This is a genomic window from Corallincola spongiicola, from assembly GCF_004284785.1.
Lineage (GTDB): Bacteria > Pseudomonadota > Gammaproteobacteria > Enterobacterales > Neiellaceae > Corallincola > Corallincola holothuriorum.
Map to the genome: position 1 here is coordinate 57,672 of NZ_SHLY01000009.1, position 57,671 is coordinate 115,342.

The following is a 57,671-nucleotide window of genomic DNA, read 5'->3' on the forward strand; positions in this document are numbered from 1 at the left end:
CCCGGCACCCAGCGAAGCGTTCTGCAGAATGGTAGTAGACAAAGCACTTGCGCCCGCTTGAGTATTCGCTTGAACATTGAAGTCACCATTCGCAGTCAGGCGAATTGTACCAACAAAGTCTGCAGCACTGTCACCTACGGCCGCTGCGTCAGCGATGGTAGAGCCTGTAGTGGCAACCAAGTTAGCATAAGAAGCAATATTAGCAGTGTCATCTGTATCACCAGAGAACTCATACGTTGCCGCATCAATACCAACAGTACTACCCACGCCTGTGAGCTGAAGGTTGTCTATCTGAATGGTATCACCGCCTTCACTAGTCAGTACCAGACGACCGTCATCACCTACATTGGCACCAACACCGGTTTCATCAGCAACAGCGTTAATCGCATTCGCCAAAGATGAAAGATCTTCTGTGTTGGTAATGTCAACTTTGATGGTTGGCGCCGTTGCCAGATCATCATTTGCTCCACGCAGCGAGAAGGTCAGCGTTGCAGTCCCAGTCAACGCGCCACCAAAGGTATTGATAGTGCCTGATGAGTTCGCAGCGAAAGAACCGCCTGCGCTATAGAAGTCCAATGCAACAACAGTACGGGCATCAGCATTCACACCTGTTGCCTGGCTTTGGTCATTGATCGACTTAGCGATATCGCCAGCAGATGCGGAACCGTCGACGTTGATGGTAGCAGAACCCAGCTCACCAGAAACATTAAGTGTATTCGCACTGTTAGTCAGTGCCGTACCACCGAATGTCGCATCAGCAGTCGCTGCCGTGCTTACACCGATACCACCTAAACCAATCGCCGAAGCAGAACCGGTAACAACTGACGCCGTACCTTCTGAAACAGCTACGCCAGTGAAGCTGCCACCGACTTCGGTTTTCAGCAACTCATAGGTTTGCGCACCCATTGACTCTGTCTGGAAAGAGTTAATTGATACAGCTACTGTTTCAAATGCTTGCGCACCGACCTGGAAGCTTTCTGTACCGAAACTGCCATCAAGCAACTTACGGTCACCAAAGGTAGTCGTATCGGCGATACGATCCAGTTCGTCTTGCAGCTGGTTCACTTCCTCTTGAAGTGCACCACGGTCTGAATCGGAGAAAGTACCGTTAGCAGACTGGATTGACAGATCACGCATACGCTGCAGAATGTTAGTACTTTCTTGCAGTGCACCTTCCGCAGTTTGCGAGAGTGAGTTTGCATCGTTTGCGTTACGTGTTGCGATGTTCAAACCATTAATCTGAGAGGTCAGACGGTTTGAAATCTGTAAGCCCGCTGCATCATCAGCCGCACTGTTAATGCGCAAGCCAGATGAGAGGCGTTCGAAGTTTGTACCCAACGCACTGTTGGATTGATTCAAATTACGCTGCGCATTTAGCGATGATACGTTTGTTTGAATTGTAAGTGCCATGTCAAATTCTCCACATACTCTAGCTTGACGCTAAGTAACACTATGTTGTTTGTTCACACTTAGTAACGGCACCGCTAAAAGAAGCTTTAGTTTTTTTTAAAGAAAAAATCACAACAACTGCTCAATCAACCACCAAAACAAAATAAACCGCTTATTTTTCAAAATATTAACAATGTTAAAAAAACTGACAAAAAAGGCGCCATCAGGCGCCTTTTGACAATCTAACTAAGATATTGATCACACTGTCGTATCAATTAACTGACCTAAAGGATTGACTGAAGGGTTACCCAACTCACCATTTTGTGCCCTATCAAGTACTTCAATTGTCGCCCTGCGTTCAGTTGCCGCTTGCTGTGCATCACGCACATCTGCCGCCGTAACCGATGAGCCACCATCATCACTGCTACTTGTTGAGGCATTGACATAAGTATCTATGGTTTGCTGCTGCGTATTAACTTCGGCCACACCAACCGCAACTTGCCTTGCAGTATCCCTACTCTCTTGCACGTTTTCAGCCACTCCAGGCTCTTGGCTTGCTATCTGTTGGCGATCAGGAACAGAAGGTTGTTGCACCCGGTTAGGCTCAAAGCTGGAAAATGACGCCACGGCGCCTGAATCGATTTGCATAGAGAGATCTCCGTCACATTTATGACTGGAGTATAGACGCTTTCGCGCTGTTTATAAATTGACCACGCACAAAAAAAGGGACGGCATGCCGTCCCTTTTTAACCTCAGTAAGGTCGCGAATTAACCACCCAAGAGCGATAGCGCCGCCTGTGGCACCTGGTTAGCCTGAGCCAATACTGACGTACCGGCCTGCTGAAGCACCTGGTTCTTAGACAATTCTGATGTCTCTAATGCAAAGTCGGTATCGCGAATACCTGATCGCGATGCCGAAGCATTTTCAGAAATGTTGGTTAGGTTAGAGATGGTGCTTGATAAACGGTTTTGTACCGCACCCAAACTCGCACGCTGACTATCTATGTAAGCAAGTGCGCCATCAATCACATCAATAGCAACCTGTGCACCAATGGCAGTGGAAACATTGATCGTGTCAACGCCTTCTAACGCACTTAGCTCATCCGCCCCACCTAATGCTCCGTCCTGTAAAATACCCGACGTAAGGCTACTTGCGCCAACTTCAGTATTTGCAGCAATGGCGTAGTCGCCATTAGAAGTCAGGCGCACCGTACCAACGAAGTCAACAGCACTGTCAGTTGCAGTCGTAGCACCACCAATCGTCGTATCCGTTCTTGCCACAATCTCACCGTACGAGAGGATATTACTATTGTCAGTTAGATCCCCTTCATACTCATAAGTTGCCGCATTGATACCGACAGTGGATCCAGCTCCGGAAAGTTGAAGATCGTCAATTTGAACGGTATCACCTCGTTCAGATACCAATAACAGACGACCATCAGGGGCTACAGACGCACCAATACCAGTTTCATTGGCTACCGCATTAATAGCATTGGCCAGTGAAGACAGATCTTCTGTATTTTCTAAGTCCACTTTAATCGTAGGTGGTTGAGCTGTCGGATCATCATTCATACCACGCAGACTAAATGTCACCGTAGTCGTAGCAGACAGCGCTCCACCGACGGTATCAATCGTACCGCTTGAGTTTGTCAACGTCGCTGATGATGCGGTAAACAGATCCAACGCTACGACCGTTCTAGCATCTGCATCTACACCTGTTTTAGAGGTATTTTGCTGAATGCTGCGTTGCAGATCATAAGCACTGTCATTTTTATTAACATTAATAACACCATCACCTAACGGACCAGCGATGCTCAACGTGTTATTACTGTTAGTTAAACCGGTATCCCCAAGGGAATGGTTCAGCGTCGCCGCAGTATTAATACCAATACCACCCAAGCCGATGGTTGTTCCTGAGCCACTAACAATACTCGCTGTGCCGACTGAAGCCCCTATCGAGGTAAAGGACCCACCAACTTCTGCCTTTTGCAGCGCATAGTTTTGAGTCCCCATATCATCAGTAAAGAACGAGTTAATCGAAACACTTACGGTCTCAAATGCTTGCGCACCCACCTGGAAGCTTTCTGTACCAAAGCTGCCATCAAGCAAGGGGCGGTCGCCGAAGGTCGTCGTTTCCGCGATACGATCTAATTCAGCCTGTAATTGAGACACCTCATCTTGCAGTGCTGCCCGATCAGAATCGGAAAAAGTACCGTTCGCTGATTGAATTGCCAAGTCACGCATACGTTGCAAGATATTTGTACTTTCCTGCAATGCGCCCTCAGCGGTTTGTGACATGGATATGCCATCGTTTGCATTACGAACCGCTACATTCAATCCGCTGATCTGTGAGGTCAACCGGTTTGAAATCTGTAAGCCTGCCGCATCATCCTTCGCACTGTTGATTCTCAAACCAGAGGAGAGCCGCTGGAAGTTAGTCCCCAGTGCGTCGGAAGACTTGGATAAGTTACGCTGCGCGTTCAGTGATGAAACATTTGTTTGTACTGAAAGTGCCATCTTTAGCCTCCAACTAGTTCAAGCATCCGGTGCAATTAAAGTAATCCGTCTGCCTGTCAAAAATTTGCCTATTTTTCAGTCAAGGTTATTAAAGCATTTAGTGTGCCAAGTTTAATAAGCCTTAAAAATCATAATGTTAGGCATGTTTTATTAGATTAAATTAAACAGTGACAAATTCTGCACCTGGGTAAAGGCGGTTTGTGCCGCCTGCAGGGCAACTTTTTGCCGCTCAAATTCAGTGATTGCCGTGGTGTAGTCCAGATCCTCCAGAGGCGACTTTGCCGTCTCCAAGGTCAAGATGTATTCCGCATTCACGTTCTCTTGGGTTGTGACCGTATTTAAGCGCGCACCGATGGTGCCGCGACGGCTAGAGACATGGATTGCGATACTATCGATGTCGTCGATCAAGTGACCAATATCAATCTGGCGCTGCTGTTTACTGATGTCATCAGGGTTAATACCGTCTTCATTCGGTACCTTAAGCCACTCAATAACATCTCTGAGCGTTTCAAACATGCCGACCTCTTCATCGGCGTTCAGCGTCAGCGAGTCACCCACATTGGGTTCGCCATCGATCTGCATTTCAACACCGTTAAAGGTATATTTTTCTCCGGGCACAAATGCGGGGGCAGGAGCTGGTGCCGGTGGTGGCGGATAAACCTGCGTCCCCGTTGAATCAAACACAGGTACAGGATTAGGCACCGGTAGTGTGGAATCCAATACTTCGATTTCTGGCTCACCATCACCATCTGAGTCAACAAAATTCACTGTATAGGGTGGCGGAAATGCCGTTGTGTCATACACCCCACGATCAACAACCGACGCATTTTTGACTGTCACGCCACCGGTGTTGGTGACCAAGCCTGTCGCATCACGATACTCAGGGCGGAAATCGCCGGTACTGTTAGGTGCCTGTTGGAAAATCTGCTGACCGGAATCACTGGTCGCCACCTTTACCCCATCACCGACACTGGTGAGTCGCTGACCATCATCACCCTGATAGATCACGGTGCCGTCAGGTTGCTTATTAAACGGTTGATTCTCTGTTTGGTAGCCGGCAAAAACGTAATTACCGCCCTCATCTCTGGTATTAGCCAAAGCCAGTAGTTCGTCGAATCGCGCTTCAAGTTCTTCAGCAATCGCTATGCGGTTTTCCTGGGTATATGCACCGTTGTTACCCTGCAGCGTCAAATCTTTGATCCGCAGTAAGATATCTTCTGTCGCTTTAAGCGAAGTCTCTTCCGCACTGATCCGGTTATTGGCAAAATCCACATTCCGCTGATACTGCTCGGTCGTGGTAATTGACTGCTTAAAATTCAAAATAGAGTTTGCTGCCACCGCATCATCAGAGGCGTTAATCACCCGCTTGCCCGAAGAGAGGTGCAGGATAGATTCGTTTACATCCCACTGCTTAGTGGTGATGTTAACGGTATTGGTCTGGTAAAAGAGAAACGTTGAGACACGCATGATTAGCTCCTTAACGCGCCGAGGCTAACAGGGTGTCAAACAACTCACCTGCCACCGTAATGATCCGGGCTGCTGCGTTATAGCTCTGTTGAAATCGCAGTAGGTTTGACGCTTCTTCATCGAGATTCACGCCAGAGATAGACTGCATTCGCTCTTCTGCCTGGGTATATAAGGCAAGCGATGTGTTGTAGTTAATCTCTGCGGTTTGCGTGGCAGCGCCCACTTCGGTCACTAAACTCTGGAAGTTATCGAACATGGTCGAACGACCATTTTTCGCCACTTTTGCTGTTTGCAGATCAGCCATCGCCAAAGCGTTTTTGTTGTTACCTGAGCCAAAGACATACTCAACAGCGAAGGTATCGGGCGCGTTAGGTGGCTGGCCAACCGGATCACCTTCAATTTCGATATCGAAGCTTTGACCCGGCGCGAGGGGAACATTAATCGTTGTCGGCTGCGCCGTCGTATCATAAGCACCAGGCAATGCGCTAAACAATGCACCCGAGTTATCATAAATCTCGACGTCGTACTGCGTACCACCAGGGACGGGCACTGCGTTTACAAAACGCACCTCATAAGGAAATGCTAACCCGCCAACGTTAAAATTATCGATCCCCGTGGTATTGGTGATACTGACAGAGCCAGTACCGACATTTTTCTCATTTGCCGTGACTTCAGCTATAGAGGAGGCTGCAATCCGTTCTGGTTGATCAATCTCCAGCCGGATATCCGCAGCGCCGCTGGCGGTAGGCTGCAGAAGAAAGGTGTCGCCGTCAGCTGGCGCACCAGATTCTTCATTAAAATCGATGCCTTCAAAACTAAAGGAAAACGGTGCAGCTCCTCTAACCACTGTTTGGTTACTGCCCGTATTGGTATTGGTGATGGTGTAACTATTGGTGCCAAGATCATATGCCACCTCATAGTCATCACCTGTCACCATATTCATATCATTGATGGTGACGTTACCGACCATGTTACCCGCGTTGCTGCTGTCGTACTTCATGCGCAAACGCGCCACTTCAATATCGTTAATATCGCGGTAAAGGTCGTTACCTATATTGCCATCCAGATCCAAACCTTGTGCCTGCTGCTGGTTAAAGCTGTCAGCAACCGCCATGGCGGTCAGACCCAATTCGTTAATCGCGTTACGCAGATCGTTATCGCGGTAAGTGAACATAGCGCCGATCTGTCCGCCCATACGTGCGCCGTCTAATGGAACCGTTCCGCTACCATTGTTCGTCAGCACCAACTCGGTCTGTTGTGGATCAGGATTACCCGTTCTGACACTGATTTCAAACGAGTTAACCTGAGTCACCAATGTCTGGCCATTGCCGATAAAAACGGTGATTGAGCCATCACCATTGTCGACCGTTGAGGTTGTCGTGTATTCCGCCAGCTCTTTGACCAGGCCATCACGCTTGTCGAGCAGATCATTGGGAGAGTTGTTAATACCGTTAGCTTCAGCAGAAATAATGTCTTGGTTAAGTACAGCGATCTGGGCGCCAATTTCGCTGATACGATCTGCAACCACTTCAATGTCTTCGTTTATCCCCTGCAACTGGTTTTCCAGCGTGGCGCGAATGGAGTTGAAGTTAAAGGCCACGGTATCGGCATTGGAGAGCATCACATTACGTACCCCGATGTCGTTCGGGGTATCAACCACACTGTTCACCGCAGAGAAAAGCTCATTTAAGGAAGTACCGACACCAGCACCGACCCGAGAGAGCAACTCATCCAACTCGCTCATCTTTTGACCACGGGTTTCATCGCCAGAAAGGCGTGCCTGGTTAAATACCAACTCTTGATAAGCAAACTTGTTAAACGAGCGCTGCACATCAATAACCTGAGTACCGGTACCGAAATAGCTGCCCCCCTCCCACAACGCAGGAGCCGCATCCTGGATAACACGCTGGCGCGAGTACCCTTCCGTATTGACGTTGGCAATGTTGTGACCGGTTGTCGACAGTTGCTTCTGTGACGAAAGCAAACCGCTGACGCCCAACTGATAGAGATCGACAGCCATAATGGCGCTCCTTCAAAAAACCGTTTGGTTAAAGCAGAGAATTAACTTGCTTTAGTACGTTCAGGACCTTATCCGCATAACGGGGATCCGTCGCATATCCAGCTTGTTGAAGATTATGCAAGAAGTTTGCCGAATCTTTCGCTTCAGCAATAGCAGGTTGATAACGCGAGGATTTTTTAAGGAAATCAACAAAATCATTGAAACTTTCAGCAACAGAGTCATAGGCACGAAAGGCCGCGCGACGTTGTACTGGCAGATCTTGTTCATATTCAAGGGTATTAACGCTGACACTATCTCCTTGCCAACGCTGATCGGCCTTAATATTGAATAGATTATTACTGCTACTACCGTCACCACGGCGGATAGCCTTTTGCCCCCAGCCTGTCTCCAGTGCCGCTTGCGCGATTAACACGGCAGGTGATGTACCCAACGCATCCGCCGCTTTTTTGGCGTATGGCATCACTGAATCAACAAAAGCTTGCGGCGACGAAAAGTCGACACTTTGTAAAAAGCCTTTGGGATCAGCCACATCACTTGAATTGTCGAGAGCATTTGGATCTGATTTGTCACTCTGGGCTATTGGCTCAGCCCCAGTAATAGCCACCGAACTGGCTGCCAGTTTTGCCTTAATTGCATCTAGCGGGTTATGTTGACTAGCCGCTTGCTGTTCCACCATCAATTTCTGATGTGTATCGGAACGTAAATAGGGTGCCAGCGGCAAACTATTGCCGGAGGCCACGCCAGACTGACTCTCTGTAATTGGATCCAGACTTGGAGATACAGCTTGTGTTTGGGGAAACAGCTGATCGCTGCCGTCGGTTCGCAACGTTGATGCCGGGCGCACGGTATCGCCGTCGGGTCGTAACTGTTGAACCATCAATTCGGCCAAACCGAAGCTGCCGCTCTGTGTCAGATCCTGGGCCATCTGTTGATCGCCCATCTGTTCATAAAATTTGGTGTAATTACTACTAAATGGGCTGTCTAGCTCAAACGCTTCGGTCGCCTGACGCATCCCCTTAATAAGCATCTGTACGAACATGCCTTCAAATTGCTTTGCCACTTCATGCAGTGCTTCCTCTTCATTCTGCTGAGCACTTTGACGCAGCCTATCAAGACCTTGGATGTCATGAACCTGGCGGCTTTGGGCAAATCTGTCGGCATCGATCATCTCAGCACCTTTAGATAATGATCAACTGGCCACGAAGCGCACCCGCTTGCTTCAGCGCTTCTAAGATCGCCATGACGTCGGCAGGAGCAGCACCGACCGCGTTAATAGCCCGCACTAAATCGTCAAGGGTCGTACCAGGATTGAACACAAACATACGCGCATCATCGATAGCCACATCAATTAAGCTTTCCTGCGTTACCACGGTATCACCGCCCGAAAAGGCGCCCGGTTGGCTGACATCTTGCCCTTCAGCGATAGTAACGGTCATGCCGCCGTGAGTAATTGCCGCAGGCAGTAAGCGCACATCCTTGCCAATAACAATAGTGCCGGTACGGGAGTTGACGATCACTTTGGCAGACTCATCGGCAGGCTCGAAATCAAGGTTTTCCAGCGTTGCCAAGTACGCGACACGCTGAGAAACATCCCGTGGCGCGGTAACCCGTACACTGGTTGCATCGATAGCGCGCGCCGTATCAGGGCCAACTAAATCATTGATCACATCAGACAAGCGCTTGGCTGTAGAGAAGTCGGGATTGTTCAAATTAAATGTTAGGTAATCGCCCTGACTAAACATACTGGGAACTTCACGCTCGACAATCGCTCCGTTGGCGATGCGTCCGACGGTCGGTGTATTACTGATTACTTTTGAGCCATCCTCACCGGAAAAGCCAAAACCACCGACCACGAGGTTGCCTTGGGCAACAGCATAAATTTTACCATCAACCCCTTTTAGGAAAGTTTGTAGCAAGGTGCCACCACGGAGGCTTTCAGCACTACCGATTGAACTCACTGTAATATCAATGGTTTGCCCCGGCTTGGTAAAAGCAGGAAGGTCTGCATGGATAGCGACAGCGGCGACATTTTTAATCTTTGGCCGCGTGCCGGGAGGCAGGTTAATGCCAAAATTGGATAACAAAGTCGAAAAGCTTTGTTCAGTGTATCGCGCTTGTTCGCCGGTGCCTGTCAAGCCAACCACTAGGCCGTAACCAACCAGTTGGTTGTTCCTAACACCTTGGATCGTCGTGACATCTTTAATCCGTTCGGCGCTCGTCACACCACAAACAAGAAATGAAACAGTCAATAAAATCAGTCGCGTCCACATAACTATTACCTGCTGCCTTAGAAAGGCCAAATTGGACTATTGAAGAAGCCAGTCAACCAACCAGGAGTTTGCGTGTCATGGGTAGAGCCGGTACCGCTGTATTGAATGCGTGCATTAGCCACACGGGTAGAGTCAACGTTATTATCGCCGGTCACGTCTTCAGGTCGGATAATCCCGGTTAAACGGATATATTCATCACCTTGGTTAATGGTGATCCATTTTTCACCACGTACCACCAGATGGCCGTTAGACAGCACTTGTACAACACTGACCGAAATAGCACCAAACAGTGAGTTGTTTTGGCGAACCTTTGACTCCCCTTCAAACTCGTTATCACCTTCAATGCTGGCATTAAGCTCGTTTCCATTGATGGTGAACGGGCTTCCCATCAATACCGGCGTCTGCAAGCCCACCGACGAGGACTTATCCAACTCGTTCTTGGCACCTTTATTCGCCGTGGTGTTCTCAACTAAATTCACCGTGATCACATCGCCAACACGGCGTGCCTTAATATCGGAATAAAGGTTCTGTGCCGTCACATCCTGAAACATTGACCCGGTGAGCACCATGTTGCCCTCTTCCGGCATCTCGGGGATCAGCGGCGCGTAATAGGGGTCATCAGGTTGCACCTGATATACGCTGGAACAAGCAGACAGTAACAGCGCCGATAATGGAATTAGTTTTTTCATCGCTCTACACCAGGTTACTAAAGTTGTTGATTGATGTATGACATCATCTGATCAACGGCCGAGATCACTTTTGCATTCATCTCGTAGACCCGCTGACTTTCGATCAAATTAACTAGCTCTTCGGTGACATTCACGTTGGAAGTTTCCAGTACCCCTTGGCGAATAGAACCTAGGCCATCCAAGCTCGGTGTGCCTTCGGTGGCTGCGCCACTGGAGCCGGTTTCCAAATAGAGATTTTCACCGATAGGCTCTAAGCCACTGGGGTTGACAAAATCAACGATGGTAACGTTGCCTACGACGACGTTATCGGTGTTGCCGGGTTGTCTGACAGACACTTCACCATCAACAGAAACCGTCATCGACTGCGCATCGGGTGGCAGGTTGATTGCTGGTTGTAGCTCGTAACCTGCGCCGTTAGTCACCATCTGCCCATCTTCGTTGAGGGTAAACTGACCATTACGGGTATAAGCAATATTGCCGTCAGGCAATAGGATCTGAAAGAAGCCTCGCCCTTGAATCGTCCAGTCCATCGAATTATCAGTGCTGAGCAAGTTACCTTGCGTAAAGGTCTTTTGTGTCGCCGTCACTTTGGCGCCGGCACCTAGCATCAGGCCGGTAGGCAACTCTGTATTCGCGGATGACAACCCACCCGGTTGATTAATCGTCTGGTACAAGAGATCTTCGAACACGGCGCGACTCTTCTTGAACCCCACCGTACTGGCGTTTGCCAGGTTGTTCGATATCACTGAAATATCGGTCTGCTGGGCATCAAGACCGGTTTTACTGATCCAAAGTGCTGGATTCATGATGCTAACTCCTTACTGTTCAGTGATTAGCCGAGGCGCAACAGTTGATCAGAAGATTTATCGATATCTTCCGCTGTCCGCATCATTTTGATTTGCATTTCGAACTGACGCTGCAAGCTAAGCATGCTGGTCATTTCACTTACTGCGCTCACATTACTGCCTTCTAATACGCCACTCATCAATGTGATGTCAGCATTGGCCGGCGCTAATGTATCGCCAAGCGCAGCAGCATCCCCTTTCAGACGAAAGAGGCCATCAAGCCCTTTGTCCAAGGCCTGCTTATCAGGCTGAACTAACTTAATGCGCCCGACCGCAGCAACCGCAGTAGGCGGCGCACCAGTGGGTAATACAGAAATAGTACCGTCACCACCGATCTCTATTTTGGCGTACGGCTGAGGCACCACTATCGGTGCGCCATCATCCCCTAGGATCGCCCTGCCAGAACCGTTGGTTAACAACCCCTCCGGCGAAACAACAAGATCGCCAGCACGGGTATAGGCTTCTTGACCCTGACCATCAGCCACGGCTAACCAGCCGTCACCTTTTACCGCCACATCTAAAGAACGGCCAGTGGTCACCAAAGCACCGCCACGCAAACTTGACGCAGGATTTTCCGTCATCGCAAACACACGCGTAGGTAAACCTTCACCAAACGCCTGCATGGCACGGGACTGTTCTAGGTCGGCCTTAAAACCTGTGGTATTTGCATTCGCCAAATTGTTGGCATGCACGCCAATACTGTGAAAGTTCTGCTTGGCGCCACTCATAGCCAGATACATAAAACGATCCATGGGGACCTCGGTGTCAAAAAAACATGTCTAACAACGATATTGCAATGACTATGCCAAATAGGTAACCAACTGATAACAAAAGGGAGGGGATGAAAAAGTGGCAAAAAAATGCCGCCTCGGAGCGGGCGGCATTGACGAACTATCGTTGCGTTATCGGATCTGCAGGATAGTCTGGGTGATCGTGTTGTTCACTTCCAGAGAACGAGAGTTAGCCTGGAAGTTACGTTGACCTGTGATCAGATCAACAAGCTCAGTGGTCAGGTTTACATTTGATTGTTCCAATGTACCCGACAGTATTCGCCCGTATGACCCCTGATCGGCTTCACCAGCAATCGGATCACCAGACGATTGATTAGCCGTCCACGCCGTGTTTCCGACAGGTGCCAAACCTTGTTCATTCGCCACTTTCACCAACGCCACTTTACCTAATGGCTGTGTTGTACCGTTACTGTAAGTAGCGTTGACTAACCCGCTGCTACCAATATCAACAGAGGTCAAACGCCCCACGGTCACGCCGTCTTGCGCCAGTTGTTGAACTTCGAAAGCGGAAGCAAACTGAGTCGGGTTGTTGAAATTGAAGGTAACCGTCTGGTTCACATCGGCACCGCCCATATCCAAGCCCGCACCACCCGGAGGAGCAACCCCCAAGGGTTCAGTAACCACAGGGTTACCACCATTAACCGAAGCCACGGTGCCATCGGCATTAAAGTTCATATACATACCGGTTTGACCATTCGCACCGGTAGGCTGAGTTTGCGGCGGTGGCGGTGCAACAATATCGACAGGCTGCGAGCCGTTGGGATCTGTCATCGTAGTAAACATCGCCCACTGATTCGCTACGTTAGTATCCTTTACGTAATAGGTAGTTGCTACGTAGCTCTGCCCAAGGGAATCGTAGATAGTCAGTGATGTGGCAGCGTTATATGTGGTGTTGTCCGTCGGGTCAAAGTTTGCCGGATCTAAAGCCGTTTCACCCGCGGGCAAGTTCAAGCCAATATCGACATTAGCTGTTGGTTGCGGCTGCCCTGCTGAGGATGGGATCTGCAGCGGAATAGTCGAAGCTAACGCCACCGAAGAAACGGTACCGTCCGGGTTTACCGGAAACACGCGTAAAAATTGCCCTGCAGAGTTAACCATAAAGCTATTCTCATCCAGCTTAAATGCGCCAGCACGAGTCAAGTTAACGTCAAGATCTTCCGCGTTGGCTGAGGTAGCAAAGAAACCACTGCCATCGATCGCCAAATCCAGGGAGTTGTTCGAGAACAGGAATGAACCCTGGCTAAACTGCTGCGCCACATCTGCAGTAGTGACACCCTGGCCAACCGTTGTTTTCGAGTTACTAAACACACTAGAACTATAAACGTCGGCGAATTCAGCTCGCGACTCTTTAAAGCCGAAGGTGTTTACGTTTGAGATATTGTTGGCGGTAACATCAATATCTTTCTGAGCGGCGTTAATCCCACTCAACGCAATATTAAAAGACATAACTTCATACTCCCATTTATCTGGTGTTCGCTTGGCCTGTTTTAGCCTTTAGCAACTTCAAGAACGTCACTTAAGCGGAATCCACCCTGTATACCTTGCAGATTTAATGCCACACCGTTGGCGCCACTAATACTGACGCTATCAACCTTGGCGTAAGTAGAGATTGGCAGTTCGACGCTGCTATCTCCCTGAAGAGCGTATGCCTTCACTACATAATTACCCTGCGGCAACTGATTGCCGCTTGCATCTGTACCGTCCCATTCAAAGCGGGCATTTCCAGCCTCCTTTGCCCCCATCGTAATGGAATGCACCACCTGCCCTGTGGTGTCTTCGATGCGAACGGTGACGTTATTTGTTGGCGCAGATAAACTCACGACACCATCAATGCCTGTGGTATCCGTCTTATGGCTATAGCCTGTCGGTACCAATACCTTTTGGCCCACCAAAGATGAAGCTTGTAGTGCTTGGCTCGAACTCATAATGGAGTTCAAACCTGTCATCTGTTCATTTAGTTGACCGATGCCTTCCGCCGTTGTAAACGAGCTCATCTGCGCCACCATCTCAGCGTTCTCAACCGGTTTAAACGGATCTTGATACGCCAGCTGCTGAGTCAAAAGCTGAAAGAAATCTTCCTGCGACAACATGGTGTCTTTCGGTTGATCACTGATTTCCGTTTGCGGCTCTTGCCAACTCAACTGATCGATATAATTGCTGCTTCCGCTTATCTCACTCACAATTAGCTCTCCTTACCCGACTTACTTGCCGAGCTGAAGCGTACGATTAAGCATCTGCTTTGCCGCATCAGCGATCTGAACATTGGTTTGATAACTTCGAGAAGCCGACATCATGTCCGCCATCTCTTCAACGGTATTAACGTTAGGCTTAAAGATATACCCCTGTTCATCCGCCATCGGGTGCTCAGGATCATATTGTCGAATCAGTGGCTTATCACTTTCGACGATCCCTTTCACCTCAACCGGAACAGCACTCTGGTCGCGCATGGCGCTGTCAAACTGCGCTGCAAATACCGGATGTCGCGCACGGTAAGTGGTATCAATACTGCTCGACACACTGTCAGCGTTAGCGAGGTTACTCGCGGTGGTGTTCAGACGGATAGACTGAGCACTCATTCCTGAACCTGCGACATCTAGAACGTTAAACAGACTCATGCCTATTCTCCTTTAATTGCTGAAGTAAGACCGCGGAACTTACTGCCTAAGAAGGTCAGCGAGGCTTGATGCTCCAAGGCATTTTGCAGGTAGTTATTCCGCTCTACCTGCATATCAACCGTATTTCCGTCGCCCGTATCAGGTTGATTGGGCACGCGATACTTAAGCTCGCCGGTCGGCGGCAAATTGACATTAAAATGCCGCTCATTAGTACTTGCCATGGCAAAGCCCTGCCGCGTCTGCGCATTAGCTAATGCCTGCTTAAAATCGATATCCTGCGCTTTGTATTGAGGGGTATCAGCATTGGCGATATTACTAGCCAAGACTTCAGCCCGCTGGGTACGGATACCGACAGTGTGCTGATGAATTCCCAATGCGCGATCAAAACTAATAGCCATAACGATTCCTCCACTGAAATTGTAAAAGCAATAGTCATGCCAAAGAATTTTTGGCGCTTACACGAAAGGCAAAAGAAGCAATACAAATAGGACAGACAAAAAATGCGCCAACCATGGCGCATTTTTAAGATAAGCAGATTGAGGGAGTAACCAGGCTACTTCTTCACTTTATACACGATCCCCGGATTACAACGGATCATCTCAAAATCATCACTGAGCCCAGTGATCGACTCTGACGCGCCAAGAAACAGGTGTCCTCCCGGGTTCAATGCGCCAGCAAACTGCTTCAATATCTTAGATTTCACTTCAGGAGAGAAGTAAATCAGTACGTTACGACAAAAAATCAGATCAAAACGCCCTAACAAGGCGTAACTATCCAATAAATTACAGTGACGGAAACTGACCAAGCCTCGCACTTTCGCATTCAAGCGCATTTTGTCGCCTGATGCTTCAAAGAACATACGCTTTCTTTCTGGAGACAAACCGCGAGCCAACGCCAAAGAGTCATATTCGGCGAGCTTACACTGCTCCAACATGCTATTGGATATGTCTGTCCCAAGTATCTTTCCACCACCCGGTAATGCCCCCGGCTTATTTTGCTGGTATTCCAACAAACTCATAGCAATAGAGTATGGCTCCTGACCCGAAGAACTTGCCGCCGACCAAATTTTGACGGGGCCACGATGACGAGCATATTCAGGCAGAATACGATTCTTCAACAGTTCAAAAGGATAGGTATCTCTAAACCACAAGGTTTCGTTGGTTGTCATCGCGTCAATCACTGATGCGCGCAGCTCTCGCTCTCTAGGCTGCATCGAGCGACGGATCAACTCAGACATCGATGCCAAACCGAACTTATTCATCAAAGGTGACAAGCGGCTTTTTACCAAATACTGCTTGTTTTCGCCCAGTACGATACCGCACTGTTGCTCTAAAAAGTTCCGAAATTCATTATATTCGGATTCAGCTATTGTTTTATGTGGCACGTCTACACCGTCTACTCGAAAGCTATCATGATTATTTATTACTCTTCTCTATCGCTTGAGTAACCGCACCAGCCAGTTCATCCGGATTGAACTTTGGAATAAAGTCATCTGCACCGACCTTCTTCACCATGGCTTCATTAAATACCCCACTCAAAGAGGTATGAAGGATGACATATAACCCCTGCAACTTGGGATTATTTCTAATTTCAGCGGTTAAGGTATACCCATCCATTTCGGGCATCTCAACATCTGAAATCAACAAAGCATATTTTTCTCTAATATCGTCAACGGATTCAGCCTCTTCTTTCAAAAGATCTAAGGCTTCTTTGCCGTCTTTTACCAGCTTGGTGGTCAACCCCAACGAGCTGAGGGCTCTATTGATCTGATTTCTCGCAACACTGGAGTCATCAGCAATCAAAACGGCACGGCCAGCAATTGTATCGGCTAACGTGCGATCAATCAGATCACCGCTAACCTCGGTATCTGTCGGCGCTATTTCATCGAGAATTTTCTCAACGTCAAGTATCTCAACCAGTTCGTTCTCTATTTCCGTCACAGCTGTGAGATAACTATAACGTCCGGCCCCTTTCGGCGGAGGTAAGATCGCTTCCCAGTTGATATTGACGATCCGTTCTACTGACTCGACCAAGAAGCCCTGAATCGAGCGATTATACTCAGCAATGATAATAAAGCACTTCGACAGATCCTGAATTGGGCGTCCGCCAATCGCTTGGCCTAAATCGATCACGGAGATGGTTTTACCGCGAATGTGAGCAAGGCCTCGAACAAAGGGGTGTAAACGGGGAATGCTAGTCAATGGCGGGCACTGCAGCACCTCCTTGACCTTGAACACATTAATGCCAAAACGCTGACGCCCTGTCAGTTTAAAAAGCAGCAATTCCAGCCTGTTTTGGCCAACCAACTGAGTCCTCTGATTGACCGTGTCTAGAATACCCGCCATAGCTTACTCCATCATTTAAAGGCACGCTTATTGCAGCGCTCCTTTTATAAATTTGCGTGACTGATGTTTGACGGACGGAACGCCTTCATTCATCTGACACAATACATAGCATAGTAAACCTATGAACAGATTAACTAAAACTCTAATATTTTTTATTGTCACAAGTTCACAGTTTGTGCATGCCAATGAACAATGGGAGTCTCACCAGCGACTACAAAACTTAGCTGAAACCTTTATTGCAGCTCAGTTTCCCGACGACAACATCAAGCGGGATATCACCGCGAATAAAATAGATGCACGCTCACGATACACACTATGCGATTCAGATATCGAAGCGGCGATCCCCGGAAAACAGCGCCTCAGTCGGAATGTCACCGTACAATTGCATTGCAAAGGCTCATCTCCCTGGCGGCTCTATCTGCCAGTAAAAATTAAAGAGATGCGCCAAGTCGTCGTCGCCAAAATAGGCCTAGCGAAAGGCACAGTGCTTAATCGGCAGCATTTGAAAATAGTTTATCAAGAAAACATGTTAACGAGAGGCAGCGTCGTTTCTGAGATGGAATCTGTGATCGGTGCCAAGCTTAAACGTCAGGTACGTGTCAACTCTCCCATCTTGGAGCAACAGCTCTGTGTTGTATGCAAAGGAGAAACAGTTACAATCGTGGTGAAGTCCGATGTTTTTCATATTCGAGCTGACGGTATAGCGTTAAGCGATGCCAGTCTCGGCGAACGAGTGAGAATTAAAAACAGTCGGTCAGGAAACACCCTTGAGGCACAGGTGTCTGCAGTCGGAGTAGTGACTGTCGCTATCTAACAAAAAAATACCAAATTAGTATTAAAGTTTGTCAGGTGGTTGCCGATAAAGGGATAGCGAGATTTTATCCCACGAGGAAGCACAAATGGCGGTTGATCTGAATAAGATTGTGCCTGGGAGACCACAGGATGTGGTGGCCAATAAGCAAGCGAGACAGCAAAACGTCCAGCAGCAGGCCACAACACAGGCAAAAGCACCTGAACAAAGTGCCAAACAGGCACAGGATTCGGTTTCAATAACACCGCAGGCGCAGCAACTGGCGCAAACGCAAAAGGCGATGGCTAAAGCACCTTCTGTTAGTCAGGAGAAAGTCGCGGAACTGCGTAAGGCGATCAGTGAGGGGAACTACAAAGTAGATCCTGACAAGCTGGCGAAAGCGATGACAAAACTGGAGTCTGAGCTGTTTGGTATAAATTAGATACCAATCAGGAGTAAAGCGCTTGGAAAACCAGGACCCTATCAAACAACTGCTGGATCATCAGGTTCAGCAGCTTGAGGCGTTGCAACGGCTGCTAAAAGAGGAGCTTGAGGCTCTAAAGCACCGCGATATAGAGAAAATCAACGACATCTCGCAACAGAAAACCCATCACTTGACCGCATTGCAACAAGCCGATGCGCAACTAGCCCCTTTACTCGCCAGCAAAGAGAACGCCAACCACAATGAGGCTCGGCAACAGATCGAACTGATGTTAGAAACCTGCAAGCAACTCAATGAGATTAACGGTCAAGCGTTAAAAATGAGTATGGCAGGATTAGCGCGATTACAGAGCATGCTGGCAGGTGTTAGAAATGAAAAAGCAGGGGTAACCTACGACCAAACAGGTCAGGCAAAATCCGGTGGCAAACTGGGGCATGGCTTTAAAGTTTAACTTTATCGCCCTGCCGCCTGGCAAGATTATTTAGTCGAATGACTGTCCGTTAGCTGCATCCAGCCGTGTTGTCGGTATTCAACTCGCTGTTCAACACGCCAAAATGCGTAACCCACTGGCGCCACTAACAACCAACTTAATGCTGAATCGCGGGTCGCGGCAAGTACCACACCACTAATACACACAATTAAAAAGGGTAACGCCTCATAGAGCCAAAACGGTCGGATCCGATCATGGACTCTGCGTTGATTCTTGCCATTATCTTTCCGCCGATAATTAGACCGCAAGATCCAAATATCAGCACCACCAAGAAATAACAAAATGGCAAACACTTGCCCCCAACCAAGCTCAAAACTGGCGATACCGATAAACCCAGCTGACAAATAAAGATAGGGAAGTAATTCATATACAGGGCGCTTCATCATTGCTGTCATCCTCGCGACGATGAAACTGGATAGCGTTACAGCAGCCTGCCAGTTCAGTTAACAGTTATCTAAAGGTTAGTGCAGGATTTTTGAAGCGGGTAATTTTTCATACCCGCTCAAGAAAAAATAAACTTGATACGATTTCACGGATAAGGCTAATAGTACTGAACGTCGTGAATTCGACGGGGCGGATTAAGTGATTGATAGACACGCTGTACATCAGCCATGTCCAATTCCAGCTCCGTAGCATAGAGATCGCCTAATGGGTACGTTCTGATAACCCTAGCTCCGCGCACAACACCACTAACAGCTACTTGCAGGCGATCTTCCGACAGCTCACTGCCTCCCATGCTGCTGCCAGCAGTCACTTGTTGGCCATAAATCTGTTCAGCAAGTTCACGGTAAGCATCCAATTTAGACGCCCTTATCGCTTGCAACATTCGTGTATTTTCATCCAAGCCAGGCTGCGAGCTGATCGGGGCATAGCCAACGGCATGCAAAACTGGATAGTGATCTGGGGGCACAGATTCCCACTCCACATGCTTGTCAAACATCTGACTGCAGCCAGAAAGCACCAAGGACAAAAACAACATCACTGATATCTGAATATTCATCATAACTGCCTCTGTCATCACCCTTGTTTCATCAATTGCACACCGTCTCGCATACTACTCGGCGCGATCTCGGCGAGCAGCTCATTGGGGATAAATCCCTGAGCAGACCCGACCACAATTTTGCTGGCAATATCCACCAGTCGCACATTGACCTGCACCCCCTTAGACATCGGCTGCAGCGTTCCGCTAAGCACTTGCACTATGGGCAGGTCACCTTTTAATTGGTTGAAGTTACGACTAAAAACAAAATCTCCTGTCGACGTCACCTGGATGTCATTTCGCAGCTTAAAGTCGACGACTTTACAGCCCTGCTGTTGCATTTGAGTAATAAAACTTTCCGCTAATGCTGTGCCCAACGGAGAGCTGACATTTAACGTTTCAATATCGACAAAAGAAGCGACAGCCATCATTTTGAAGCAACGTTGCGACATCGTGCCAACAAGCTCTTCAGCCATCGCCTCAACATGACTACTGATCATGGCTGAACGACTTTTGCTTGCCCAAGCCTCATCAGACAGCGCATGGGTCGCCACCGGCTCAATTGGCATCCGAGGCTCCTCAGCAGACATTTGTGGTGTCTCCGTCGCGCATGCAGAGAGCATAGCGACGAGAAGCGGTAGATAACCATAGGATGCAAAACGCATACTGACCTCTTATAAAATGCGATTACCCTTAGTATCGGCAACCTAACTAAAGGCTTGAGTGTCTGGTCGAGCTAGCTCTAGCCTGTCTCCACTAGCCACCTTTACGAATAATCATTCCTGATTGCGGTTCACGAGCAACGTAGCCTCCCGCGGCAGGCATACCTGCTTGCTCCACAAACAGTGACAGCGGCAAAAATGTCGCCGCAGTTGCCACTATTGCCCGTGACTCAACGCCGACGATCCTTGCTGTGACCTGCATACCATTGCTACCGCGCACTAAAGTGCCAGTCAAAATATATTCAATAGGATGGCGATGCTGTAACCGCAGGTAATCTCGACTTAATGTGAAATCCCCTTGGGGTGTCACATCAATGTCTCCAGTAAACTTGAAGTCGATTAAGGTCCAACCCATTTGCTGCAGTTCAACCATCACCAATTCAGATATCTGATTGCCATATATATCTGTACTTTCCAGCGTACCGATATCGACAAAACTGGTCACAGCAATCGGGGTCTTTGCTGACACATAACGGCTTGAACCAATCAGCTGCAGCGCCATCTGTTTCACATGCGTAGCAAGGTCTGCGGTCTGTATCGGTGGGGCTGACTCAGGAATATAAACAGCCTCCTCTTCGCTGGTCGAGCACGCGGCCAATCCCAGGCTTATGGCCATCACCAAGAGGATGCTTTGGAAAATTCTTAAAAGGCCCATCGGCTTCTCTACCCCACGTCAAAGGATTGTTCTCACCTAAAACAAAGCAAATGCTGTGCCATAGGCTCATAAATTTAGTCCCGCACGACTAACTGGCCTAATTTTTGCGAGCACCTTACACCATTAAAAGATAGTCATTGATTTGACACCGCGTTAGTCACTAACGCCTGCCGCCTCAACAGACTGGAGCAAATGATGAGAAACAAACTGCTAGCCTGCCTCCTGTTGCTTTTTAGCGCCCCGAGCCTAGGGATTTGGTATGAAGCAGAAGGCCGCGCAGCTATCTATTCAGGCGATGTCGCCAGTGCCAGAGAGCGAGCAACACAGCAAGCGATCCAAAATGCACTAGTTCTTGCCGGAGGAACGGTCACAAGCCTGCAAGAAGTTGCCGCCGGCAAAATCGTTAACGACCAATTTGAGATCCGCACCGCCGGAACCGTGCGAGATGTGCGCGTGCTTTCGGAGCGTCGTAGCGGAGACACGCTGTTTATTACGATCCATGCTGATCTCTTTCCACAGCAGTTACAATGCCAGAACGGCAGATCAAGAAAGTCACTGCTGTTGACACGATTTAAGGTCAACGATCGGATCAATGCGCGCACTGGCAACATTGACGAGATCGGTTTGCATACCAGCCAATGGCTGTACGACCATCTTAGAGCGGAGAGTCTGCACAGTTATCCAAAGCGCTGGTTAAATGAAATATCAACCTTTAACCCTTCCCTTTACAACAACCGCAGCGTGGTTTCACCACTCCTACCGCTGGTCGTGACCGAGAAAACCAATACCCAGTTAGTACTGTTTGCAGAGATCAGAGATCTCTCCTTCAATGGTGACCTGCCGGTTCGCAAATGGCAGCAGTGGCTCTACTCACCGCCAGAGCGGAATTTCGAACTGATGGTTTATCTTATCGATGGTATCAGTGGCGAACTGACGCTGGAGAGAAGTTATCGCAGTAAAGCCCCGTGGGAGTTTAAAGCAGAAGAAGCGGTGGCTTTAGGCTCTCGCCAGTTTTGGGAATCAGCCTATGGTAATGCCGTCTCCGATGTCATGTCGCAGCTACTCACAGATATAGATACGACACTAAGCTGCACTCCGGGACGCGGCCGCATCACCCATGTAAGGAACGACGCAGTTGAAGTCGATATCGGAGTCAGCAATGGCATCCGTGTTGGTGACCGACTAACCCTGCTGCACCGTGCTGCTCATGATGGGCAAGACAACCAACAACACGTACGACTCCTGCCCACTACCGTCCAGTTACGGATCACTGAATCCTATCAAAACCGCGCCGTTGCCCGAGTGACCGATCCGGCACTACTAAGCGGCGTTCAGATCCATGATCTGGTCGAACTTACCGGTACGCTTTAATTTCAGCGTTAGACCAGTATAATGCTGACCGCCGACCTCGTCGGCGGTAAAAATATTCGCTCCCGTGGCACAGCTGGATAGCGCGGCCCCCTCCTAAGGGGCAGGTCACAGGTTCGAATCCTGTCGGGAGCGCCATTTTTACCGAGTCTATTTGCAATATCCCCCATCATCAGGGCAAAGTTATCTCCTCTACCACCCGACTATGGACTTCAATATGCGTGCACTCTATGCCACGGCTTTAGCATTATTCATCTTTCTGCCCTGCTCTGTCATGGCCGCTATTTCCCCCGCACTTTTTGAAGTCAGTAAACAAGGGCATACCAGCTATTTCTTTGGTTCTGTGCATATGGGCGAAGCCCGCTACTACCCACTTCCTAGCGCCATTGAGCAACGCTTCAAGCAGAGCCAAAGGCTGGTGATGGAAATCGACATGGCCGATGAATCCGCCATCCAAATGGAAATGATGCAACTCATGATGCAGCACGGGATGTACCTCGATGGCAGCGATCTAAAAACCCACATCCCCTCATCGCTATACCGGCAAACGATGAAAACGGCCGAGCGCTTGGGCGTGCCTGCCAACAGCATTCAGCAGTTACGTCCATGGGCCGTCGCTCTGCTCATTGGCCAACACTATTATTTAACCATGGGTTTAGATCCAAATTGGGGAGTCGACCAGTACTTTAGTCAACAGGCAATAAAAACCGGTAAAGCCATTTATGGCTTAGAAACCCTTGCCGAACAGATTAATGCGATGTTGGCAGCTGACGGCGAAGGCAGCAGTATGTTGCAGCAAGTACTGGACGAAGCAGACAGCAGCAGTGACTACACCCAACGCATGATGACCGCTTGGGAAAAAGGTAACAGCAGTGAACTTAGCGCCATATTTAGTGAAGAACTAGACGACACACAGGCGGATAAACTGTTTGTTGAACATCTGCTATTAAAACGGAATCAAAATTGGCTGCAACAACTGAAGCCAATGATGAAGAAAGAAACGCTATTCGTGGTCGTCGGTGCTGCGCATTTAGTTGGTCCGGAGAATATTTTGGACAGCTTTCGCCAAGCTGGTTACCAAGTAAAAGCTGTCAGCTATTAAGCCACAATGGCAAGCAAGCGCTGGTAACAGTGGCAATGAGTTAGAGGTGCGCCAATGAGCGATGATGAGTATCTACTATTTGATGCCGAGATGGCGGACGTTAAAAAATTGGCCGGAACAGAAACGGTTGCCCATCACTCAAAACGTGCAGGATTAGACCAAGAGAAACAGGCCAAACGGGAAGCCGCACAGGCCAACCTATCTCAGCCAGATGATCCGCTATCAACAGAGATCCGCGATTTGATCGGGCCTGACGATGAACTGAGTTTTGTGCGCCCAGGTGTACAACATGGTGTTTTTAAAAAGCTACGCCAAGGACGGTATCAGATCGAAGCAAGACTGGACCTGCACCAACACTCCGTCGAGCAAGCGCGACTAGCGGTCAAAGGGTTTCTTGATGACTGCCGCCGAATGGAGGTGCGAAGCGCCATCATAGTCCATGGTATTGGTCGTCACTCCAAGCCCCCCGCCTTGCTTAAAAGTGCCGTTAATCAATGGCTGCAAGCATTAGCTGAAGTACAAGCATTTCACACCTGCCAACGCCACCACGGCGGACTCGGCGCCGTCTACGTGATGCTAAAAAAGGGAGCGACAAAAAAGCTTGAGACCAAAGAACGCATTCAACATCGCCGCGGATAGCCCGCGGCTAAATTCAACCTCTGTGACGGTTTAGTTGGCTAAAAACAAAGGGAGCCGTTAACCACTGTGGACTATCGTCCTCAGGCAACTCTTCCCATTCGGTTTGCTGGTTAAAGCAGTGAAAGCCACGGCGTTCATAATTGGCAAGGGCATACTTATGATCCTCACTGCAGGTATGAACCCAAACACGTTCTGGCGCTAACGACCAGGCACTCTGTATCGCCTCAACAAGCAGACGACTACCCAACCCCTTGCCGTAAAACGTGGGCAATAAACCAAAGAAGTGCAGTTCGACACTGTTATCTGGATGGGTAAACAGTTCGAAGTAACCTGCCAAGCTACCGTCGTAGGTAGCCATGAAAGTGGTGACACGTTCATCAGTAAGGTGGCTTAGCCACGCAGCGTAGTCCCACCCCAAACGGCTATACCAGCGCCAGGGACCGCCCACGGCACGAAACATGAATTGGTTGAACTCAGGCACGATATGCTGACAGCGCTGAACAGAAAAACCTGCTACAGGCTCAGCGGCAACAAGGTCATCAGGTGTCGTCATTTCCAGATAGTAAGTGGTCACTTGTTTTTTCAAAAATAGCTCCAACGCAAAAACAGATATAAGCAGTGGCGAATAGTCGCCCCTCCGACTCAATAACCCCGGTTTCGGTCGATCAAATGGTGCATAGGTAGTCCGCGGCTAACACGGCGATAATTTTCAATCACTTGCGCAACCACAGCATGCTGATCGGTCAAGGCAGCACAATGTGGTGTCACGACAATGTCTCTATGCTGCCAGAAGGGATGTTGCGCAGGTAAAGGCTCCTGCATAAAAACATCCAACGTCGCCCCCGAGAGCTGACCATCGCTGAGTGCAGCCAACAGATCAGTCTCCACCAAGTGCTCCCCTCGCCCCACATTAATCAAGTAGCAACCCCGCTGACATTCAGCGAACAGCTCCCCGTTGAGAATACCCCGAGTCGCGCTGGTTAAAGGCAAGGTATTGATCACATAGTCCGCGCTTGCCAAGGCGGCATGTAAAAGTTTTTTACCGCATATCGCCGTGTCATCGCCAGCGCGTGGCTCACGCACCCAGCGCACAACATGAAACCCTTGCAGCTCCAGCGCCCTAGCGACCGCACTGCCTATTTGCCCAGCCCCAAGCACAACGACGTTGTATTTAGGCGCTGCACTGATAGGAGCCCACTCCCGCCGTTGCTGTTGCGCCATTAAATCTGCCAGTCGCAAGTGATGGCGCAAAACATGAGCCACCACATACCGTGCCATAGCGTTCGCCAGATTGGGGTCAACAATGCGCGCCAAGGGTATATCGCGCAAAGCATTTAGCTCTAATAGACGATCCACTCCGGCGCCAAAGGCGATCACCCCCGACAGATTCTCAAAATCTGCAACCATCTGTTCGGTCACCGACCATACCAAGGCCACCTTTACGACCTCGGGTGCAGTAATGGCTGGCCAACACTGAATATCAATCTCTGGGCCTTGGCATCTCATTGCTGCCAACAGTGGCGAAACATCTCTATCTGGTATAACAACAGCTAACGACATATCAAAGAAGTGTGACAGAAACCCCTGCCTAGTTTACGCGATGCGACACAGGGATCCAGATAGCATGACCTATGTCGATTTTTGGCAACCTAATCGTACAAGCTGATTTAAGTTTCTCTTGCAAACGTCGATACTTAGCTAGACTCCTATAGGAGATGCAGCAGCACATCACCAACCTAGTTGTGTGACCGTGTGCGACGCCACGGACAGGTTTTTTATGCTAGCGTTTACTATGAATATATTTTGACGGCTAACTCCGCGGGCGATAAACGAATGATAAGAAGTAAGTTCCCTGGAATAGGTAAGATAAACTTCAAGCTTGGAGGTCTCTCGTTCCTTCAACGCTTATATCTACTTATTGGCATACTCACCCTAATGCTCCTGCTCACTGGTATATTTGGGCTCATCTCTATTAACTCCTTAAATAATGGAGCAGAAGAGGTTTCAGAGCGTGCATTGCCGCAACTTAAAGCCAGCCAAAACCTGTTTATCTCATTACAAGAGGTGGCACAGAGCATTACCAGTATCCTGAGTGAAAGAGATCCTGCACAGGTAGAACTACTAGCCACCAGCTACCGCGATGCCTTGGTGCAAGCGAACGCATCACTGGAGCAACTCAACGAAGTGGTTTCAGCAGATGCTAAGCCCAGTGTTGAGGTGCTGTCAGGTCTGCTTCCCAACATGGGACAACAAGCAGAAAATGTGATTAACGGCTATAGCCAACAACTAAACGACGAAGAGGCTGCATCCGTCCAGGTGCGAGAATTACAACTGGAGTTTTCCCGTCTCAAACAACACCTGACCAAAGTCGCCAACTCAACTGGTGATGATTACGTTAACTGGACCCTAAGTGAGTTTCTTAATCCATTTGAAAAACTGGAAGCGACACTGTTTGACGGTTTAAATAGTGGATCCGTGGCTCAGTTAGAAGAAGCAGGTGCCTTGGTCGATGGCATGCTGCCCAATCTTGATGGGAAAATGTCAGACACCATCGATGAATTCGAGATGTATGAAGATAGCCGTACCAGCTATCGCGATGAATTCACTGGACGCTGGGAGGCTATCAAGCTCGACTTTACCCTTGGTGGCGGCGGCAAGGTTACTAACTACCTCAACCTGCTCAAACTGCAACAAGCAAACCTACAGTTCAAAACGGCACTGGCAGATATCCAGCAACAATCACGGCAACAGGTCGAACAACTAATACAAGCATCTGATGCTGCCGTTGAGAAATCATCCAGTAGCGCAAAGTTGACTTACCGCAGCAGTATGAGTTTGGTCATCATTATCTTGGTCGCATCGGTAACTGTTGCCATATTGTTTGGTCTTTGGCTGAGTAGCCAGATGCGCAAAGCACTGAAAGATGTCAGTCACTCATTGCGTGCCGTCGCCAGTGGCGACATGACCACTCGCGTCAGCTATAACAACAAAGACGAATTTGGTGCCATCGCTGATGATGTAAATATGGTAGCCAGCCAGATGCAGGAAACCCTTGCCAGTTTCAGTGTTTCAGCCGACGAGCAAGCAAGGATCGCCGCCGATAATAGCCACGCATGTAACGATGCCAATGCGAGCCTAGAGCATCAACGAAACAATATCGGTGCATTAGCCACAGCCATGACACAGATGGAAGCGTCGTTCAGTGAAGTAGCGAAGAACGCCTCTGATACCGCAGAGCAGGTGCATCAAGTAGAAGACGCTGCCAATCAAGGTAGTGATATCATGACGACAACCATTACCAGCACTAACCAGCTGTCTGAACAACTGCAAAGTTCTGCCGATAAGATCCAAGAAGTCGAGCACTTCAGTGACCAAATAGGGCAGATCTTAGATGTGATCCGCGGCATTGCTGAACAAACTAACTTGTTGGCACTTAACGCAGCCATTGAAGCTGCCCGCGCTGGTGAACAGGGTCGTGGTTTCGCCGTGGTTGCCGACGAGGTCAGAAACCTGGCCAAGCGTACCTCGGAGTCCACTTCAGAGATCAACCAACGCATCGAAAATCTGCAAAGCAGTATCCGTGAAGCTGCGGGCTCAGTCCGTGATGCCACAGATCGCATGCAAGAGAATGTTATTCAGGTCAGTGACGCCGACGGTGCCATGGGCACCATCAAGTCGATCGTCACACAAATTGCTGATATGTCTAATCAAATCAGTGTGGCTGCCGAGGAGCAACGTTGTACCACTGAAGAGATGACACGCAACGTCAATATGATTAACGAAGCTGCCGATGCCAACATGGTAGTATTTGAGCAGATCACCGAAACAAGCTCAAAACAATCGAGTATGTCAGAAGAGCAAAAAGCTCATTGCATGCGCTACAAAACTTAGCCAGCGACTGATTTAGTCAATCTATTTAAAGGTCAGCCATTGCTGGCCTTTTTTGATCCGCCCATTTAAGACTATGCTTGTGAGTAGACAACCTAATGACATAGCCGTTATGCACCGACATTTAGCCATACTCCTCCTCTTCCTGTTAAGCCATACGACTCATGCAGATGAACCGCTCTACCTCCGGTGTGACTGTAACTGGTGGCAAGCGCTGCCTGAGTACCAGATGCAGCAAGTTGGCAGCGCAAACCTTTATCGCACAGAAATTGAGATTAAGAACGCTAGCTTCCCGATCAACTTTAAGCTGGTTGATGTGAACTACACACCCGGTAGCAATTTTGGCTATCTCAACCCCACCGATCGGGTCATCACCATGGGCAGAGTAGTTAAAGCAACAGCAGATGCAGTCAAAGAAAATTTCGAGTTCATGCCGCCCGCACCTGGGATCTATCAGATATTCCTCGATCTCGATGGCAAAACCCCCATGGTATTTATATCCAAGGCGATCTAAGTGAATAACATCAATAAAGCCCCGGCAATAAAAAAGGGCCCTAAGGCCCTTTCTTATTACTTCGCATTAACGCCAGCAAACTACCCAACAAACTTACGAGCGTTGCGGAACATACGCATCCAGGCGCTGTCCTCGCCCCAAGAATCTGGGTGCCAGGAGTTAGCCACGGTACGGAACACACGCTCAGGGTGCGGCATCATGATGGTGACTTTACCGTCATTACTGGTTAAACCGGTAATACCGCCTTCAGAGCCGTTCGGGTTAGCCGGATACTGAGTCGTATACTGACCATAGTTATCGACATAACGTACCGCCACTAAGCCACTTTCCAAGACTTTCTGCGCCCCATCAGCAGCGGCAAATTCCGCACGACCTTCACCGTGAGAAACAGCAATAGGCATACGGGCGCCACCCATCTCCTGGAAGAACACAGAACGGCTGTCCTGCACTTCAACCAAACTAAAGCGGGCTTCAAAACGTTCCGACTCATTGCGAACAAAGCGTGGCCACAAGTCAGTGCCTGGGATCAGCTCTTTCAGGGTCGAAAGCATCTGACAGCCATTACACACACCTAGCGCAAAGCTATCGTCGCGGGCGAAAAAGCGACTAAACATCTCTCTCGCCTGCGAGTTAAATAGAATAGATTTTGCCCAACCTTCGCCAGCGCCTAAAACGTCGCCATACGAGAATCCACCACAAGCAACCAAGCCTTTGTAGTCTTCAAGCTTAATCCGACCAGCCAGTACATCGCTCATGTGAATATCGATGCTTTCAAAGCCGGCACGGTCAAACGCGGCCGCCATCTCTAACTGCGAGTTAACGCCTTGCTCACGTAAAATAGCCATTTTCGGCTTCACGCCAGTGGCGATATATGGCGCAGCAACATCTAAGCTCGGATCATAGGGTAATGACACGTTCAAACCAGGATCTTTTACATCCTGCTTCGCTTGGAACTCCTGCTCAGCACAGGCTGGGTTGTCCCGCAGCTTTTGCATGCGACGAGTCGTTTCAGCCCACACGGTACGCAGGTGCGTACGAGTACTGTTTAACACCTCAACACCCGCACGGCTAAAGCTGACACTATCTTCTGCCGACACCTCACCAATGACGTGGGTTGCAGCCGCTAAGCCGTGTTCAGCAAACACCGCCAGCACCGCGTCGCGTTCGCTACGCTTAATTTGAATAACCGCACCCAGCTCTTCACTGAACAAGGCAGCCAGATCGTTGCCGCCTAGCGCATCCAACGCAACGTTAGCACCACAGTGTCCCGCAAACGCCATCTCAGCCACTGTGACAAATAGGCCACCGTCAGAGCGATCGTGGTAAGCCAGCAGCTGACCGTCAGCAACCAGCACCTGCATCGCATTGAAGAAGCCTTTCAACAGTTCAGCATCATCAACATCAGGCGTATCATCACCCAGTTGTTTATAGACCTGCGCCAGACAAGAGCCACCGAGGCGGTTCTTACCCAGTCCCAGATCCAACAGTAAGAGGTCGGTCTCACCTGCGTCAGTAACCAGTTCAGGTGTCACGGTTGAGCGGATATCTTCCACCCGACCAAACGCGGTGATCACTAGGCTCAACGGGGAAGTCACGGCACGCTCTTCACCGTCCTGCTGCCACTTAGTCTTCATCGACATGGAGTCTTTACCGACCGGAATCGTTAGCCCCAACGTCGGACACAGCTCTTCACCAATCGCTTTTACCGCATCGTACAGACCCGCGTCTTCACCTGGGTGACCTGCAGCTGACATCCAGTTGGCAGACAGTTTGATATGTTTAAGATCGCCAATCTGCGTTGCCGCAATATTCGTCAGTGATTCCGCCACAGCCAAACGTGCCGATGCCGCGAAATTCAGCAGTGCCACCGGCGTACGCTCACCGATCGACATAGCTTCACCGGCATAGGTATCAAAACTGGCGGCGGTAACCGCACAATCTGCGACAGGGATCTGCCAAGGGCCGACCATCTGATCGCGGGCAACAAGACCTGTCACCGAGCGGTCACCAATAGTGATAAGGAAGGTTTTCTCGGCGACCGTTGGCAAGTTCAGCAGACGCTCTGCTGCATCCAGCGGGTCAACGCCATCCAAAGCCAAGGCCTGACCACTGGCTTGCAAACGTTGCACATCACGATGCATCTTAGGTGTTTTACCCAACAACACGCTCAATGGCATATCAATAGGGTTATTCCCAAAATGACTATCGCTGAGGGTCAGGTGCAACTCTTCAGTGGCTTCACCAACCACCGCATAAGGCGCTCGCTCACGCTGACAGATAGCATCAAACTGCGCCAGTTTTTCTGCAGGCACCGCCATCACATAACGTTCTTGCGATTCATTACACCAGATCTCAAGCGGGCTCATGCCGGGCTCATCGTTGGGTACACTGCGCAATTCGAACTTACCGCCACGCTCACCGTCATTAACCAGTTCAGGCAGGGCGTTAGACAAACCACCCGCGCCCACATCATGGATAAATACGATAGGGTTTTCATCACCCAGCTGCCAGCAGCGATCGATCACCTCCTGACACCGGCGTTCCATCTCAGGGTTTTCACGCTGAACAGAAGCAAAATCTAGATCTTCTGAAGATTGTCCCGATGCCATAGAAGAAGCGGCACCGCCACCCAAGCCGATATTCATCGCTGGGCCACCGAGAACAATCAGCTTTGCGCCGACCGGGATCTCTTTCTTCTCAACATGGTCAGCACGAATATTACCCAAACCACCGGCCAGCATAATCGGCTTATGGTAACCACGGATCTCTTCTCCGTTATGGCTTACCACCTGCTCTTCATAGGTACGGAAGTAGCCTAGCAGGTTCGGGCGACCAAACTCGTTATTAAAAGCGGCGCCACCCAGAGGACCTTCCAACATGATATCGAGTGCAGAAACAATACGTCCCGGCTTACCAAAATCCGTTTCCCATGGCTGTTGATAACCAGGGATCCGGAGGTTTGATACGGAGAAGCCAACTAAACCAGCTTTCGGTTTAGAGCCAATACCGGTCGCACCTTCATCACGAATTTCACCGCCAGATCCGGTCGAAGCACCCGGCCATGGCGAGATAGCAGTCGGGTGGTTATGGGTTTCCACTTTACAAAGAATATGGATATCTTCGACATGATAAGCGTAAGCTTTAGTTTCCGGATCAGGGAAGAAACGGCCTGCTTTTGAGCCGGCAAACACTGCAGCGTTATCTTTATAAGCAGACAACACGTAATCGTTATGCTGCTCATAGGTGTTTTTGATCATCTTGAAAAGCGACTTCGGCTGCGCTTCTCCATCAATGGTCCAATCCGCATTAAAAATCTTGTGACGACAGTGCTCTGAGTTCGCCTGAGCAAACATATAAAGCTCAATATCGTTTGGATTGCGCCCTAAAGCCTGAAAATTCTCAACCAGATAATCAATTTCATCATCAGCCAATGCCAGGCCCATAGCGATATTGGCTTGAGCAAGCGCATCACGACCACCGCTCAATACATCCACCGAATTCAATGGTGCCGGCTGATCGTGGCGGAATAGAGCCGTCGCATCGTCAAGTTGTTCGAATACAACTTCCATCATACGATCATAGATAAGGCCTTGAACCTCTAGCCACTGCGCAGCGGACAACTCGGCGCTGGTAGCAACGTAGTAAGCCATACCACGTTCCAATCGCACGATCTGATCCAGACCACAGTTTTGAGCAATATCTGTCGCTTTAGACGACCAAGGCGATATGGTGCCGGGACGAGGAGTCACCAACAACAGCTTACCTTCCGGCGCGTGTTCAGCAATGGTTGGGCCGTAGGTCAGAAGCTTTTCCAGCTTAGCCAGCTCGGCTTCTGACAGTGGCGACGTCAACTCCGCAAAATGCATATACTCAGCGTAAATGCTTGTTACGGGGAGTTTTTGGCTGCGACAAGCATCCAATAACTTGTTGATACGAAAGTCTGACAACGCGGGGGCACCACGAAGGATTTGCATACGCTTACTCACCTGGCCGAAGTTAGGGGGGTTGAACTAAGGAGGCGTATTATAGTGAAAAGTGTGGCCGTTGATAAGCGCTAGAAGGAAGCTGGGCGCATTCGTTTTCATCTGGTATAAGTTAAGTATGGAAATTACTCGTCAGAAAAGCTCGGAGTCGTCAGTTAGCAGTCGTCTGTTTCGCGGATGGAAACGACAGATCCTGCTAGTTAGCCTATTTCTGACATCGCTGCTGTTATTGGGCTGCGATCCGACGCAACCAGACAAAACACACCTGCAACAGATTTTGGATCGGGGTGAGTTACGTGTGGGCACGATTTATTCGAGTACCACATACCTGTTTGGCCCAAACGGCCCTGAAGGCATCGATTACGAGTTAGCAAAACAACTTGCCGATTACCTCGGTGTCGAACTTAAGATGGTACCGAGCTATACCATTGATGATCTGTTCACCCAATTGAATGCAGGCCGTGTCGACATCCTCGCTGCAGGCTTGGCAGTCACAGATCAACGACGAGAGTTTTATAGCTTCTCCCCCGCCTATCAATGGATCAGCCAAAAGGTTGTTTATAAAAAGGGGCGTAAACGCCCACGCAACCTTGGCCAATTAGACGGTGTTATTCGCGTCATCGCCAACTCCAGCCATGCCGAAACACTCGAAAGGTTTAAAACCGATTATCCGAATCTTGATTGGGAAGTCACCACAGAGCATGACAGTGAAGAGTTAATGCAGAAAGTGTTGGCTGGCGATATCGACTTTACCATCGTCGACTCAAGCCAACTGGATCTGTTCCGTCGCTATCACACCGAACTCTCCCTCGCTTTTACTGTAGTCAAAGAGCAGCCCGTGGCCTGGTTGATGCAGAAAGGCAATAATGATGCATTACAAGCCGCATTAATTGAGTTTTTCGGCGAAATGCAGTCAAGTGGCATGATCGCCCAGCTCGAAGAGAAATATTTCGGCCATGTGGGACAATTCGATTATGTCGATACCCGAGCATTTATGCGGGCAGTAGAACGCAAATTACCGTCAATTAAGCCGATGTTTGAGCAATATGCGGCAGAACTTGATTGGCGTCTGCTGGCAGCGCAAAGCTATCAAGAATCCCATTGGAATCCCAATGCCCGCTCCCATACCGGTGTTCGTGGATTAATGATGTTGACCCTTAACACTGCCAAACAATTGAAGATAGAAAATCGTCTCGACCCTGAATCCAGTATCCGCGGCGGCGCTATCTATCTCGAACAACTATTACAACGGGTGCCCGAAAAGATCGCCCCCCACGAGCGAATTTGGTTTGCCTTAGCTGCTTACAATGTGGGCATGGGGCATGTCATCGACGCGATTAAATTGACTCGTGCCCGTGGCAAAGATCCCTATAGCTGGACGGACGTTAAAACCACACTACCGCTACTGCGGAAGAAAAAATGGTACAAGCAGACCCGCTATGGCTACGCCCGCGGAGAAGAGCCCGTTGCTTATGTGGATAACATTCGCCGCTACTACGACGCCTTGGTTTATATCGAGGATAAAAAAGCAGCGGCAGATCGCCTGGCCCAACAGAAAGAGAAATTTAAGCAACTCACCGCAGGTATCAAGGAGTATGATGGTGACGCTACAGACAACAAGGTGGCAGAAAAGAGCGCACCAGAAGAGCAGCTAAAAGCAGTGCCTGAACGCTAAACAGCAGATTAATAAAAGTGTCACACAAGATTGTTAGTTTAGACACTTGTTCAGCACTTATTAAGGAGTGCCACCATGAAACAAGTAAAACGCCTCAGCTCTCAAAGCACCCGACGTCATTTGGCCACTAAGCGCAGCCATAAAAAAGTGATGGCAAGATCACGCAAGTTCTATCTACAAACGCAGGTCATCCAGATTCTGGATGTCGTTCACACCTAATTAGTCGGCTGCCGATTGTTGCTGGCGAGCCAATTTTTCCGCCCTTTTTGCCGCTCGGCGCTTACGAAAAAAACCGCTGAGCTGTTCACTGCATTCCCCAGCCAAAACGCCTGCCACCACCTCAATTTGGTGGTTCAAGTTGCCATGCCGAGTAATATCCATAATCGAACCGGCCGCACCGGTTTTCAGATCTGCCGCACCAAAGATCAACTGCCCAACTCTGCCGTGCACCATCGCGCCAGCACACATCACGCACGGCTCAAGCGTGACGTACAATTGCGTATCCAGCAGACGATAGTTACCGATCGCCCTTCCCGCCGCTTGTAAGGCCATAACCTCAGCATGGGCTGTCGGATCATTATTGAGGATCTGTTGATTCCATCCCTCAGCGATCACCTCCCCACGATAAACCACAACCGCACCGACAGGAACTTCACCCAACGCTTCCGCATGGGCAGCAAGTGCCAATGCGCGGCGCATGAATTTTTCGTGGATCTCATTCGAGATTTCAGACATTCGTTGCTCTGACATAAATAGCGAAGCCAATAATTAAAAAAATTTCCAAAGCATGAACTATCACTGACGCCAAACATATCGTCATAAAAAAGCCGGCATTTCCGCCGGCTAATTCAACCTCATCGCAGGAAAGCTATTCCCACTCGATGGTTGCAGGCGGCTTACCGGAGATGTCGTATACCACACGAGAGATACCATCGATCTCATTAATAATGCGGTTAGAGACCTTACCCAGGAAGTCGTATGGCAAATGTGCCCAATGCGCAGTCATAAAGTCGATGGTTTCCACCGCACGCAGTGATACCACCCAATCATATTTACGACCATCCCCCATCACCCCCACAGAGCGCACAGGCAGGAACACGGTAAATGCCTGACTGACTTTGTGGTACAGATCAGCAGCGTGAAGCTCTTCAATAAAGATAGCGTCCGCGCGGCGCAGCAAGTCACAATACTCTTTTTTCACTTCACCAAGTACCCGAACGCCAAGACCAGGCCCAGGGAATGGGTGACGATAAAGCATGTCATAAGGCAGGCCTAATTCCAGGCCAATACGGCGCACTTCATCTTTAAACAGTTCACGCAAAGGTTCAACTAAGCCCATCTCCATATCGTCAGGCAAGCCGCCAACGTTATGGTGAGACTTAATCACATGAGCCTTACCCGTTTTTGACGCCGCTGATTCAATCACATCAGGATAGATAGTGCCCTGGGCGAGCCATTTAGCATTCGCCAGTTTGTTGGCTTCTTCATCAAACACTTCGATAAAAGTATGGCCAATGGATTTACGTTTTGCCTCAGGCTCGTCAATACCAGCGAGGTTATTGAGGAAGCGGTCTTCGGCGTCAACCTTGATGATATTGAGACCAAAATGGTCACCGAACATCTCCATCACCTGCTCGCCTTCATGTAAGCGCAGCAAACCATTGTCGACAAATACACAGGTCAATTGCTTACCGATAGCTCGGTGCAACAGCATTGCTGTCACTGACGAATCGACGCCGCCGGATAAACCGAGGATCACCTCATCGCTACCCACCTGCTGCTTAATCTGCGCCACTGCGTCTTCAATAATGGATGACGGCGTCCACAACTTCTCGCAACCACAAGTGTTGATCACAAAGTGTTCCAGCATACGCTGGCCTTGGCGAGTGTGGGTGACTTCAGGGTGGAACTGCACGCCATAGAATTTTTTCTCTTCATTGGCGATTGCTGCATGAGGGCATGAATCCGTACGGGCGATGGTGCTAAACCCAGCAGGAGGCTGCCCCACTTTATCACCGTGGCTCATCCATACATCTAACAAGGCATTGCCGTTCGCGCCGACATGATCTTCGATATTGTGCAGTAACTGGCTATCAGCAATCACTTCCACTTGTGCGTAACCGAATTCGCGATGATCAGAGCCAACCACCTCGCCACCTAACTGCGCTGTCATTGTCTGCATGCCATAACAGATCCCCAATACAGGAACACCGGCGGTAAACACATAATCAGGGGCTTTCAGACCAACATCATTGCCGACACTCTCGGGGCTACCGGACAGAATGATACCCCGCGGATTGAACTCGCGGATCTGCTCTTCCGTGACATCACAAGACCAAAGTTCGCAGAATACGCCAATCTCACGGATACGGCGGGCGATCAGTTGGGTGTACTGTGAGCCAAAATCAAGGATCAATATACGATGGTCATGAATGTTCTTAGTCATGGTTTTCCTGCTATTCGGAAAATGAAAATGGGCTGACACAGAGTCAGCCCAAGCAACAAAATAGTAATGCTAAAGTTTAACCCATACGGTAGTTGGGTGCTTCTTTAGTAATAGTCACATCATGTACATGAGATTCACCCATACCAGCACTGGTGATCTTCACGAATTCTGCTTTCGTACGCAGCAGCTCAATTGAGCCACAGCCAGTCAAGCCCATGCAGCTACGCAGGCCACCCATCTGCTGATGGATAATGTTTGCTACTGCACCTTTGTAAGGTATGCGCCCTTCGATACCTTCCGGTACCAATTTATCCGCCGCATTATCCGTTTGGAAATAACGGTCTGATGAACCTTGGGTTTGCGACATTGCACCTAGTGATCCCATACCACGGTAGCTCTTAAACGCTCGCCCTTGGTACAGCTCAATTTCGCCAGGAGCTTCATCTGTACCAGCAAACATAGAGCCAACCATCACACAACTCGCGCCAGCAGCTAAGGCCTTAGCAATGTCTCCGGAGAAACGGATACCACCGTCGGCAATCACTGGAATATTGCGATCTTTCAATGCTTCTACGGCATCAGAAACCGCGGTGATCTGAGGTACACCAACACCGGTAACGATCCGGGTAGTACAGATAGAACCGGGGCCGATCCCGACTTTAACAGCACTCACCCCGGCATCAGCCAGGGCAACAGCACCTGCAGCTGTTGCTACGTTACCGCCAACAATCTGTAGATCAGGGTATTTAGCACGGGTTTCGCGAATACGTTGCAAAACACCTTCTGAGTGACCATGTGAAGAATCAATCAATAGCACATCAACACCGGCGTTAACCAAGGCTTCAATGCGCTCTTCGTTACCCGCACCGGCACCTACTGCGGCACCAACACGCAAGCTTCCATCGCTATCTTTACAGGCGTTTGGCTTACGTTCCGCTTTTTTGAAGTCTTTTACTGTGATCATACCGTTCAGTTTGAAGGCATCATCAACCACGAGAATTTTTTCTAGTCGATGCTCATGCATCATGTGGTGCACTTCATCAGCTGTCGCATCTTTATGGATGGTCACCAGACGCTCTTTTGAAGTCATCACGTCAGAGACCTTTTTATCCATGTCAGGCTCGAAACGCACATCTCGGCTGGTAACAATGCCGACTAGATTGTTTTCGCTGTCAGTGACCGGGAACCCTTTAAAGCCGTGCTGAGCAGAAAGCTCTTTCAACTCACCGATAGTCAAGTCAGGGTGCACAGTGACAGGATCAGCAACCACACCACTTTCGAATTTCTTCACTTTGCGTACCATCGCCGCCTGGGCTTCGATACTCATGTTTTTGTGAATAAAACCGATACCCCCTTCCTGAGCCAAAGCAATTGCTAAATTGGCTTCAGTCACGGTGTCCATAGCCGCCGAGACCATAGGCACGTTGAGACTAATAGTACTAGTCAGCTGGGTATTGAGCGTGGCCGTATTAGGCAGCACGGTAGAATGTGCAGGGACGAGTAAAACATCGTCAAATGTGAGCGCTTCTTGGGCAATTCTTAGCATCGCAACTATACCTGAAACCAGTTGAAGGAGGTTGATTAAGTTGCGGCCGGATTCTACCCTAAGGCAACTATCGAGTAAAACTATTTTGTGATCTAACGCAAGATGATAATAGGTCAGTTTTGCTGATAAACTAGCTTACGTGTCAGCTTTTGTTGCCACCTGTTCTTTTCCGCAATCATAAGAATCCGATGTCCAATCAAAAAGTATTCTCTGTCTCCACCCTCAACCGCTGTGCCCGCCAATTGCTGGAAGAAGGGTTGGGTACGGTCTGGTTACAGGGCGAGTTATCAAACTTTGTCGCTGCTGCATCCGGTCATTGGTACTTCAGCCTGAAAGATGAGCGCTCTCAGGTCAAAGGCGCCATGTTTCGCGGTAAGAACCGCTTAGTCAGCTTGAAACCCAAGAGCGGCCTGCAGGTGTTAGTCAGAGCCCAGGTCAGCCTGTATGAACCCAGAGGCGACTATCAGCTAATCATTGAGCAGATGGAGGACGCTGGCGAAGGAGTTCTAAAACAAAAGTTCGACCAACTGAAGCTGGCGCTCGCCGCAGAGGGGCTGTTCTCAACCGAACACAAACAAGCGATCCCGGCGCACCCTATTAGCGTTGGTGTGATTACTTCTGCCACCGGTGCAGCCATCCATGACATTCTTTCGGTCCTGAAGCGGCGTAACCCGGCTATACGGGTGGTACTTTACCCGACTCAGGTACAGGGCGACACAGCGGCAGCACAGATCGCGGAAGCGATTCTCACCGCTAATCGACGTAACGAGTGTGACCTACTCATTGTCGGCCGGGGCGGCGGTTCACTGGAAGATCTCTGGGCCTTTAATGAAGAGGTGGTTGCTCGAGCCATTTATCAAAGCCAGCTGCCTATTATCAGTGCGGTCGGCCATGAGATTGATACCACCATTGCCGATTATGTCGCAGATATGCGCGCCCCGACCCCCTCAGCGGCAGCTGAATATGTCAGTGGTGATCAGCAACACCAACGGCAGCAGTTGTCACAACTGTCGCTGCGCTTAAAACAAGCCGTTAGTCGCCTGCTACTGCGGGATAGCAACAAACTGCAACAACTGCAGCGTAACCTGCAACTCAACCATCCCGATCGTCGTCTGCAACAACAGACACAGCGTCTTGATGAACTAAGCCGACGCCTACTCCACACGGGAAACCAAGGCATAGCGCATGCATCGCAACGCTATGCTCAACTCTCCCAGCGCTTACAACGCTCGGATCCTGCCTATCGGCTCGAACACCTGAAAACCAGACAACAACAGCTAACGCAGCAGCTCACCAGCAACATGCAGCGCCATTTGCAGATGCAACGCAACCAATGGCAGCACCAGTGTCAAGAACTGTCGCTGGTCAGCCCGCTAGCGACTCTCAATCGTGGTTACTCCATAACCCGGGACCAGCAAAGCCAGCAAGTGATCAAAACAACCACTCAGGTGATGGTTGGACAGCAGATAAACTCACAGCTCAATGACGGTAGCGTTGTGAGTGAAGTTATTGCCATTCAAGCGAACGCGGAATAATAAAAATTTAACGGGGATTGTAGACAGTGAATATCGACTTTTCTCAGCTCAGTGGCAGTGAGACCTACCACATTATGACCCAGACTATCGTACCCAGACCTATCGCTTGGGTGCTAACTGACAGCGGCGAACAGAACTACAACCTGGCCCCTTTTTCATATTTCAATGCCATCTGCAGCACGCCACCACTAATAATGTTTTCTGTTGGTAAAAAGCCCGATGGCAGCGATAAAGATACGCTACACAACATTCAACGCAACAAGCAGTTTGTTGTGCATATTCCAGGTGCCGAGATGGCGGCGACGGTCACAGAAACAGCAAAGTCCCTACCCCACGGAGAATCTGAGCTCAACCTCAGCCAGCTCGCCACCGAGCCATTCACAGATTTTCCCCTGCCAAGAATTAGTCAGTGCAAGCTGGCGATGGCCTGCTCATTGTTCCAAATACAAGCCATTGGCGATGTACCGCAACAACTGGTTTTTGGCAAAGTTGAACAGCTCTATATCAACGACGCCGTGGCCAAAGAAGATAATAAAGGACGGCTCAAAGTAGACGCGATGGAGCTAGATCCACTCGCCCGCCTAGGAGCCAATGAATATGCCAGCTTAGGTGATAGCTATAGCCACACGCGCCCTAAGTAACACGAAGGAAGAGAGCGCTAAACGCCTTTCCTTCGCCGATGACCTTTGCGACTAGCCAAACTCCTTGATCAGATCTTCGACAGTTTTCACCATATTCGTTGAACCAACAAAAAATGGCGTACGCTGATGCAGCTCCGTCGGCTTAATATCAAGAATACGTTGATAGCCGTCGCTAGCGCGGCCTCCAGCTTGCTCGACGAGATAGGCAATCGGATTACATTCATACAATAAGCGCAGCTTACCGTTTGGATTTTTCATTGTTGAGGGATATAGGTAGATCCCTCCTTTCATCAGGTTGCGGTGGAAGTCCGCCACCAGAGAGCCAATATAACGGGCAGTAAAGGGACGATGTGTCGCTTCATCTTCTGCTTGGCAATACTTGATATACATCTTCACACCATCGGGGAATTTGATGTAGTTGCCTTCGTTAATCGAATAGATCAAGCCATCTTCCGGTGTGCAGATATTTTCATGGGAGAGTGCAAACACGCCAAGCGAGGGATCATAGGTAAAGCCATGGACACCATGGCCAGTGCTATACACTAAAACTGTCGAAGAGCCATAGATGATATAACCAGCGGCCACTTGCTGATTACCTGGCTGGAGAAAATCTTCCAGTGTCACCGGCGTGCCCCGCGGCGACACCCTTTTATAAATCGAGAAGATAGTACCGATAGAGACGTTAACATCAATATTTGAAGATCCATCCAGCGGATCGGTCAGCACCACATACTTAGCGTTGTTATTTACCTCAGAGTCAAAAACAACATAATCCTCTTCCTCTTCTGAGGCCATACCACACACTTCGCCACGCGCTTCTAGCGCCGCTTTGAATTTCTCATTGGCATAGACATCGAGTTTCTGCTGCTCTTCACCCTGAATATTTTGCTCACCCACGGCGCCGGTGATATCGGCCAATCCCGCTTTATTGACCTCACGATTGACCACTTTAGCCGCCAACCTTATGGCACTCAGCAGACCGGTGAGATCACCGGTCGCCTCTGGAAAATCGGCCTGCTTCTGAACGATAAACTCTCCGAGGGTGATCATTTTCTGCATTTTCTTCTCTCCGTAGGGCCTTTGGTGAGGCTTGTTGTTTTATTAACCATGTACAACAAATGGAGATTTAGCAACTGGTCTGGCCAGATAATTTGAGCTAGAAGGGCCGGAAAGGTGTCCGTCAGCATTGACGAAATGTTGAGGCTGCAGGGTAAAAAACTAAATAGTAAAGTAAAAACAGCTGAGTACAGCGAGCCAGAGCGAATAGAAAGAAGTCCAGCCCAATAAGGGATTAAGTGCCTGAGCTTGACGCTTCAGCAGCTGGCTAATCAGCCATACGGCGACAAAAACCGTCGCTATCCACAAGCTCAACCAAACAACGACGTTTAGCTGATTAATGGTCAATGCTAATGGCAGTAACAAGGCTGCACTATACAAAACAACGCTGTTTTTCCGGCCAATACGCACCGGCAAGGTCTTTTTCCCTGCCGCCGTATCTGTCGAAATATCGCGGATATTGTTCACCAACATAATGGCACAGACAGGAAGCCCCACTAACACAGCGGCTAACCAGGCGGCTTTCGACATCAGCTGAGTATGCATAAAGTAACTACCGACCACCGCAACCACACCGAAAAACAGAAATACCGTGATCTCTCCCAGACCTAAACTGGCCAAGGGTCTCGGACCACCACTGTACAGGTAGGCAGCGATAAGACTGGCGATCCCCACGGGCAACAACCAAAGGGAGCCGAACACCACGATATAGAGTCCTGCAAGGCTTGCCGCCAACGCACTTAACACCATAGCCGCTCGCATCTGACCATGGGTGACTAAACCTGACTGGGTCGCACGCTGAGGACCCACCCGTGCATCGGTATCAACCCCGGTAAGCGCATCAAAATAATCGTTGGCGTAGTTGACAAAAATTTGCAGGGCTAGGGCGCAAAGTAAACTGGCGAGCAATAAACCGATCTGCAGTTGACCCTCAAGGTACGCCAACCAATTACCGACGATTAAGGGAGCAAGTGAAGCCGGCAAGGTACGAGGCCTTGCCGCTTGAAACCAAACAAAAAGCTGACGCATCAAGAGCCCTGCTGTTCACTCCAACGTTGCTGCAGTAGATCAAGCTCTAACAGAGCAAACCTGTGCTCCACGTATTCATATATATTGGTGGCAATGGTGAGCTTCAAGAACGTCAAAGCTTGGGTATCCTTACCTTGCGCCAAATAACTCTTCGCCAGATAAAAATATGCTTCGCACAGCCGCTCGCTCATGCTGCTATTGTCATCCCAGTCTTGTTGCGCAAGCTGCAACAACTCAGCTTCGTCAATCGTACCCAATAGGTAGTTAGTAAGTTGCGTCGACCACTGATTATCATCGAGCTTGGCACGATTAAACTGTAGGCGTGCCAGCGCTTCTGGCTGTGACAGACGACTCTCTGCTAAATAGAGCCAAATAGCACGATAAGGATCCGACGTATCACGCTGCAAGAAAGACTCAAGATCTTCTACCGCTAGGTCATCTCGACCGGCGTAATAGAGTGCAATTCCCCGATTAAGGAAGGCATAGTCATGCTCTGGATCGAGCTCTAACGCAGAGTCGAATGCTTGGAACGCATCTTCATACTGCTGGGTCTGGATAAAATAGATCCCCAGACGATTGTAGGCTTCCGCCATATCAGGGCGAAGATCGAGTGCTCGTTGAAAATCTAATTGTGCCAACCAGCGCATCCCTAAACGATCGTAATGAACACCACGTTGGTAAAACAGATAGGCTCGCTGGTCATCTTCATGATCAGGCATCGCCAGTAGCTGAGAAATCTTCGCTACCGTGAACTGATCTCTTGCCTTCGGCTGTTCTGGCTCAGCCAATACCAACGCTGGACCTTCAGGCTCAGGTGACTGTGTACTGGCACAAGCACTTAAACCTAAAGCCATCAGTAAACACCAGCCAACGCGTAACTTCCGCGAATAATTCATCAAAATCTGTCCTTGCTTCAAACCTTGGCCGCAGCCCATTGCGCTATCCTAGCAGGAAGCAAACAAAAAGGGAGCGCAATGCGCTCCCTTTTTTCTCAACAGTTAGACCGACTTAGGCGTCAGCTTTATCTTCTGCTGGCTTCTGTTCCGCAGCAGGCGCTGCTTCTTTGATACTTAAACGTACGCGGCCTTGACGATCAATTTCGATCACTTTAACCGGTACTTTCTGACCAACTTCCAGATAATCAGCCACTTTCTCAATACGCTCAGCAGCGATTTGAGAAATATGGACCAAACCTTCTTTGCCCGGAAGAACGCTCACAAAAGCACCAAAATCAACGATACGTACCACAGTACCTTCGTAGATGCGGTTAACTTCTACTTCTGCAGTGATCTCTTCGATACGACGGATAGCTTCTTTCGCCGCTAAACCATCAGTGGCAGCGATCTTGATAGTGCCATCGTCAGTGATATCGATGCTGGTACCCGTTTCTTCGGTCAGAGCACGGATAACTGCACCACCCTTACCAATTACGTCACGGATTTTCTCAGGGTCGATCTTGATAGTGTGGATGCGCGGTGCAAAATCAGATACATCATCACGGTGACCGCCAATGGCTTCATCCATTACAGACAGGATGTGCAAACGAGCACCTTTTGCCTGATTCAAAGCGATCTGCATGATCTCTTTAGTGATACCTTCGATCTTGATATCCATCTGCAGTGCTGTCACACCACCGTTGGTACCCGCCACTTTGAAGTCCATATCGCCAAGGTGATCTTCATCACCCAAGATGTCAGACAGAACAACGAAATCGTCGCCTTCTTTCACCAAGCCCATCGCGATACCCGCAACAGAGGCTTTGATAGGAACACCTGCATCCATCAGCGCCAACGAAGTACCACAAACTGAAGCCATTGAGCTTGAGCCGTTAGACTCGGTGATTTCAGAAACCACACGCACAGTGTACGGGAACTCTTCTTCGTTAGGCATAACCGCAGCGATACCACGCTTAGCCAAACGGCCGTGGCCAATTTCACGGCGCTTAGGAGAGCCAACAAAGCCAGCTTCGCCCACACAATATGGAGGGAAGTTGTAATGCAGCATGAAACGGTCTGTACGCTCACCCAGCAAAGAATCGATATTCTGAGCATCACGAGCGGTACCAAGCGTAGTCGTCACTAATGCCTGAGTCTCACCACGGGTGAATACTGCAGAGCCGTGAGTACGTGGCAACACACCAGTCATTACATTAAGGGCACGAACCATCTCTGGATCACGGCCATCGATACGTGGCTCACCAGCGATAATACGGTTACGTACAACCGCTTTTTCAATTTTGTACAGTAGTTCAGAAACAGCGCGCTCATCAACGATGGCGTCTTCACCCGCTTCTTCAACAATGGCCGCTAACGCCGCGGATTTAACAGCTTTGGCAGCCACTTGGCGCTCAAGCTTGTCAGTGATCTTATATGCATCACCAAAACCAGCTTCAGACAAAGCTTTCAGTTTGCCGAACAGGGTTTCGTCTTTTTCTGGTGCAGTCCAATCCCAAGCAGGAGTGGCTACTTCAGCTTTAAATTCATTGATTGCAGAAACAACGTTCTGCATCTGGTCATGGCCATAAACAACCGCTTCCAGCATCACTTCTTCAGAAAGCACATCAGCTTCTGATTCAACCATCAGCACAGCGCTTTCGGTACCGGCAACAACCAGGTCCAATTTGCTATTAGCCAGCTCTGACTCCAATGGGTTCAATACGAACTCACCATCGATGTAACCAACGCGGGCACAACCGATAGGACCATTGAAAGGGATACCAGAGATAGACAGGGCTGCAGACGTACCGATCATAGCTACAACATCTGGGTTAACTTCTGGGTTAACCGAGATAACTGTCGCTATCACCTGCACTTCATTCATGAAGCCTTTAGGGAAAAGCGGACGAATTGGACGGTCAATCAGGCGAGCTGTCAGTGTTTCACCTTCAGAAGGACGACCTTCGCGCTTGAAGAAACCACCAGGGATCTTACCAGCAGCATAAGTACGCTCCTGATAGTTCACCGTCAGCGGGAAGAAGTCACGACCTTCGCCGCTATCTTTAACACCAACCACACTCACGAGAACCGTGGTGTCATCCATAGAAGCCAATACAGCGGCTGATGCTTGACGTGCAATAACGCCAGTTTCCAGGGTGACAGTATGTTGACCATACTGAAATGTTTTTATAATGGGATTCACTTGTGTAATTCCTTAATCTATTTTTTCTTTATGCCGTTTTATAGCGGGCGTAATTATACTGGATCCGGCTGTTCTGCCTAGTGAAATGACCCGAATAACTGCAGGAAAGTAAAAATTTAACCGTAAAAACAAAAAAAGAGCCTTATCGGCTCTTTTTTTAACTCGGTCGTAACACGTCTTAGCGACGCAGACCCAGTTTTTCGATCAACGCCAGGTAACGTTCGTTGCTCTTACGCTTCAAGTAATCCAGTAACTTACGACGCTGGCTTACTTTACGCAACAAACCTTGACGGCTGTGGTGATCGTGGATGTGTTCTTTGAAGTGACCCTGCAGCTGGTTGATATCGAAAGTCAGCAGAGCAACCTGAACTTCAGGTGAACCCGTATCGCCTTCGCCACGGCCAAATTCTGCAACCAGTCTTGCTTTTTCTTCAGTACTTAGTGACATCACTATTCTCCAATTTAATAACGTTCCCCCCAATCACTAATTCAGCGGGGAACTGAGGGCGCGTATTCTAACGACCCCCATGGCTGAACGCAAGGGCTCAGCAGTTAGGATTTTGAATTAATCGCTTAGGTGCCACTCGGCCGTCTTCATCGATCTGACCGAGGCCAACAAAACGCCGCTCTTCGCCAACAAAGACACGCACCAAGCCATGAGCCGGGGCTTTGGGTACTTGTACCGGCTGACCATTAAGCAAATAGCCTGCAACTTCGGGTAGCAGGGTGACTTCCGGCAGATCAGCGACAGGGCTATCCGCAGCCATCAACAGCGGATCAAGCAGGGTCGAAGGCTCAATCTCCTGCTCACGCGCCTGTTCCAATAACGCTTCCAGCTGTTCCAGCGTCACCATATTGGCATAGGGGTAATCTCTGACTGCCGTGCGGCGTAACGAAGCAACGTGAGCACCACAGCCCAGCAGTTCACCAAGGTCATCCACTAAACTGCGGATGTAGGTCCCTTTTGAGCAATGCACTTCCAGTGATACTTCATCACCTTCAAAAGCAAGAAGTTTGAGCTCAAAGATGGTAATAGGTCGGGCAGGACGTTCAATTTCGATACCTTGGCGAGCATACCAATAAAGCGGTTTGCCTTCGTGCTTGAGCGCCGAGTACATCGAAGGGACCTGATTGATATCACCACGAAAGGGTTCCAGTGCTTTTACGAGCTCAGCTTCAGATACGTCCACCGCACGCTCAGCAACCACTTCGCCATCCGCGTCGGATGTCGTCGTACGGATCCCTAGCTTCGCCGTCACAACGTAACGTTTATCGGAATCGAGCAGGAACTGACTAAACTTGGTCGCTTCGCCGAGACAAATAGGGAGCATGCCGGTAGCTAACGGATCCAGCGCACCGGTATGCCCCGCTTTCTGAGCAAAAAAGATACGTTTAACACGCTGTAAGGCATGATTGGAAGAGAGGCCTAACGGTTTATCCAGCAATAATACGCCGTCAACAGCGCGGCCTCGGGTACGACGTGCCATTACTCTTCGCTCTCGTCTTTCTTATCTTCACCACGACGAAGTTCATCGTTTTTTACTGCTTGAGAAGCCAAATTAGAGAGACGCATCCCTTCCACTAATGACTTATCAAATTGAAACTTAACTTCAGGCGTGACACGCAGTTTCACCGCACTGCCTAGCAGCATGCGTATCATTTTCTTATGATCTTCCAGCGCTGCCATTGCGCCATCAATCTTCTCCTGTTCATCAAACAGGAAGGTGACAAACACCTTGGCATAGGCCAGATCTCGGGACATTTCGACATCAGACACGGTGACCATACCCAATCGATCATCGCGGATCTCGCGTTGAAGGATCATTGCAATGGCTTGCTGTACCTGCTGTCCAACGCGAAACACGCGGTTGGAATTTGCCATATTATAATTGCCTCTTAATACAAATGGGTTGAGAGCCTTCGCCCTCAACCCATTTCATTACACTTTAAAAGTGACAGTGACGACCTTGCGCAGTATTACAACGTACGCTTAATCTCAACCGTTTCAAATACTTCGATCTGGTCACCGACTTTAACGTCATTATAGTTTTTAACGCCGATACCACACTCTACGCCGTTACGAACCTCATTCACATCGTCTTTAAAGCGGCGCAGTGATTCCAACTCACCTTCGTAGATAACCACGTTTTCACGCAGTACTCGAATTGGTGCGCTGCGCTTAATAATACCTTCGGTCACCATACAGCCAGCAATCGCACCCAGCTTCGGTGACTTAAACACATCACGAACTTCAGCCAGACCAATGATCTCCTGCTTGTACTCAGGCTTAAGCATACCGCTCATCGCCTGGCGTACTTCATCAATCACATCGTAAATCACGCTGTAGTAACGTAAGTCAATGTTCTCGGCATCAACCACTTTACGGGCTGAAGCGTCGGCACGAACGTTAAAACCAACAACAATAGCGTTGGAAGCCGCAGCCAGTGTCACGTCAGTCTCAGTAATACCACCTACGCCATTACCAATAATCTTCACTTTAACTTCGTCGGTCGATAGCTTAGCTAGTGACTCGCTGATCGCTTCCAATGAACCTTGAACGTCGGCCTTAAGCACCAGATTAAGTTCAGAAACTTCACCCTCTTCCATGTTAGCGAACATGTTTTCAAGCTTAGCCTTCTGCTGACGCGCTAGTTTCACATCACGGAACTTGCCTTGACGATAAAGCGCCACTTCACGGGCTTTCTTCTCATCTTTAACAGCCGTGGCTTCATCGCCCGCTGATGGCACACCACTCAAGCCTTGGATCTCAACAGGGATCGATGGGCCTGCATCGGTAATGCTGCGACCTAACTCATCCTTCATCGCACGGATACGGCCATACTCAAGACCACACAGAATAATGTCACCTTGACGTAACGTACCCTGCTGAACCAATACCGATGCGATAGGGCCACGGCCTTTATCAAGGCGTGATTCAATCACGATACCACTTGCCAGACCTTCCGGATTTGCTTTCAACTCCAGAACTTCGGAAACCAGCAAGATAGCTTCTAGCAGTTCATCAATGCCTTCACCAGACTTCGCCGATACATGTACGAACTGTGTATCGCCGCCCCAGTCTTCAGGCAAAACGTCTAGCTGGGCTAGCTCGTTCTTAACGCGATCAGGATCCGCTTCTTCTTTATCGATCTTGTTAACCGCAACAACGATTGGTACATCTGCGGCACGCGCGTGTTGTACCGCTTCTTTTGTTTGCGGCATAACGCCATCATCAGCAGCCACAACAAGTACAACGATATCCGTTGCCTTGGCACCACGAGCACGCATAGAGGTAAACGCTGCGTGGCCCGGTGTATCCAAGAAGGTGACCATACCGTTATCAGTTTCGACGTGATAAGCACCAATGTGCTGGGTAATACCGCCAGCCTCACCATCTGCAACCTTGGCATTACGGATGTAATCCAACAGCGACGTCTTACCATGGTCAACGTGACCCATGATAGTCACAACAGGCGCACGCGTAATCGCTTCACCAGCGTCAGAAGTCGCTGCAGCCATTACCTGCTCTTCCAGTTCGTTCTCTTTTACTAGAACAACTTTGTGACCCATCTCTTCACAGACAAGGGCTGCAGTTTCCTGGTCGATAACCTGATTAATAGTCGCCATAGCGCCCATTTTCATCATAGTCTTAACGACTTCAGCACCTTTAACAGCCATTTTATTGGCTAGTTCAGCTACGGTAATCGCTTCACCGATGCGAACATCACGTTCTACCGGTGCCGCTGGCTTGGTGAAGCCGTGTTGCAGGGCTGTCGGTGCAGGTGTATTGCGACCGCCACGACGGCCTCTATGAGAAACAGCCGGCTGCGCCTTTTTCTTTTTCCGACGACGCGAGCGCTGTTCGGCTTGCTCATCCTGCTTATCTTCGGCTTCCTGCGCATAGCGGTTGGAGTGAAGATGAACATCTTCTTTCTCTTTTGCTTTCCGCGCTTCCTCTTCTTTTTTCCAGCGCTCTGAATTTTCTTCAGCAAGACGTTTGGCTTCTTCCGCTTTGGCGTCCGCTTCTGCTTCGGCTTTACGGCGTAACTCTTCGTCCTGCTTAGCTTTCAAAGCAGCTTCTTCCTGACGAGCGGCTTCTTCAGCTGCACGCTCTTCAGGGCTCTTATTCGCTTCTTCAGCTGCGCGACGCTTAGCATCTTCAGCCTTACGCTTGGCTTCTTCTTCCTTGCGCTTGGCATCTTCAGCCTTGCGTGCAGCCTCTTCTTCCTTACGCTTGGCCTCTTCCTCTGCCTTACGCTGTGCTTCAGCCGCTGCCGCTTGTTCAGCTTCCAGGCGGGCTTTCTCTTCAGCCTCCTGGCGTGCTTGTTCTTCAACTGCACTGCGCTTCACATACGTGCGCTTCTTCCGCACTTCAACCTGAACGGCCTTAGCTTTACCGCCAGCACCGCCGCTTGGCACGCTCAAGGTTGACTTAGTCGTACGACGTAATGTCATACGCTTAGGCTCACCAGCGTCCCCGCCATGCTGCTTATGCAAATGAGAAAGCAGCGCCTGCTTCTCGTCTTCAGTTACCGAATCACTCTCTGATTTAACCATGCCCGCATCAGCAAATTGCTGAAGCAAGCGGTCAACAGGTGTGTTGATCTCACTGGCAAGTTTATTGACTGTGACTTCTGCCATTACCTTCACTACCTCCGTTGCACCGCTTAGTTGGCTTCATCTTCACCAAACCAACAGATATTTCTAGCGGCCATAATTAACTCGCCAGCACTCTTAGCATTTAACCCATCTATATCGAGGAGATCATCAGTGCCTTGTTCAGCTAGATCTTCCAGGGTACAAACGCCTTTGCTCGCGAGTACATAGGCCATGTGTTGTTCCATACCTTCGAGGTTCAGCAGATCTTCTGCCGGCTCAGCCCCTTCGAGGCTTTCCTCTTCCGCCAGAGCTTGCGTGGTCAGTGCATCTTTCGCACGGGTACGCAGCTCTTCGACCAGATCGTCATCTAGCCCTTCGATTTCAAGTAACTCTGCGGCCGGAACATAAGCAATCTCTTCCAGCGTACTGAAACCTTCATCTGCCAACAGGGCAGCAAACTCTTCATCGATACCCAAACCATCAACAAACACCTTAATAACAGATGCAGCTTCCGCTTGATGCTTGGCATTCATATCTTCTTGCGTCATCACATTCAGTTCCCACTCAGTCAATTGACTGGCAAGACGAATGTTTTGACCGTTACGACCAATAGCCATGGCTAAATTATCAGCTTCCACAGCTACATCCATGGTGTGCTTGTCTTCATCAACAATGATGGAAGCAACATCCGCAGGCGCCATGGCATTAATAACGTACTGCGCGGCATTGTCATCCCACAGCACAATATCAACACGCTCACCGCCAAGCTCACCAGAAACCGCTTGGACACGACTACCACGCATACCAACACACGCTCCCACAGGATCGATGCGACGGTCATTGGTTTTCACTGATATCTTCGCTCGTGACCCAGGATCGCGTGCGGCGGCCATGATTTCAATCATCTCTTCGCCGATCTCTGGCACTTCAATGCGGAACAGTTCAATCAGCATTTCAGGGCGGCTGCGGCTTAAGAATAACTGAGCACCACGGGCTTCAGGACGAACAGAGAACAATAAGGCTCTTACCCGATCGCCAGGACGGAACGTCTCACGTGGCAACATCTCTTCGCGATACAACACAGCTTCTGCGTTGCTACCCAAATCAATAATCACGCTATCGCGATTCACTTTCTTGACCACTCCAGTGACTAACTCACCTTCCTGATCCTGAAATTGCTCAACAACCTGCGCACGCTCTGCTTCACGTACCTTCTGAACGATAACCTGCTTTGCAGTTTGCGTCGTGATACGGTCAAACTTAACCGACTCAATCTGCTCTTCAACATATTCGCCAGGAGTGATCTCCGGCTCATCCACCTGCGCAGCAGCTAACGTGATCTCGGCGTATGGATTTTCTAATCCGCTGTCTTCAAGTTCGACTACAAGCCAACGGCGATAAGTATCGTATTGACCCGTCTTACGGTCGATCTCAACACGTACTTCTATATCACCTTCATATTTCTTTTTTGTTGCGGTGGCCAGTGCTATCTCTAGCGCCTCGAAGATCTTTTCCCGCGGTACTGCTTTTTCGTTGGATACTGCGTCAACGACCAGCAAGATCTCTTTGTTCATCTCGAATGCCTCGCTTCGCCAAGTCCCATCAATCAAAGATAGGGACAATGTTGCCCTTTCGTACGTTATTCAACGCAATCAGAGCCTCTTCGCCATCTACTTTCAACGTCAGGGTATCACCCTCTACCGCCAGCAAATCGCCGGTAAATTTTCGCCGCCCATTAACAGGCAACACGGTCTGTAAACTCACTTTTTGTCCAACCACTGCTTCATAATGGGCGCGTTTGAACAAAGGACGAGCCATACCCGGAGAAGAAACCTCCAAGTTATATTCGCCCGCAATAGGATCTTCGACATCAAGTACAGCGCTCACTTGGCGGCTAACTTCCGCACAATGTTCAACGGTGATGCCGTCTTCATGATCGATATAGAGACGCAGCACAGAGCTACGCCCAGCACGGATAAGCTCCAGACCCAGCAACTCCAGCCCTGTCGCTTCGACAGCTGGCTCTAGCATGATGGTCAATTTTGATTCGAGCTTCGCCAAATCAGTTCTCCACAAATAAAAAAAGGGCATAACGCCCCTAGCTGATACAACCTGCGGTAGCTAACAGAGCAGTAAATAACAAAAAGCCCCGTGTCTTAGCTGCGGGGCTTAAAGCGATACCCTCTGTGCGCCGTGGGCGCTTACCTCGTTAAAGGTAAAGTGGTTGCGGGAGCCGGATTTGAACCGACGACCTTCGGGTTATGAGCCCGACGAGCTACCAGACTGCTCCATCCCGCGCCAACAAGGTCTGAATTATATTCAGCTGCCTATCCATAGGCAAGTAAGTAAATAAAAGGCCGACGAATTGTCAGCCTTTTATTGAAATTGGTGCCGAGAGCGGGACTTGAACCCGCACGTCCATAGGACACTACCCCCTCAAGATAGCGTGTCTACCAATTCCACCACCTCGGCAAACGCTTTAGTTTGGAATATCGTCCTTGGCATCTTCAGGTGCAGCGGGTGCTGCAGGAGCAACAAGCTCTTCTGCAACCACAGGCGCTTCACCACCAAGGTTATTCCAATCTTCCTCTTGCTTAACTGCATTTGCAGTTAGGTTGCCGAGCAACAAGCTAAGGATAAAAAATGAGGTTGCAAGGACAGCCGTGGTACGAGTAAGAAAATTACCTGAACCAGATGCACCAAACAAAGTACCGGAAGCACCAGCACCAAATGAAGCACCCATGTCTGCACCTTTACCACGCTGGAGCAACACCAAGCCGATAAGCGAAAGTGCTACCAACAGATACAGAACTAATAAAACCTCGTACATGCTAATCTTCCCGAAGTGCAGCCTAGCTGCGTTCCTAACAAACCACCTCATTTCAAGGCGGGCAGATATTAACTAATGCGGCCCTCTGTTACAAGAGCCGTAGCAATAAAATTACATTTAACTGGTCAGGCTTTAACCGACTCTTCTACTTGAGTAGCAATCTGCTGCGCACATTGCTTAACCAGCGCGGCATCTTCGCCTTCAACCATCACTCGGATCAAGGGTTCCGTGCCGGACTTGCGAAGTAACACACGCCCTTTATCAGCTAACGCCTTCTCAGCGTCTTGCACAGACTTTTGAACGCTTTCAGCAGCAAGCGGATCCGCACCTTGTGGATAGCGAACATTGATGAGTAACTGCGGGTATTTTTTCATCCCTTTGCGCAACTCTTTCAGCTCAAGATGCGAGTTTTGCATTGCCGTTAACACACGCAATGCGGCAACAATGCCGTCGCCCGTGCTGGTATGGGCTAAGTTAATAATATGACCAGAGCCTTCACCGCCGATGGACCACCCCTTCTCAAGCAGCGCCTCCATCACATAACGGTCACCCACTTTAGCGCGTACGAAAGGAATGCCGAGCTCGCGTAAGGCAACTTCCATCCCCAGGTTACTCATCAAGGTGCCAACCACACCACCTTTCAGCGAACCATTACGCAGCTCATCTCTGGCAATGATATAAACCAGCTCGTCACCGTCGACAACAACACCATCCCGGTCAACCATCATCACTCGGTCACCGTCACCATCAAATGCAATACCCAGGTCGGCCTGATGTTCAACCACAGCCTTGCTGATCGCATCCATCGCCGTGGCGCCACACTTTTCATTGATATTCACACCGTCAGGAGAGATACCAATTGGGATCACTTCCGCGCCCAGTTCGGAAAATACAGCAGGTGCAATATGGTAAGTAGCACCATTCGCGCAATCGACAACAATCTTCATCCCAACCAAAGACATACCTGAGGGGAAGTTGCTTTTACAAAACTCGATATAGCGCCCTGCCGCATCATCAATACGGATCGCTTTACCTAATTTTTCACAATCAACGCAAGTCAGCGGCTTATCCAGTTCGGCTTCAATCGCTAACTCAAGATCGTCATCAAGCTTGGTGCCATCTGCTGAGAAAAACTTTATGCCGTTATCATAAAACGGGTTATGGGATGCACTGATCACGATCCCCGCTTCGGCTCGGAATGTTCTTGCTAGGTAAGCAATCGCAGGGGTTGGCATAGGACCTGTAAACGCGGCCTTTAGCCCGGCAGCGGCCAATCCGGCCTCAAGAGCCGATTCCAACATGTAGTTGGAGATACGCGTATCCTTACCTATCAAGACGGTTCGGCTGCCCTCTTTCGCCAAAATACGGCCTGCAGCCCAGCCCAATTTTAAGAAAAATTCAGGGGTAATCGGAAACTCTCCAACTCGCCCTCGGACGCCATCGGTACCAAAATATTTACGTTCGCTCACCTAAACACTCTCCTGTAGCGTTGCTCGCACTATATTCATAGCCTCAACGGTTTCTTTGACATCATGCACTCTGACGATGTGACAGCCTTTCATTGCCGCAATAACAGCACCGGCAACACTGCCAATCACACGTTCAGAAATATCATTGTTGAGCACCTGGCCGATCATGCTCTTACGAGATAATCCGACCAATAGTGGACGATCAAGTTCATGAAACTGATCCAACTGATTAAGTAACTGGTAATTGTGATCGCCACTTTTTCCAAAACCAAACCCGGGATCGATAAGAATTCGACTGCGTTCGATACCTGCATTCACGCATTCATCAATACGGTCTTCGAAAAAATGGCGGATATCAGAGATTAAGTCGCCATACTGCGGGGTATCCTGCATTGTACGGGGCTCCCCTTGCATGTGCATAAGACACACAGGAACGCGACTTGCAGCAACCGCCTGCAATGCGCCAGGGGCTTGTAATGCGCGAACATCGTTGATCAGATCCGCGCCCGCTGATATGCCTTGACTTATCACCTCAGCCTTACTGGTATCGAGCGAGACCAAGACATCCAAATTCGCCTTTACAGCCTCAATCACTGGGATCACTCGAGCTAACTCTTGGTCCACAGAGACGGCGTCGGCGCCCGGACGTGTCGACTCTCCTCCGATATCAATAAATGTCGCGCCTGCAGCTACCATCGCCTCAGCTTGCCTGAGTGCCGCATCCAACTGGCCATACTTACCGCCATCAGAAAAAGAGTCGGGCGTTACATTAAGTATTCCCATGACCTGAGGCGCTTTTAATACCAAGCAGCGATCTGAAAATTTAATCCGATACACAGTTGCAACTCTATTCGCTAAATGTAAAAACGCCCTGTATCAACAGGGCGGATTTTATTCTAAAACCAAAACAAACTATTTCGCTGGCGCATCATCCGGTGTTACAGACGGTGGCACAGACGCTTCATCGGTACTGGCTGACGCACTGCCTGTATCAGAATCATCAGAGCTATCACTATCAACCCAATCCGCAGGTTCACGCACGTCAACGCGCGCCATCAGGTCATCGATCTGCTTCGCATCGATAGTCTCATACTTCATCAACGCATCTTTCATCGCGTGCAAAATATCGAGATTATCATTAAGGATCTGCAGGGAACGCGTGTAGTTGCGATCGATAACACGCTTAATCTCTTCATCAATGGCACGTGCCGTCTCATCAGACATATGCTTAGCTTTCGCCACACTACGTCCCAAGAACACTTCGCCCTCTTCTTCGGCGTAGAGCAAAGGTCCCATCTTTTCAGACAAGCCCCATTGGGTCACCATCTTGCGCGCTAAATCAGTCGCTCGCTCGATGTCATTTGATGCGCCGGTTGTCACCTTCTCGGCACCAAAAATTATCTCTTCCGCCAAACGTCCACCAAACAGGCTGGAGATCATACTTTCTAAGTGCTGCTTGCTGTAACTAACACGATCTTGCTCTGGCAGGTACATGGTCACACCCAGCGCGCGACCACGAGGGATAATACTGACCTTGTAAACCGGATCATGCTCAGGTACTAAGCGACCGACAATCGCGTGACCCGCTTCATGATAAGCGGTCATCGTTTTCTCATCTTCACTCATCACCATGGACTTACGTTCGGTGCCCATCAGGATCTTATCCTTGGCCTTTTCGAACTCTTCCATCGCGACCAAGCGCTTGTCACCTCGAGCAGCGAACAAAGCCGCTTCATTGACCAAGTTAGCTAAATCAGCACCGGAGAAACCTGGTGTACCACGGGCGATGACAGAAGCTTTCACATCATCCGCAAGCGGCACTTTACGCATATGTACTTTAAGAATTTGCTCGCGACCACGGATGTCCGGCAGACCAACGGTTACCTGGCGGTCAAAACGGCCAGGACGCAGTAAAGCAGGGTCTAAAACGTCAGGACGGTTAGTGGCAGCAATAACAATAATGCCCTCATGCCCTTCAAAGCCATCCATCTCAACCAACATCTGGTTCAATGTCTGCTCACGTTCATCATGACCACCACCTAAACCCGCGCCGCGCTGACGACCTACCGCATCGATCTCATCGATAAAGATGATGCATGGTGCTGCTTTCTTGGCTTGCTCGAACATATCCCGAACACGGGATGCACCAACACCAACGAACATCTCAACGAAATCTGAGCCAGAAATGGTGAAGAAAGGAACTTTAGCTTCGCCGGCAATTGCTTTAGCTAACAGCGTCTTACCTGTACCAGGAGGACCAATCAACAGCACACCTGTCGGGATCTTACCGCCGAGCTTCTGAAACTTGGAAGGCTCGCGAAGATAATCGACTAATTCACCGACCTCTTCTTTCGCTTCGTCGCAGCCCGCGACATCAGAAAAAGTCGCTTTGACTTGGTCTTCGTTCATCAACCGCGCTTTGCTCTTACCAAACGACATGGCACCTTTGCCACCGCCGCCCTGCATTTGGCGCATGAAGAAGATCCAAACACCGATCAACAGCAGCATGGGGAACCAAGAGATGAAAATCTGCGCCAAGAAGCTTTGCTGCTCCTCTGGCGTACCAACCACTTTCACCTTTGCTTTCAGCAGCTCATTCATGAGCGCTTCGTCGTACATTGGAAGCACAGTCTCAAACGACTCGTTACCGCCGGTCAGGCCAGTAATTGTCTTGCCATCGATCCTAACTTCTCTAACTTGGCCGTTATTAACCTGCTCAATGAACTGGGTGTAATCGATGGTCTTTCCAGCACTATCTTTTGTGGAAATACCTTGCACTACAGACATTAAAACAACTGCAATGACTAGCCAAAGAATGAGATTTTTTGCCATATCGCTCAAGGGTGCTGCCTCTTCGCCGCAATAACTTAACTAAACGCTAGGGTACTACAGTTTGTAACCGCTAGCCACGATGTAAACTTCCCGGGAGCGAGCCCGCGAGGAATCAGGTTTTCTAATCTTAACGCTTGTAAATGCAGACCGCACATTTTGCAAAAAGTTATCAAAGCCATCGCCTTGAAAAACTTTCACCACAAACCTGCCATTGGCGGCCAACACTTGATGACACATATCCAAAGCCAGCTCAATCAAATATATTGACCGAGACTGATCAACGGTGCCATGACCACTCATGTTTGGCGCCATATCAGACAAAACAAGATCGACTTTGTCATCTCCCACATAGTCG

53 protein-coding genes and 3 tRNA genes (2 of these 56 cut by a window edge) are annotated in these 57,671 nt (G+C 49.4%); 13 read left to right on the forward strand and 43 right to left on the reverse strand.

Annotated features, from left to right (window positions below):
- The 16 genes from EXY25_RS17900 to EXY25_RS17975 all read right to left on the reverse strand — a co-directional run.
- On the reverse strand, nt 1–1,410 hold the 5' portion of the coding sequence (locus EXY25_RS17900) for a flagellin N-terminal helical domain-containing protein (protein WP_130567895.1). The gene continues 333 nt to the left of window position 1, outside the view; 1,410 of the gene's 1,743 nt are visible here — the first part of the coding sequence; it begins with the start codon at nt 1,408–1,410; its stop codon lies off the left edge, out of view.
- A 237-nt stretch (nt 1,411–1,647) separates the two neighbouring features.
- On the reverse strand, nt 1,648–2,037 hold the full coding sequence (locus tag EXY25_RS17905; protein WP_114339775.1) for a hypothetical protein: 390 nt from the start codon (nt 2,035–2,037) through the stop codon (nt 1,648–1,650).
- 120 nt (nt 2,038–2,157) lie between these two features.
- Nucleotides 2,158–3,906, reverse strand: a complete 1,749-nt coding sequence (locus EXY25_RS17910) for a flagellin (protein ID WP_114339776.1) — start codon at nt 3,904–3,906, stop codon at nt 2,158–2,160.
- A 150-nt stretch (nt 3,907–4,056) separates the two neighbouring features.
- Nucleotides 4,057–5,373: a flagellar hook-associated protein FlgL gene (gene flgL, locus EXY25_RS17915; RefSeq protein ID WP_130567896.1), complete on the reverse strand. Its 1,317-nt coding sequence runs from the start codon at nt 5,371–5,373 to the stop codon at nt 4,057–4,059.
- A gap of 10 nt (nt 5,374–5,383) precedes the next feature.
- Nucleotides 5,384–7,393 carry a flagellar hook-associated protein FlgK gene (gene flgK / locus EXY25_RS17920; RefSeq protein WP_130567897.1) on the reverse strand — a complete coding sequence of 670 codons (2,010 nt, stop codon included), beginning with the start codon at nt 7,391–7,393 and terminating at the stop codon, nt 5,384–5,386.
- Between the two features lie 28 nt (nt 7,394–7,421).
- On the reverse strand, nt 7,422–8,561 hold the full coding sequence (gene flgJ, locus EXY25_RS17925; protein ID WP_130567898.1) for a flagellar assembly peptidoglycan hydrolase FlgJ: 1,140 nt from the start codon (nt 8,559–8,561) through the stop codon (nt 7,422–7,424).
- Between the two features lie 10 nt (nt 8,562–8,571).
- A complete protein-coding gene (locus EXY25_RS17930; RefSeq protein WP_114339780.1) occupies nt 8,572–9,663 on the reverse strand; it encodes a flagellar basal body P-ring protein FlgI in 1,092 nt (363 codons plus the stop codon).
- A 17-nt stretch (nt 9,664–9,680) separates the two neighbouring features.
- Nucleotides 9,681–10,352, reverse strand: a complete 672-nt coding sequence (gene flgH, locus EXY25_RS17935) for a flagellar basal body L-ring protein FlgH (RefSeq protein WP_114339781.1) — start codon at nt 10,350–10,352, stop codon at nt 9,681–9,683.
- 17 nt (nt 10,353–10,369) lie between these two features.
- On the reverse strand, nt 10,370–11,158 hold the full coding sequence (flgG, locus tag EXY25_RS17940; protein ID WP_114339782.1) for a flagellar basal-body rod protein FlgG: 789 nt from the start codon (nt 11,156–11,158) through the stop codon (nt 10,370–10,372).
- A gap of 26 nt (nt 11,159–11,184) precedes the next feature.
- Nucleotides 11,185–11,949, reverse strand: coding sequence for a flagellar basal body rod protein FlgF (locus EXY25_RS17945; protein WP_114339783.1), 765 nt, complete (start codon nt 11,947–11,949; stop codon nt 11,185–11,187).
- A gap of 150 nt (nt 11,950–12,099) precedes the next feature.
- Nucleotides 12,100–13,434 carry a flagellar hook protein FlgE gene (gene flgE, locus EXY25_RS17950; protein WP_114339784.1) on the reverse strand — a complete coding sequence of 445 codons (1,335 nt, stop codon included), beginning with the start codon at nt 13,432–13,434 and terminating at the stop codon, nt 12,100–12,102.
- A 41-nt stretch (nt 13,435–13,475) separates the two neighbouring features.
- Nucleotides 13,476–14,168: a flagellar hook assembly protein FlgD gene (locus tag EXY25_RS17955; RefSeq protein WP_114339785.1), complete on the reverse strand. Its 693-nt coding sequence runs from the start codon at nt 14,166–14,168 to the stop codon at nt 13,476–13,478.
- A gap of 21 nt (nt 14,169–14,189) precedes the next feature.
- Nucleotides 14,190–14,603 (reverse strand): flagellar basal body rod protein FlgC, encoded by a 414-nt coding sequence (gene flgC, locus EXY25_RS17960; RefSeq protein ID WP_114339786.1) that lies wholly within the window; start codon nt 14,601–14,603, stop codon nt 14,190–14,192.
- A gap of 2 nt (nt 14,604–14,605) precedes the next feature.
- Nucleotides 14,606–15,001 (reverse strand): flagellar basal body rod protein FlgB, encoded by a 396-nt coding sequence (flgB, locus tag EXY25_RS17965; RefSeq protein ID WP_114339787.1) that lies wholly within the window; start codon nt 14,999–15,001, stop codon nt 14,606–14,608.
- Between the two features lie 155 nt (nt 15,002–15,156).
- Nucleotides 15,157–15,987 (reverse strand): CheR family methyltransferase, encoded by an 831-nt coding sequence (locus tag EXY25_RS17970; protein ID WP_114339788.1) that lies wholly within the window; start codon nt 15,985–15,987, stop codon nt 15,157–15,159.
- A 31-nt stretch (nt 15,988–16,018) separates the two neighbouring features.
- Entirely contained in the window at nt 16,019–16,948 is a 930-nt protein-coding gene (locus EXY25_RS17975) for a chemotaxis protein CheV (protein WP_114339789.1), read from the reverse strand.
- 121 nt (nt 16,949–17,069) lie between these two features.
- On the opposite strand from EXY25_RS17975, the gene flgA reads away from it, so the two are divergent.
- The 3 genes from flgA (at nt 17,070) to flgN (ending at nt 18,631) form a co-directional block, all read left to right on the forward strand.
- A complete protein-coding gene (flgA, locus tag EXY25_RS17980) occupies nt 17,070–17,762 on the forward strand; it encodes a flagellar basal body P-ring formation chaperone FlgA (protein WP_130567899.1) in 693 nt (230 codons plus the stop codon).
- A gap of 85 nt (nt 17,763–17,847) precedes the next feature.
- Nucleotides 17,848–18,180: a flagellar biosynthesis anti-sigma factor FlgM gene (gene flgM, locus EXY25_RS17985; protein WP_114339791.1), complete on the forward strand. Its 333-nt coding sequence runs from the start codon at nt 17,848–17,850 to the stop codon at nt 18,178–18,180.
- A gap of 22 nt (nt 18,181–18,202) precedes the next feature.
- Nucleotides 18,203–18,631 (forward strand): flagellar protein FlgN, encoded by a 429-nt coding sequence (flgN, locus tag EXY25_RS17990; protein ID WP_158538129.1) that lies wholly within the window; start codon nt 18,203–18,205, stop codon nt 18,629–18,631.
- A gap of 26 nt (nt 18,632–18,657) precedes the next feature.
- Here the strand turns inward: flgN and EXY25_RS17995 are convergent, their stop codons facing one another.
- From EXY25_RS17995 to EXY25_RS18010, 4 genes are all read right to left on the reverse strand, one after another.
- Nucleotides 18,658–19,056, reverse strand: coding sequence for a hypothetical protein (locus EXY25_RS17995; protein ID WP_114339793.1), 399 nt, complete (start codon nt 19,054–19,056; stop codon nt 18,658–18,660).
- 155 nt (nt 19,057–19,211) lie between these two features.
- On the reverse strand, nt 19,212–19,670 hold the full coding sequence (locus tag EXY25_RS18000) for an LPP20 family lipoprotein (protein ID WP_114339841.1): 459 nt from the start codon (nt 19,668–19,670) through the stop codon (nt 19,212–19,214).
- A gap of 17 nt (nt 19,671–19,687) precedes the next feature.
- Nucleotides 19,688–20,218, reverse strand: a complete 531-nt coding sequence (locus EXY25_RS18005; protein ID WP_130567900.1) for a FlgO family outer membrane protein — start codon at nt 20,216–20,218, stop codon at nt 19,688–19,690.
- 187 nt (nt 20,219–20,405) lie between these two features.
- A complete protein-coding gene (locus tag EXY25_RS18010) occupies nt 20,406–20,987 on the reverse strand; it encodes a FlgO family outer membrane protein (RefSeq protein WP_114339795.1) in 582 nt (193 codons plus the stop codon).
- 234 nt (nt 20,988–21,221) lie between these two features.
- Here EXY25_RS18010 and EXY25_RS18015 point away from each other — a divergent pair, with 234 nt between their 5' ends.
- From EXY25_RS18015 to smrA, 4 genes are all read left to right on the forward strand, one after another.
- Nucleotides 21,222–22,397 carry a flagellar assembly protein T N-terminal domain-containing protein gene (locus EXY25_RS18015; RefSeq protein WP_165419412.1) on the forward strand — a complete coding sequence of 392 codons (1,176 nt, stop codon included), beginning with the start codon at nt 21,222–21,224 and terminating at the stop codon, nt 22,395–22,397.
- Between the two features lie 58 nt (nt 22,398–22,455).
- Nucleotides 22,456–22,532: transfer RNA gene (locus tag EXY25_RS18020), tRNA-Arg, on the forward strand.
- Nucleotides 22,533–22,611: 79 nt separating this feature from the next.
- Nucleotides 22,612–23,496: a TraB/GumN family protein gene (locus EXY25_RS18025; RefSeq protein ID WP_165419413.1), complete on the forward strand. Its 885-nt coding sequence runs from the start codon at nt 22,612–22,614 to the stop codon at nt 23,494–23,496.
- A 54-nt stretch (nt 23,497–23,550) separates the two neighbouring features.
- Entirely contained in the window at nt 23,551–24,135 is a 585-nt protein-coding gene (gene smrA / locus EXY25_RS18030) for a DNA endonuclease SmrA (RefSeq protein WP_130567903.1), read from the forward strand.
- 13 nt (nt 24,136–24,148) lie between these two features.
- Here smrA and EXY25_RS18035 read toward each other — a convergent pair whose 3' ends face one another.
- Complete coding sequence (locus EXY25_RS18035; RefSeq protein ID WP_130567904.1) at nt 24,149–24,721, reverse strand: GNAT family N-acetyltransferase; 573 nt, start codon at nt 24,719–24,721, stop codon at nt 24,149–24,151.
- A gap of 56 nt (nt 24,722–24,777) precedes the next feature.
- Nucleotides 24,778–25,641, reverse strand: a complete 864-nt coding sequence (locus EXY25_RS18040; RefSeq protein ID WP_165419414.1) for a 2-hydroxyacid dehydrogenase — start codon at nt 25,639–25,641, stop codon at nt 24,778–24,780.
- A gap of 327 nt (nt 25,642–25,968) precedes the next feature.
- On the opposite strand from EXY25_RS18040, the gene EXY25_RS18045 reads away from it, so the two are divergent.
- Both EXY25_RS18045 and EXY25_RS18050 read left to right on the forward strand, forming a co-directional pair.
- Entirely contained in the window at nt 25,969–28,026 is a 2,058-nt protein-coding gene (locus EXY25_RS18045) for a methyl-accepting chemotaxis protein (RefSeq protein ID WP_130567906.1), read from the forward strand.
- Between the two features lie 79 nt (nt 28,027–28,105).
- On the forward strand, nt 28,106–28,537 hold the full coding sequence (locus EXY25_RS18050; protein ID WP_130567907.1) for a hypothetical protein: 432 nt from the start codon (nt 28,106–28,108) through the stop codon (nt 28,535–28,537).
- Between the two features lie 80 nt (nt 28,538–28,617).
- Here the strand turns inward: EXY25_RS18050 and purL are convergent, their stop codons facing one another.
- Nucleotides 28,618–32,511, reverse strand: a complete 3,894-nt coding sequence (purL, locus tag EXY25_RS18055) for a phosphoribosylformylglycinamidine synthase (protein WP_130567908.1) — start codon at nt 32,509–32,511, stop codon at nt 28,618–28,620.
- 127 nt (nt 32,512–32,638) lie between these two features.
- On the opposite strand from purL, the gene mltF reads away from it, so the two are divergent.
- Nucleotides 32,639–34,195, forward strand: coding sequence for a membrane-bound lytic murein transglycosylase MltF (gene mltF / locus EXY25_RS18060; protein WP_130567909.1), 1,557 nt, complete (start codon nt 32,639–32,641; stop codon nt 34,193–34,195).
- 75 nt (nt 34,196–34,270) lie between these two features.
- Nucleotides 34,271–34,414, forward strand: coding sequence for a hypothetical protein (locus EXY25_RS18800; protein ID WP_165419415.1), 144 nt, complete (start codon nt 34,271–34,273; stop codon nt 34,412–34,414).
- Here EXY25_RS18800 and tadA read toward each other — a convergent pair whose 3' ends face one another.
- The 3 genes from tadA to guaB all read right to left on the reverse strand — a co-directional run bounded on the left by tadA (nt 34,415) and on the right by guaB (nt 38,187).
- Nucleotides 34,415–34,930: a tRNA adenosine(34) deaminase TadA gene (gene tadA / locus EXY25_RS18065; RefSeq protein WP_114339805.1), complete on the reverse strand. Its 516-nt coding sequence runs from the start codon at nt 34,928–34,930 to the stop codon at nt 34,415–34,417. It abuts the gene before it with no gap.
- A 133-nt stretch (nt 34,931–35,063) separates the two neighbouring features.
- Nucleotides 35,064–36,641, reverse strand: a complete 1,578-nt coding sequence (gene guaA / locus EXY25_RS18070) for a glutamine-hydrolyzing GMP synthase (RefSeq protein WP_114339806.1) — start codon at nt 36,639–36,641, stop codon at nt 35,064–35,066.
- A gap of 76 nt (nt 36,642–36,717) precedes the next feature.
- Nucleotides 36,718–38,187, reverse strand: a complete 1,470-nt coding sequence (gene guaB, locus EXY25_RS18075) for an IMP dehydrogenase (RefSeq protein WP_130567910.1) — start codon at nt 38,185–38,187, stop codon at nt 36,718–36,720.
- Between the two features lie 188 nt (nt 38,188–38,375).
- On the opposite strand from guaB, the gene xseA reads away from it, so the two are divergent.
- Both xseA and EXY25_RS18085 read left to right on the forward strand, forming a co-directional pair.
- Complete coding sequence (gene xseA / locus EXY25_RS18080; protein WP_130567911.1) at nt 38,376–39,722, forward strand: exodeoxyribonuclease VII large subunit; 1,347 nt, start codon at nt 38,376–38,378, stop codon at nt 39,720–39,722.
- 26 nt (nt 39,723–39,748) lie between these two features.
- Nucleotides 39,749–40,363, forward strand: a complete 615-nt coding sequence (locus EXY25_RS18085) for a flavin reductase family protein (RefSeq protein WP_130567912.1) — start codon at nt 39,749–39,751, stop codon at nt 40,361–40,363.
- Between the two features lie 51 nt (nt 40,364–40,414).
- Here the strand turns inward: EXY25_RS18085 and fbp are convergent, their stop codons facing one another.
- The 17 genes from fbp to rlmE all read right to left on the reverse strand — a co-directional run.
- Nucleotides 40,415–41,413, reverse strand: a complete 999-nt coding sequence (gene fbp / locus EXY25_RS18090; protein WP_199405276.1) for a class 1 fructose-bisphosphatase — start codon at nt 41,411–41,413, stop codon at nt 40,415–40,417.
- A 168-nt stretch (nt 41,414–41,581) separates the two neighbouring features.
- Nucleotides 41,582–42,448 carry a 1,4-dihydroxy-2-naphthoate polyprenyltransferase gene (locus EXY25_RS18095; protein WP_130567913.1) on the reverse strand — a complete coding sequence of 289 codons (867 nt, stop codon included), beginning with the start codon at nt 42,446–42,448 and terminating at the stop codon, nt 41,582–41,584.
- Nucleotides 42,448–43,344: a lipoprotein NlpI gene (nlpI, locus tag EXY25_RS18100; RefSeq protein WP_165419416.1), complete on the reverse strand. Its 897-nt coding sequence runs from the start codon at nt 43,342–43,344 to the stop codon at nt 42,448–42,450. The genes EXY25_RS18095 and nlpI overlap by 1 nt, the downstream gene beginning before the upstream one ends.
- Before the next feature lie 112 nt (nt 43,345–43,456).
- Nucleotides 43,457–45,586: a polyribonucleotide nucleotidyltransferase gene (gene pnp, locus EXY25_RS18105; RefSeq protein WP_130567915.1), complete on the reverse strand. Its 2,130-nt coding sequence runs from the start codon at nt 45,584–45,586 to the stop codon at nt 43,457–43,459.
- A gap of 178 nt (nt 45,587–45,764) precedes the next feature.
- Nucleotides 45,765–46,034 carry a 30S ribosomal protein S15 gene (gene rpsO, locus EXY25_RS18110; protein ID WP_114339814.1) on the reverse strand — a complete coding sequence of 90 codons (270 nt, stop codon included), beginning with the start codon at nt 46,032–46,034 and terminating at the stop codon, nt 45,765–45,767.
- 97 nt (nt 46,035–46,131) lie between these two features.
- Complete coding sequence (truB, locus tag EXY25_RS18115) at nt 46,132–47,073, reverse strand: tRNA pseudouridine(55) synthase TruB (protein WP_130567916.1); 942 nt, start codon at nt 47,071–47,073, stop codon at nt 46,132–46,134.
- Nucleotides 47,073–47,468, reverse strand: a complete 396-nt coding sequence (rbfA, locus tag EXY25_RS18120; RefSeq protein ID WP_130567917.1) for a 30S ribosome-binding factor RbfA — start codon at nt 47,466–47,468, stop codon at nt 47,073–47,075. The genes truB and rbfA overlap by 1 nt, the downstream gene beginning before the upstream one ends.
- Before the next feature lie 95 nt (nt 47,469–47,563).
- Nucleotides 47,564–50,227: a translation initiation factor IF-2 gene (gene infB / locus EXY25_RS18125; RefSeq protein WP_130567918.1), complete on the reverse strand. Its 2,664-nt coding sequence runs from the start codon at nt 50,225–50,227 to the stop codon at nt 47,564–47,566.
- A 26-nt stretch (nt 50,228–50,253) separates the two neighbouring features.
- Nucleotides 50,254–51,759, reverse strand: coding sequence for a transcription termination factor NusA (nusA, locus tag EXY25_RS18130; RefSeq protein ID WP_114339818.1), 1,506 nt, complete (start codon nt 51,757–51,759; stop codon nt 50,254–50,256).
- 28 nt (nt 51,760–51,787) lie between these two features.
- On the reverse strand, nt 51,788–52,246 hold the full coding sequence (gene rimP / locus EXY25_RS18135; protein ID WP_114339842.1) for a ribosome maturation factor RimP: 459 nt from the start codon (nt 52,244–52,246) through the stop codon (nt 51,788–51,790).
- Between the two features lie 160 nt (nt 52,247–52,406).
- Nucleotides 52,407–52,483, reverse strand: a tRNA-Met gene (locus EXY25_RS18140).
- Between the two features lie 88 nt (nt 52,484–52,571).
- Nucleotides 52,572–52,657, reverse strand: a tRNA-Leu gene (locus EXY25_RS18145).
- 7 nt (nt 52,658–52,664) lie between these two features.
- Nucleotides 52,665–53,015: a preprotein translocase subunit SecG gene (gene secG / locus EXY25_RS18150; RefSeq protein ID WP_114339819.1), complete on the reverse strand. Its 351-nt coding sequence runs from the start codon at nt 53,013–53,015 to the stop codon at nt 52,665–52,667.
- Nucleotides 53,016–53,140: 125 nt separating this feature from the next.
- Complete coding sequence (gene glmM, locus EXY25_RS18155) at nt 53,141–54,484, reverse strand: phosphoglucosamine mutase (RefSeq protein WP_114339820.1); 1,344 nt, start codon at nt 54,482–54,484, stop codon at nt 53,141–53,143.
- Nucleotides 54,485–55,321, reverse strand: coding sequence for a dihydropteroate synthase (gene folP, locus EXY25_RS18160; RefSeq protein WP_420810806.1), 837 nt, complete (start codon nt 55,319–55,321; stop codon nt 54,485–54,487).
- Between the two features lie 75 nt (nt 55,322–55,396).
- Nucleotides 55,397–57,325, reverse strand: a complete 1,929-nt coding sequence (gene ftsH / locus EXY25_RS18165) for an ATP-dependent zinc metalloprotease FtsH (RefSeq protein WP_114339821.1) — start codon at nt 57,323–57,325, stop codon at nt 55,397–55,399.
- A gap of 45 nt (nt 57,326–57,370) precedes the next feature.
- Nucleotides 57,371–57,671: the end of a 23S rRNA (uridine(2552)-2'-O)-methyltransferase RlmE gene (rlmE, locus tag EXY25_RS18170; RefSeq protein ID WP_114339822.1), read on the reverse strand. The gene runs 329 nt beyond the window's last position; the window shows 301 of its 630 coding nt (coding positions 330–630); the start codon falls outside the window, past its right edge — the gene reads right to left on this strand; its stop codon occupies nt 57,371–57,373.

Excerpts from the sequence above, each read along its gene's own strand:
- EXY25_RS18025 (WP_165419413.1), top strand. The coding sequence starts at position 22,612 with ATGCGTGCACTCTATGCCACGGCTTTAGCATTATTCATCTTTCTGCCC.
- purL (WP_130567908.1), bottom strand. The coding sequence starts at position 32,511 with ATGCAAATCCTTCGTGGTGCCCCCGCGTTGTCAGACTTTCGTATCAAC.
- infB (WP_130567918.1), bottom strand. The coding sequence starts at position 50,227 with ATGGCAGAAGTCACAGTCAATAAACTTGCCAGTGAGATCAACACACCT.
- flgC (WP_114339786.1), bottom strand. The coding sequence starts at position 14,603 with ATGAGTCTGTTTAACGTTCTAGATGTCGCAGGTTCAGGAATGAGTGCT.
- flgB (WP_114339787.1), bottom strand. The coding sequence starts at position 15,001 with ATGGCTATTAGTTTTGATCGCGCATTGGGAATTCATCAGCACACTGTC.
- tadA (WP_114339805.1), bottom strand. The coding sequence starts at position 34,930 with ATGTCTGAAATCTCGAATGAGATCCACGAAAAATTCATGCGCCGCGCA.
- flgK (WP_130567897.1), bottom strand. The coding sequence starts at position 7,393 with ATGGCTGTCGATCTCTATCAGTTGGGCGTCAGCGGTTTGCTTTCGTCA.
- xseA (WP_130567911.1), top strand. The coding sequence starts at position 38,376 with ATGTCCAATCAAAAAGTATTCTCTGTCTCCACCCTCAACCGCTGTGCC.
- EXY25_RS17905 (WP_114339775.1), bottom strand. The coding sequence starts at position 2,037 with ATGCAAATCGATTCAGGCGCCGTGGCGTCATTTTCCAGCTTTGAGCCT.
- EXY25_RS18800 (WP_165419415.1), top strand. The coding sequence starts at position 34,271 with ATGAAACAAGTAAAACGCCTCAGCTCTCAAAGCACCCGACGTCATTTG.
- EXY25_RS17945 (WP_114339783.1), bottom strand. The coding sequence starts at position 11,949 with ATGGATCGTTTTATGTATCTGGCTATGAGTGGCGCCAAGCAGAACTTT.
- flgH (WP_114339781.1), bottom strand. The coding sequence starts at position 10,352 with ATGAAAAAACTAATTCCATTATCGGCGCTGTTACTGTCTGCTTGTTCC.
- EXY25_RS18015 (WP_165419412.1), top strand. The coding sequence starts at position 21,222 with ATGAGAAACAAACTGCTAGCCTGCCTCCTGTTGCTTTTTAGCGCCCCG.
- secG (WP_114339819.1), bottom strand. The coding sequence starts at position 53,015 with ATGTACGAGGTTTTATTAGTTCTGTATCTGTTGGTAGCACTTTCGCTT.
- nlpI (WP_165419416.1), bottom strand. The coding sequence starts at position 43,344 with ATGAATTATTCGCGGAAGTTACGCGTTGGCTGGTGTTTACTGATGGCT.
- EXY25_RS17930 (WP_114339780.1), bottom strand. The coding sequence starts at position 9,663 with ATGTGGACGCGACTGATTTTATTGACTGTTTCATTTCTTGTTTGTGGT.
- flgE (WP_114339784.1), bottom strand. The coding sequence starts at position 13,434 with ATGTCTTTTAATATTGCGTTGAGTGGGATTAACGCCGCTCAGAAAGAT.
- EXY25_RS18000 (WP_114339841.1), bottom strand. The coding sequence starts at position 19,670 with ATGAATATTCAGATATCAGTGATGTTGTTTTTGTCCTTGGTGCTTTCT.
- EXY25_RS18040 (WP_165419414.1), bottom strand. The coding sequence starts at position 25,641 with ATGAGATGCCAAGGCCCAGAGATTGATATTCAGTGTTGGCCAGCCATT.
- EXY25_RS17975 (WP_114339789.1), bottom strand. The coding sequence starts at position 16,948 with ATGGCGGGTATTCTAGACACGGTCAATCAGAGGACTCAGTTGGTTGGC.
- guaB (WP_130567910.1), bottom strand. The coding sequence starts at position 38,187 with ATGCTAAGAATTGCCCAAGAAGCGCTCACATTTGACGATGTTTTACTC.
- flgA (WP_130567899.1), top strand. The coding sequence starts at position 17,070 with ATGAACAGATTAACTAAAACTCTAATATTTTTTATTGTCACAAGTTCA.
- flgG (WP_114339782.1), bottom strand. The coding sequence starts at position 11,158 with ATGAATCCAGCACTTTGGATCAGTAAAACCGGTCTTGATGCCCAGCAG.
- smrA (WP_130567903.1), top strand. The coding sequence starts at position 23,551 with ATGAGCGATGATGAGTATCTACTATTTGATGCCGAGATGGCGGACGTT.
- mltF (WP_130567909.1), top strand. The coding sequence starts at position 32,639 with ATGGAAATTACTCGTCAGAAAAGCTCGGAGTCGTCAGTTAGCAGTCGT.
- EXY25_RS17995 (WP_114339793.1), bottom strand. The coding sequence starts at position 19,056 with ATGATGAAGCGCCCTGTATATGAATTACTTCCCTATCTTTATTTGTCA.
- flgJ (WP_130567898.1), bottom strand. The coding sequence starts at position 8,561 with ATGATCGATGCCGACAGATTTGCCCAAAGCCGCCAGGTTCATGACATC.
- EXY25_RS17910 (WP_114339776.1), bottom strand. The coding sequence starts at position 3,906 with ATGGCACTTTCAGTACAAACAAATGTTTCATCACTGAACGCGCAGCGT.
- EXY25_RS18045 (WP_130567906.1), top strand. The coding sequence starts at position 25,969 with ATGATAAGAAGTAAGTTCCCTGGAATAGGTAAGATAAACTTCAAGCTT.
- fbp (WP_199405276.1), bottom strand. The coding sequence starts at position 41,413 with ATGATCACCCTCGGAGAGTTTATCGTTCAGAAGCAGGCCGATTTTCCA.
- EXY25_RS18010 (WP_114339795.1), bottom strand. The coding sequence starts at position 20,987 with ATGGCCATAAGCCTGGGATTGGCCGCGTGCTCGACCAGCGAAGAGGAG.
- rpsO (WP_114339814.1), bottom strand. The coding sequence starts at position 46,034 with ATGTCACTAAGTACTGAAGAAAAAGCAAGACTGGTTGCAGAATTTGGC.
- guaA (WP_114339806.1), bottom strand. The coding sequence starts at position 36,641 with ATGACTAAGAACATTCATGACCATCGTATATTGATCCTTGATTTTGGC.
- flgM (WP_114339791.1), top strand. The coding sequence starts at position 17,848 with ATGGCGGTTGATCTGAATAAGATTGTGCCTGGGAGACCACAGGATGTG.
- nusA (WP_114339818.1), bottom strand. The coding sequence starts at position 51,759 with ATGAACAAAGAGATCTTGCTGGTCGTTGACGCAGTATCCAACGAAAAA.
- EXY25_RS18095 (WP_130567913.1), bottom strand. The coding sequence starts at position 42,448 with ATGCGTCAGCTTTTTGTTTGGTTTCAAGCGGCAAGGCCTCGTACCTTG.
- rbfA (WP_130567917.1), bottom strand. The coding sequence starts at position 47,468 with ATGGCAAATTCCAACCGCGTGTTTCGCGTTGGACAGCAGGTACAGCAA.
- truB (WP_130567916.1), bottom strand. The coding sequence starts at position 47,073 with ATGGCACGTCGTACCCGAGGCCGCGCTGTTGACGGCGTATTATTGCTG.
- EXY25_RS18005 (WP_130567900.1), bottom strand. The coding sequence starts at position 20,218 with ATGCCAATTGAGCCGGTGGCGACCCATGCGCTGTCTGATGAGGCTTGG.
- flgL (WP_130567896.1), bottom strand. The coding sequence starts at position 5,373 with ATGCGTGTCTCAACGTTTCTCTTTTACCAGACCAATACCGTTAACATC.